The following is a 56,611-nucleotide window of genomic DNA, read 5'->3' on the forward strand; positions in this document are numbered from 1 at the left end:
GATCCACGCCGCGACGGTCGTGGCCGCCGCCGTGGGGACTGCGCCGGCCGCGAGCCGGTCGCGCACGGTACCCAGCAGGCGCTGCGGGAGCTTCTGCGATCCGTCCATCGCGACCTGCACGGTGGTGTGCCCGGTGTTCGGGTTCGCGAACCGCGCGAGGACGTCGTCGCGGTACCCGAGCAGGTCGAGCCCGTCGGGCGCGACGAGCGTCGGCAGCACGTCCTCGTCGACCAGCGACCGTACGGCGTGCGCGAGATCGGGGTCGTCCATCGCCTGCGCGATCGTCGCGTGGCCCCGCAGCGCTCCGAGGTACGCGAGCGTCGAGTGGCTCGCGTTGAGCACCCTGAGCTTGGCGCGCTCGTACGGTGCGACGTCTGCCGTGAGGGTCGCCCCCGCGCGCTCCCAGGCGGGCCGCGGCCCCGCGAACGCGTCCTCGATCACCCACTGCGTGAACGGCTCGCCGACGACCAGGCCGGCGTCCGCCAGACCCAGGAGCGAGCGCGCCTCGGCGCGGTGGGCGTCCGTGGTCGCCGGGACGATCCGGTCGACCATCGTCCCCGGGAACCGGACCGATGACTCGATCCACCCCCGGAGCGGGTCCCCGCCCGGCACCGCGTCGAGCGTCACCCCGACCAGGCCGGCCAGCACGGCGCCGTTCTCCGCGAGGTTGTCGCAGCAGACGACGGTCAGCGGCCCGGAGTCCCGGCGCCGGCGCAGCGCGAGCCCGCGCAGGAGCAGGCCGATCGGCGAGCGCGCGGGCGGGACGTCGGCGGACGCGCCGCGCAGCTCCGCGGCAAGGTTCTCGAGATCGGCCGCCAGGTCCGGGTCCGTGAGATCCGGTCCGCCCCCCGCGCCGCGCCGGTAGCCCTTCTCCGTCACCGTGAGGGTCACCACGTGCGTGGTCGGCGCGGCGATCGTGTCCAGCACGCGCGCGGTGTCGGTCCCGGGGAACGCCACGTCGCGGAGCGATCCCACGAGCCGCAGCGACGTCTCCGCGGTGCCCTTGGTGAGCACGCCGTACAGGCCGTCCTGGGGCGCCAGCTGCTCGACCACGCGGGCGCTGCGCTGCGTCACGCCGAGGATGCCCCAGCCGAGCTCGCCCGCGGCCGCTGCCGCGTCTTCGGTGAACACCGCCTGGTGAGCGCGGTGGAAGGCACCGAGGCCGAGATGGACCACGCCGATGCCCACGGACCCCGGGTCGAGGACCGGCAGGCGGACCGCGGGGGACAGGCGCCGGGGGTCGAGGCTCCGCAGCGTCTCGCGGGAGAGCCGCGGCGAACCGACGTCCGTCATCGCGCGGCCACCGTCGATCCGCTCGCCGCGACACCGGTCGACGCGCGGACCACCAGCTCGACACCGATGCGCACGGTCGGAGCCGCACCGCCCTCGGTGCCCGAGCTCACGCCGTCGGATCCCGATGGGACCGCGTCGCGCAGCCTCCCCGCGGTTGCGGCGCCCACGGCCGCAGCCAGGGCGGACTCTGTCGCCGTCGGCACCGAACCCGCCTCGACGAGCAGGTCGACCGCCGCTCGACCCAGCCGCGCGAGCGGGACGGTGACGGTGGTGAGCGCCGGGGAGACCAGCGTCGCCGCCGGGATGTCGTCGTATCCCACGACCGACACGTCCTCGGGCACGCTCACCCCGCGAGCCCGGAGCCGGCTGAGGATGCCGAGGGCGAGCAGGTCGTTGTGCGCGAGCACCGCGGTGACCCCGCTGGCCGCGACCAGGTCGCCCGCGGCCACCCCGCCGCCGAACACCGGCGGGAAGTGCCCGAGGTCGACCACCTCGACGCTGCGCAGGCCGTGCGACGCGTGCTCGAGGCCGCGGCGCCGCTGCGCGTCCGACCATGACCCGACCGGTCCGCCGGCGAACCCGACGCGCCGGTGACCCAGGGCGTACAGGTGCGTCACCGCCTGGCGGATGCCGTCGGCGTTGTCGATCACCACGGACGGCAGACCGGCGTGCAGGCGGTTGACGAGCAGCAGCGGGACGTCCCGGTCGAGGACGTCGTGGCTGAGCCGATCGAGCTCGGCCTCCGACATCCGCGGCGAGCAGAGGACCACCCCGTCCACCTGTGCGCCGAGGTGCCCGACGAGCTCCGACTCGAGCCGGGGATCCTCCTCGGCATCGGCGACGAGCAGCGCGAAGCCCAGCGCACGGGCGCGGGCCTGGACGCCCTTGGCGACCGCGGCGAAGAACGGGTTCTCCAAGTCGGGCACGACGAGGCACAGGTTGCCGGTGCGGCCCGTGATGAGCTCGCGCGCCGCCCGGTTGGGCCGGTAGCCGAGCTCGCGGGCGACCTGCTGGACGTGCTCACGGCGGGCGGGTGCGACGAGGTCCGGCGCGCTCAGGGCGCGGGACGCCGTGGCCGGCGACACGCCTGCGGCTCGCGCGACATCGCGCAGCGTGACCACCACGTCGCCTCCTTCCCGGCACCCGGCCGATCGATGAATGCGATTTCAGCATCTCTTCCGATCTCCTGGCAAGCCTCGTCCGCGATGCGGGACGCCCCCTTGTGGACCGCGCGTTCACCTGGTTTGCTGCGATGAATGCGTTTGCACCGTGCGTCATCCGACGCGGTGCCAGATCGGCTTCACGTCGGTTCGAGGAGGATTCGATGGCGAGCGAGACCGGGTGGTCGCTGCACCCCGACAGGGCGCTGCCCAGCGATCCGTCCGTGCGTCCGATCGCGCGGGAGATCCTCGCGACGACCGCCGGCCTGCCCATCGTCTCCATGCACGGCCACGTCGACGCGGGCGTGCTGTCGCGCGACGAGCCGTTCACGGACCCGGCGTCGCTGCTGGTCACGCCCGACCACTACCTGGTGCGGATGCTCGTGTCCCAGGGCGTGCCGCACGACGCCCTCGGCGTGGCGCGCGGGGACCGGCCCGGGGTGGTCGCGGATCCTCGGGAGGTCTGGCGCACGTTCGCCACCCACTGGCCGCTGTTCCGCGGGACGCCAACGCGCTACTGGCTCGAGCACGAGCTGGTCGAGGTGTTCGGCGTCGACGAGAGGCCGTCGGCGGAGTCGGCCGACCGGCTCTATGACCTACTGGCCGAGCGGCTCGCGAAGCCGGACTTCCGGCCCCTGGCCCTGTTCGACACCTTCGGCCTGGAGATCCTCGCGACGACCGACGCGGCCACGGCCACCCTGGCCGACCACGCCGATCTTGCGACCCGTGGTTGGGGCGAGCGGATCGTGCCGACGTTCCGACCGGACGCGGTCCTGCACGTCGACAGGCCGGGCTGGCGCGCGGACGTCGCCCTGCTGGAGGAGCGGTCGGGCGTCGCCATCGGCGGGTACCGCGACCTGGTGCGGGCGCTGGAGGAGCGTCGGCGCAGGTTCGTGGCGGCAGGGGCGCGCGCGACGGACCACGGGCACCTCTCGGCCGACACCACGCCCCTGAGCGTCGGCGAGGCGGAGCGGATCGTCGCGGCCGCGCTGCGCGGCGAGGTCAGCGCCGCGGACGCGCAGGCGTTCTCGGGCCACATGCTGTTCGAGATGGCGCGGATGTCCTGCGAGGACGGGCTGGTGATGCAGCTGCACCCGGGCGTCCTGCGGGACCACGACCGGGCGGTCGCAGCGCTGCGCGGACCCGACGTGGGCTACGACCTCCCGGTGCCGACCGAGTACGTGCGCGGCCTGCGCCCGGTGCTCGAGGCGTTCGGCCACCACCCCAACCTCCGGTTGGTTCTGTTCACGGTGGACGAGGACACGTTCAGCCGCGAGCTCGCCCCGATCGCCGGCGTCTATCCCGCGGTCCGGCTGGGCGCGCCCTGGTGGTTCCTCGACACTCCCGACGGCATGCGGCGCTTCCGCGAGGCCGTCACGGACAGCGCCGGCTTCGCCAACACGAGCGGGTTCGTCGACGACACTCGGGCGTTCTGCTCGATCCCCGCGCGGCACGACCTCGCGCGCCGGATCGACGCCGGCTTCCTGGGTCGTCTGGTGGCGGAGCACCGGCTCGAGCTCGACGAGGCGATCGAGACCGCCGTGGATCTTGCGTACCGGATCCCGCGGCAGGCGTATGCTCCCCCTCGCACGGCAAACGCTTTCCCGACGACGGGTGGAGCGGCCCCCGTGCCCAGCGACGAGCACGGTGCGAAGGAGCACGAGTGAGCGAGATCCTGCAGCGCCTGGCGGCGCACAGACTGGTCCCCGTCGTCGTCATCGACGACGCCGCCCACGCCGACGCGCTCGCGCAGGCGCTCGTCGACGGCGGGCTGCCGGTCGCCGAGGTCACCTTCCGCACAGCGGCCGCGGCCGAGGCGATCCGCGCGATCGCCGCGCGCGGCGACGTGCTCGTCGGGGCCGGCACGGTGCTGACGCCGCAGCAGGTCGACGCCGCGGTCGCCGCCGGCGCGTCCTACGTCGTCTCGCCCGGCACCAGCCGTGCGGTGGTCGAGCGCTGCCAGGAGCACGGCATCCTCGCCCTGCCCGGAGCCGTGACCGCCACGGAGGTGCAGGCCGCGCTCGAGCTCGGGCTGACCACCGTGAAGTTCTTCCCGGCCGGCACGTCCGGCGGTGCCAAGGCCGTGGCCGCGCTGGCGGCGCCGTTCGGCGACGTGGGGTTCGTGCCGACCGGTGGCATCGGCCCGGCGAACCTCGCTGAGTACCTGGCGCTGCCGTCGGTGCGGGCCGTCGGGGGGTCGTGGATGGTGCCGCGCGAGCTCATCCGGGCCGGCGACCTCGATGCCGTCCGCGACCTCACGGCCGAGGCCGTCAGCCTCGTCGCGCACCCCTGAGCCCCCTGACACCCGAGGAGCGCCCGCTCATGTCCGACCTGGTCATCCGCCCCGCGGCCGAGACGCGCTACGACGCCGTCTCGCTCGGCGAGGTCATGCTGCGCCTCGACCCCGGCGAGGGGCGCATCCGCACCGCCCGCTCGTTCCGCGTGTGGGAGGGCGGCGGCGAGTACAACGTGGCCCGCGGCCTGCGCCGGGCGTTCGGGCTGCGGACCGCGATCGTCACGGCGCTCGCGGACAACGAGGTCGGCCGGCTGGTCGAGGACTGCATCCTCACCGGCGGCGTCGACACGTCGTTCCTGCGCTGGGTGCCGTACGACGGGGTCGGCCGGGCGGTCCGCAACGGGCTCAACTTCACCGAGCGCGGCTTCGGGGTGCGCGGCGCGGTCGGGGTCAGCGACCGTGGGCACACGGCGGCGGCGCAGCTGGCACCGGGTGACGTCGACTGGGAGCACCTGTTCGGGGAGCTCGGTGTGCGGTGGTTCCACACGGGTGGCATCTTCGCGGCGCTCTCGGACAGCGCGGCCGAGACCGTGATCGAGGCGGTGACGGTCGCCCGCAAGCACGGCACGATCGTCAGCTACGACCTCAACTACCGCCCCAGCCTGTGGAAGGCGGTCGGCGGGCAGGCCCGCGCGCAGGAGGTGAACCGGGCGATCGCGCCGTCGATCGACGTGATGATCGGCAACGAGGAGGACTTCACGGCCTCGCTCGGCTTCGAGGTCGAGGGTGTCGACGAGAACCTGAGCTCGCTGGAGCTCGACTCCTTCGCGGCGATGATCGACCGGGTGGCCGAGGCGTACCCGAACTTCCAGGTGATCGCGACGACGCTGCGCACGGTGCACTCCGCGACGGTCAACGACTGGGGCGCCATCGCGTGGTCCAAGGGCACCGGCCTGGTCAGCGCGACGCACCGCGAGCGGCTCGAGATCCTCGACCGGGTGGGCGGCGGCGACTCGTTCGCCTCCGGCCTGGCCTACGGTCTGCTCGCGGGTGAGGACCTGCAGACGGCCGTCGAGTACGGGGCCGCGCACGGCGCGCTGGCGATGACGACGCCCGGCGACACCACGATGGTCAGCAAGGCCGAGGTGCTCAAGCTCGCCGGCGGCGGGGGAGCCCGCGTCGACCGCTGACCTCGGTCCGGCCGCCGGCCGTGGCCTACTCCGTGAACCGCCACGACCCCACGGGGGCATAGGTGGAGTCGGAGATCGTCTCGCCGGCTCCCGGCTCCATGGGGTAGTGCTTCACGTTGCCCGCCCAAAACCGCAGGATGCGGCCGAGCTCGCCGAGAACGTCGTCGGGCACCGCGCCGGCCGCCAGGTCGACCTCGAGCGTGAACCTCATCGCGCACCTCCTGAGGGGAACCACCGACCGTAACGTCGGCGGCCGCGACCCCGTCAAGGTGCGGGAGGACACCGCGACGTCACAGGGGCGTCCTGAGGTCGGACGGCAGCTCAGGTCACCGCACCCAGCTGCCAGGGCACGAACTCGTCGGACCCGAGGTCGAGCTCCTCGGACACGGTCTGCCGCCCGGACGCGACCGCGATGATCAGCTCGAACAGCTCCTCGCCGACGGAGGTCACGGTCGCGGTGCCGTCGACGATGCGCCCGGCGTTGAGGTCCATGTCCTCGGTCATCCGCAGGTAGGTCGTGGTGTTCGTGGCGACCTTGATGGACGGCGTCGGCTTGCAGCCGAGCACGGACCCACGCCCGGTGGTGAACACGACGACGGTCGCGCCGCCGGCGACGAGGCCGGTGACGGAGACGGGGTCGTAGCCGGGCGTGTCCATGAAGGTGAACCCGCGCGCGGTGACGGGCTCGGCGTACTGGTAGACCTCGACGAGCTCGGCAGTCCCGCCCTTGGCCACGGCGCCGAGCGACTTCTCCAGGATCGTGGTCAGGCCGCCGGCCTTGTTGCCGGGGGAGGGGTTGTTGTCCATGGTCCCGCCGCCGGCCGCGGTGTAGCCCTTCCACCAGTCGAGCCGGTCGAGCAGCTTCTGCCCGACGGACTCCGAGACGGCGCGGCGCAGCAGCAGGTGCTCGGCGCCGAACACCTCGGGCGTCTCGGCGAGCACGGAGGTGCCGCCGCGAGCGACCAGCAGGTCGGAGGCGTGGCCGAGCGCAGGGTTGGCCGTGATGCCGGAGTACCCGTCGGACCCGCCGCAGTTGAGCCCGAGCACCAGCTCGGAGACCGGCGCGGGGGTGCGGCGCAGGGCATCGATGGCCGGGAGCATCTTCTCGATCGCGGCGACGCCGGCGCGCACGGTGGCACGGATGCCGCCCGTCTCCTGGATGACGAGCGTGGTGACCGGCTTGTCGGCGGGCAGCGACAGCCCGTCCAGCAGCGACTGCGCGGGGATCATCTCGCACCCGAGCCCGAGCACCAGCAGGCCGGCGATGTTGGGGTGGTCGGCGTACCCGCGCAGGGTGCGCCGCGTGATCTGCGCGCCCTCGCTCGTCGGCACCAGGCCGCAGCCGGTGTCGTGGGTGAGCGCGACGACGCCGTCGACGTGCGGGTAGGCGTCGAGCACGCGGCCGCGGAACTGGTCGGCGATCAGGCGGGCGGTGGATGCCGAGCAGTTCACCGAGGTGACGATGCCGACGTAGTTGCGGGTGCCCCACCGGCCGTCGCTGCGCGCGTACCCGTCGAAGGTCCGCGGCGGTCCCGAGGGCGTCGGCAGCGTGACGCGCGCGGTGCCGAACTCGTACGCGCGCTCGTCGTCGTCCATGCCGAGGTTGTGGCTGTGCACGTGGTCCCCGACGGCGATGTCCCGGGTGGCGCGCCCGATCGACTGGCCGTACTTGTGCACCGGCGAGCCCGCGGCGACCGCGCGCACGGCGAGCTTGTGGCCCCGCGGAACGCTCTGCGCGACCACGAGGGTGTCCAGCTCGGTGCCGGACTGCAGGTCCCGGGTCGCGACGCCCACGTCGTCGTCCGGGCGCAGCATGAGCACGCAGTCGGCCAGGGCGAGCGTCATCGGCGTCCCTTCCAGGTGGAGATCTCACCCCAGGATATCGCTTTCCCGCCGATGTCACCGGCGTTGCCCATCCCGAACGTGCCGCACGACCGGGGCAAGCGCCTACCCTCCAGACATGGCCGCATCTGTGACCCTCAGCGACGTCGCGCGCGAGGCCGGCGTCTCGCTCGCCACAGCCTCCCGCGCCATCAACGGCAGCGCCAACCGCACCGTGCGTGCGGACCTGCGCGACCGGGTCCTCGCCGCAGCGGTCCGGCTGCGCTACACACCGGACGCCAACGCGCAGGCGATGGCCCGCGGCAGGACGACGTCGCTCGGGCTCGTGGTGCACGACATCGCGGACCCCTACTTCTCCTCGATCGCCGCCGGCGTCGCCCGCGCGGCCGACCGCGCAGGGCTGCAGGTGACCCTCGCGAGCACCCAGCACGACCCCAGCCGGGAGAGCGGCTTGGTCGACCTGCTCAAGCGGCAGCGGGCGCGCGCGATCGTGATCGCCGGCGGGCGCCTGGACGACGACGCGACCAACGACGAGCTGCGCGCGGCGCTCGCGGACTACCGCGCGGTCGGCGGCGCGGTCGCGCTCATCGGCCAACCGATCCTCGACGTCGACTCCGTGGTGATCGACAACGCGCAGGGCGCGGGCGACCTGGCCAAGGCGCTGCACGCCCGCGGCTACCGGCGCTTCGCGGTGCTGGCCGGACCTGAGGGGCACCTGACGGCTCGCGAGCGCAGTGAGTCGTTCCGCGGCGCGCTGGCTGAGCTGGGCGACCCGGTCCCGGAGAGCGCCGTCATCACGAGCGCCTTCACGCACGAGGGCGGCGAGGAAGCGATGCGGACCCTGCTGCGCGCCGACGACCTCCCGGAGCTGGTGTTCGCGGTCAACGACGTCATGGCCCTCGGCGCCCTGGCGGCCGCGCGCGAGGCGGGCGTGCGGGTCCCGCAGGACCTCGCCCTCGCGGGCTTCGACGACATCTCGACGCTCCGCGACGTGGTCCCGGCGCTGACCACTGTCCGCATCCCCCTGGTCGACGTGGGCATCGCCGCCACCGAGCTCGCGCTCGCGGACGGCGCCGACGAGCCCCGCCTCACGCACGTGCCCACCGAGGTGGTCCTGCGCGACTCGACGCCGGGGCGCTGACGTGACCCAGCCGATCGTCGAGATCCACGTCCCCCTGACCCCGGACCCGGACATCGCTCCCGGCGCGTACCCGTTCCCGTGGATCGACGACATCGAGGAGACGCTCGAGCTCGGTGCGGAGGACGGCACGTACGAGGTGTACGACGACGGCGAGGAGCTCGGCGACGAGTACGTCTTCTTCATCACCGGCGACGACGAGGCGGACCTGCTCCTCGTCGCGACGCAGGTCGCCAACCTTGCCGGCGTGCCGGACGGGACCTTCGCGGTCGTGACCGACGAGGACCAGCAGGACCTCGGCACGGGCCGCCGCGTCGAGCTGACGAGCTAGTCCTCCCAGGGCGCCCGCGCGCCGGTCGCCGAGTCCTCGAGGCCGAGCAGGTGCGTGGCCATCCGCAGGCGTGCGCGGTCGGGGTCCCGGGCGGCGATGGCGGCGAGGATCGCCTCGTGCTCGACGAACGCGCGGTCCTCGGCGCCCACGTCGCTCAACCCTCGCCAGAGCCGGGTGCGCGAGGTGCGGCCGGCGAGCCCCTCGACCAGGGCGGCGAGGACGGGGTTGCCGGAGGCGCGCGCGATCTCCTCGTGGAAGGCGAGGTCGGCGTCGACCAGCCGCTCGTGGTCGAGCGGTTGCTGGACCAGGGCCCGGGCGGTCTCGTCGAGCCCGGCGCGCAGGCGGGCGAGCCCGGCGTCGTCGATGTGCAGCGACGCCAGCCCGGCGGCCTCGGTCTCGAGCAGGCGCCGCACCGCATGGAAGGCCGCGGCGTCGTCCTGCAGCTCGGCGACGAACGCGACGGGTGCCAGCAGCAGCGCCGGGTCGAGCGTCGTGACGTAGGTGCCGTCGCCGTGCCGGGAGTCGAGGATGCCGAGGGTGCCGAGCGCGCGGACGCCCTCGCGCAACGAGCCGCGGGACACCCCGAGGGTCGCGGCGAGCTCCTTCTCGGCGGGGAGCCGTTCGCCTGGCTGCAGTCGCCCGTCGAGGATCATCTGCTTGACCCCGTCGACGACGTCGTCGGAACGTGACACGGGTGCGAACCTAGCGGTCCACGGGTCAGAACGTCTCGAACGGGAGCCCGTACACCCGGGTGGCGGTCCCGCCGAGGACCAGCTCGCGGTCGGCCTCCGCCAGCCCGTCGACCGTGGTGCGCAGCCCGTGCCACACGTGCGCGTACGAGTCGCCCTCGAGCAGCGCGTACGGCCAGTCGCTGCCGAGCATCAGCCGGTCGGGCCCGAACACGTCGAGCGCCCGGTCGACGGACGGCTGCAGGTGGTCGGGCCGCCAGCCCGGCCCGGCCCTGGTGGCCAGGCCAGACAGCTTGGCGACGACGTTCGGCATCTGCGCGACCACCCCAAGCATCGCGGACCACTGCGCCCAGGCGTCCCGGTCGCCCGCGCGCTGCGCCGCGATGGGCGGGCAGCCGATGTGGTCGAGGACCACGGTGAGCTTCGGGTGCTTCTCGGCCAGGGTGGCCACGTGGCCGAGGACGGTCGGGGTGTGGGCGCGCAGGTCGAACGTGAGGCGCCGCTCGGTGAGCAGGGTCAGGCCGTCGTCGACCGCGGGCCGCAGCAGCCAGTCGGGGTCGCGCTCGTCGTGCACGCGGTGACCGATGCCGACGACGGGCTCGCGACGCCACGCGTCCAGCTGGTTCGCGGCCTCGTCGGGGGCGTCGAGAGGGACCCAGGCGACCACGCCGGCCACGCGATTCGACGAGAGGGCCTGGAAGAGCATGAGCTCCGAGTCCGCCCGGTTGTCGGCGGCCTGCACGAGCACCACCCACGCGACGCCCTCGTCGGCAAGCTGGTCCTCGATGTCCGGCACGCGGAACGCGCGGTGCAGCGGCGTGTTCTGCGAGGTCATCCAGGGGTAGTGCACGGTGTCGGGATTCCACACCTGGAGGTGGGCATCCACGACGTCGGGCATGGGGCGACGCTAACAGTCGTCGTACCTCTCGACGCCGCCGGAGCCACATCCCTCATCGAACCCTCATCATCCGGTCAAGTCATCGGAGGACTCCGAGCGGAAGGCGCCATCCCGCGCCGGAGGTCACCGCCCGACCGCGTAGCCCTGCATGCCCCGCGGGTTGGCGGCCGCGGCGAGCAGGCCGTCGGACCGGACACCGGCCGCACTGATCCGCCCCAGCTCCCACGGGCCGGTGATCTCGACGGCGTGCCCGCGCGCGACCAGCCCGTCGAGCACCTCGGMGCCGAGGCGTGACTCGGCGACCAGGCCGCGCGGGGTGTGCGTGCGCGGGTAGAACGAGCCGGGCACGTGCGACGAGTGCCACGCGGGCGCGTCGATCGCGGCCTGGAGCCCCGCGCCGCCCAGGAGGTGCCGCAGGAGGAACGGCACGGTCCACTGGTCCTGCTGGTCGCCGCCGGGCGTCCCGAACGCCAACCCGGACCCGTCGTCGTCGAGCAGCATCGACGGGCTCAGGGTCGTGCGCGGCCGCTTGCCGGGCGCCAGGCTGCTGGGCAGCCCGGGCTCGAGCCAGAACATCTGCGCGCGCGTCGGCAGCGCGAACCCGAGGCCGGGCACCACCGGGCTCGACTGCAGCCAGCCGCCGGACGGCGTCGCGGACACGCGGTTGCCCCAGCGATCGACGACGTCGACGTGGCACGTGTCGCCGGGGCTGAGGCCGATCGGGGAGACCGTGGGCTCGCCGACGCCCGGCGCCGTCCCGGTGTGCTCCGTCCACAGGCTCGCGGCCACGCGCGGCACCCGGCCGTCGGGGGAGCCGGGCAGCAGACCCTCGGACGCGGTCGCGGTGACCAGCCGCGCCCGCGCCGCCGCGTACTGCGGCGACAGCAGCGTCTCGAGCGGGACGTCCGGGACGTCGCCGTACCAGGCCTCGCGGTCGGCGAACGCGAGCTTGGCCACCTCGACGACGGTGTGCACGAGCGCCTCGGTGTCGGCGCTCCGCACGATCGCGGCCACGTCGAGCGCCTCGAGCATCGCGAGCTGCTGCAGCAGCACCGGACCCTGGCCCCAGGCTCCAGCCTTGTGGATCGTCCGGCCCGCGAACCGGAGCGACGTCGTCGGCTCCTCCGTCGCCCGCCAGGCGGCCAGGTCGTCGGCACGCAGCAGGCCTGCGTGCTGTCGGCCGGAGGAGTCGTGCACCGGCACCGACGACTGGAACGCGTCGACGGCCTCCGCGACGAACCCCTCGTAGAACGCGCGGCGGGCCGCCTCGATCTGCGCCTCGCGCGTGCCGCCGCCCGATAGCAGGCGCTCGAACGTGTCGGCCAGCGCGGGATTGGTGAACCGGGTGCCCGGGGCGGGGACCTCGCCGTGCGGGAGGTAGACCGCCGCCGACGTGGGCCAGTGCTCGGTGAACATCTCGGCCACGGTGGCGATGGTCCGCGACGCGGCCCGGACCAGCGGGTAGCCGTCCCGCGCGTAGCCGATGGCCGGCGCGAGGACGTCGGCGAGGGGGAGCGTCCCGTACCGCGCGAGGAGGTCGAGCCACGCGCCGAACGCCCCGGGCACGACCGCGGCCAGGTGGCCGGTGCCGGGCACGAGGTCGAGGCCCAGGTACCGGTAGGCGTCGATGGTCGCCAGGGCCGGCGCGGGGCCCTGGCCGCAGACGACGAAGGTGTGCCCGTCGGAGGCGCGGTGCCCGAGGATCGGGGCGTCGCCCCCCGGCCCGTTCAGGTGCGGCTCGACCACGCTGAGGGTGAAGCCGGCGGCCGCCGCCGCGTCGAACGCGTTGCCGCCCGCCTCGAGCGTGCGCATCCCGACCGCCGAGGCCAGCCAGTGCGTCGAGGCGACCATGCCGAACGTGCCGAGGAGCTCGGGGCGGGTGGTGAACATCCGTCGATCCTCCCGCAGCGGTCGGGTGCCTACACCCCGTCGACGAACCCCAGCTGCCGCCAGGCCTCGTAGATACCGACCGCGGCGGCGTTGGACAGGTTCATCGACCGCCGACCGGGCAGCATGGGGATCCGCACGCGGTCGGTGATGCGCGGGTGCGCGAGCACCTCGTCCGGCAGCCCCGTGGGCTCGGGGCCGAACAGGAGGACGTCCTCGTCGGCCCACGCGACGTCGGTGTGCCGCTGCGTCGCCTGCGTGGTAAACGCGTACACGCGTCCGGGCAGCGCGGCCAGCAGGGCGTCCAGGGACGGGTGCACGACCACGTGCGCGAGGTCGTGATAGTCGAGCCCGGCCCGCCGCAGCTTCGCCTCCGACAGGTCGAAGCCGAGCGGCTCGACCAGGTGAAGGGTGGCGCCGGTGCCGGCCGCCAGCCGGATGGCGCTGCCGGTGTTGCCAGGGATGCGGGGCTCGAAGAACGCGACGTGCAGCACGGGCCGATCCTACGGATAGCGTTCTCTCATGCCGTTCTCCGCCGATGCCGCCCGCTACGACTCGATGACCTACCGCCGGACCGGCCGCAGCGGCCTGGACCTGCCGGCTCTCTCGCTCGGCCTCTGGCACAACTTCGGGGACACCACGCCGCTCGACACGCAGCGCGCGGTGCTGCGCCGGGCCTTCGACCTCGGCATCACGCACATCGACCTGGCCAACAACTACGGCCCGCCGTACGGCTCCGCCGAGGAGAACTTCGGCCGGATCCTCGCCTCCGACCTGCGGCCGTACCGAGACGAGCTCGTCATCTCCTCGAAGGCCGGCTACGACATGTGGCCGGGCCCGTACGGCGACGGCGGCTCGCGCAAGTACCTGCTCTCCTCGCTCGACCAGTCGCTCGCCCGCATCGGCGTGGACTACGTCGACATCTTCTACTCGCACCGACCGGACCCGTCCGTGCCGATCGAGGAGACGATGGGCGCGCTGCACACGGCCGTGACCAGCGGCAAGGCGCTGTACGCCGGCATCTCGAACTACTCGCCGGCGCAGACGCGCGTTGCGCAGCAGGTGCTCGCCGACCTGGGCACCCCGCTGCTCATCCACCAGCCCAGCTACTCGATGTTCAACCGGCACGTCGAGAACATCGCCGACGGCCAGAGCGAGAGCCTGCTCGACGTCGTCGGCGAGCTCGGCATCGGCACCATCGTGTTCTCCCCGCTGGCGCAGGGCCTGCTCACCGGCCGCTACCTGTCCGGCGACGTCCCCGCCGACTCCCGCGCGGCCGTGGGCCATTTCCTCAAGCCCGCCGCGATCTCGGAGACGTACCTGTCCCGCGCCCGCGCGCTGAACGAGGTCGCGGCCGGTCGCGGGCAGTCGCTCGCGCAGCTCGCGCTGTCCTGGGTGCTGCGTGACGACCGGATCACGTCGGCGCTGGTCGGCGCGAGCTCGGTCGCGCAGCTCGAGGACAACGTCGCCGCGCTCAAGGCCCCGGCCCTGACCGCGGACGAGATCGCCGCGATCGAGCCCCACGCGATCGACGGCACGGGCCGCTAGCCGTCCCGTCGGGCGGCGACAGCCCGCCCCGACGGCGCGTCGACTACGCGCGTCCCATGCGTGATGCCAGCCAGCGGAGCTGGCGGGCCGTGTGGAACGCCTCGCCGCCCTCGTGGTGGTTGTGGGGGTAGACCGCGATCTCGCGCTCGGCCGCCCAGTGGTTGTGCGCCGCAAAGACGGTGGACGGCGGGCAGATGCTGTCCCGCAGGCCGGTGGCGAACAGGGCCGGGGCGGTCGCGCGGCGGGCGAAGTGCACGCCGTCCATGTACGACAGCGTGCGCAGCACCTGCACCTGGGCATCGCGGTGCACGGCGAGGTAGCGGACGATCTCGCCGTACGGGTCGTCGTCGGTGAGGGCGAGCGCGCGGCGGACGTCGGTGAGGAACGGCGCGCTGACCAGCACCGCGGACAGGTCCGGCACCAACCCCGCCACGGCCAGGGCGATGCCGCCGCCCTGGCTGTTGCCGACGACGGCGACCCGTGAGGGTGCGACCCCCGGCAGCGCGCGCACCGCGTCGACGGCCCGGACGGCGTCGGTGAAGGCGCGTCGGTAGTAGTACGTGCCGGGGTCGAGGATCCCGCGCGTGACGAAGCCGGGGGCGGCCGGTCCGGAGCCGACGGGGTCGGGGGTGTCGCCGCCCGAGCCGTACTGGCTGCCCTGGCCGCGGGTGTCCATGAGCAGGTGCGCGTAGCCGGCGTTCGCCCAGGTCAGCCGCTCCTGGGGGAACCCGCGGCCGCGGCCGTACCCGAGGTACTCGACCACGGCGGGGAGCGGACCGGCGACCCCGGCGGGCCGGGTGTACCAGGCGCGCACGGGCTGCCCGTCGAACCCGGCGAACGTCACGTCCCGGGTCTCGACGAGCGCGAGCCCGGTGGCCACCGGCACCACGTCGACCAGCACGTCGTGCCGCCGTGCGTCGACCAGGGTGGAGGTCCAGAAGGCGTCGAAGTCCGCGGGTTCGGGGACGTCGGGCAGGTAACGCTCGAGCTGGGCGAGCGGCATGTCGAACTGGGCCATCAGACGAGCGGTCCCAGCGACGACGGCGGTGCGGTGCTCTCGCGGATCACCAGCTCGGTCCCCAGCTCGATGCGCGGGTTGGCCGGCACCTCGCCGCGGGCGAGCGCGAGCACCATGCGGGTCGCGGTGGCGGCCATCTCCTGCAGCGGCTGGTGGATGGTGGTGAGCGGCGGGCCGATCCACTCGGTGACGGGCAGGTCGTCGTAGCCCACGATCGAGAGGTCCTGGGGGATCCGCAGGTTCAGCTCGCGGGCCGCGCGCATCACGCCGAGCGCCTGGAAGTCGGAGCCCGCGAAGATCGCGGTCGGGCGGTCGGGCCGGTCGAGCAGGTCCAAGCCGTGGGTGTACCCGCCGCCGACGAAGAAGTCGCCGTACCGGACCATCGACGGGTCGACCGCGATGCCGGCCTGGTCGAGCGCCGTGCGGTAGCCGTCGATGCGCGCGCGGCTGCACAGCACGTCGACCGGGCCGGAGATGACGGCGATCCTCTGGTGCCCGAGCCCGAGCAGGTGCCGGGTCGCGGCCAGGCCGCCGGCCCAGTTGGCGGACCCCACGGTGGGCACGCCCGCGGGTTGCTCGCCCGCGGTGTCGACGACGACGAACGGGATCGAGCGGGTCTGCAGCTGTCGGCGCTGCGCCGGGTCGAGGTCGGAGAGCACGAGGATCACGCCGCGCGGCCGACGGGCCAGCACGTCGTCGAGCCACTCCTGCCGCGGCCGGTGCGCGCCACCCAGCTCGGACAGCACCACGCCCATGCGCTCGGGCCCGGCGACGGACTCGACGCCCTTGATGATCTGCACCGCCCAGCCCGCGTCGAGCTCGTGGAAGACGAGGTCGAGCAGCCCGGGGCCGGTCTGGCTGCGCGCGCGGCGCCGACGGTACTGGTGCCGGTCGATGGCCTCCTCGACACGGGCCCGGGTCACCGCAGCGACGTCGGTCCGGCCGTTGAGCACCTTGGACACGGTCGGGATCGAGACGCCGGCCTCGGCGGCGATGAGGGCGATCGTCGCGGTGGGGACCTCCGGGGTGGCGATGGCCCCCTGCCCGTCCGGGGGCGTGCTGGCGCTGGTGGTGGTCATCGGTGGTCCATCTGCTCGTCGCAACTATCGGGCCGAACGTAGCACCGTCCTCCCGGGCCGCCCACCGTCAAGGGCGGAACTCACCCACCGATCGCCGTCGGCAGGATGAGAAACGTTTGCCAAAGTTCCCGTCCGGATTGCCATGTGCACGGTTCGCGCCTAACGTCCCGTTCGGCAGATATCGACACCGAGGTCGATACTTTCGACTTCTCACAGGGCCGTGAGATGGAGGTGGACAGGTCGGATGACCACACAGTCAGGTTCCGATACCAGGGCAGCACGGGTGGACGACCTCGTCGACCGCATGACGCTGGACGAGAAGCTGTCGCAGCTGGTGGGCCTCTGGGTCGGTGCCGACGCGACGGGTGCCGGCGTGGCCCCGCACCAGTCCGAGATGACCGCCGACGGCCTCGGCTGGGCGGACGTCATCCGCGACGGGCTCGGCCAGCTCACCCGCCCCTACGGCTCCGCGCCGGTGGACCCGGCCGCGGGCGCGCGCAGCCTTGCCGCGTCGCAGGCCGAGATCGTGGCCGCCAACCGGTTCGGCATCCCGGCGGTCGTGCACGAGGAGTGCCTCGCCGGGTTCGCCGCCTGGGGCGCCACGGTGTACCCGGTACCCCTCGCGTGGGGAGCGAGCTTCGACCCCGAGCTCGTCGAGGCGATGGCGGACCGGATCGGCACCTCGATGCGCGCGGCCGGCGTCCACCAGGGGCTGGCTCCGGTGCTCGACGTCACGCGCGACTACCGCTGGGGCCGCACCGAGGAGACCATCGGCGAGGACCCGTACCTCGTCGGTACGGTGGGCACGGCCTACGTCCGGGGCCTCGAGGGTGCCGGCGTCGTCGCGACCCTCAAGCACTTCGCCGGGTACTCCGCCGGGCGCTCCGGCCGCAACCTCGCCCCCGTGTCCATCGGCCGGCGCGAGCTCGCCGACGTGATCCTCCCGCCGTTCGAGATGGCCCTGCGCGAGGGCGGCGCCCGGTCCGTGATGCACGCGTACACCGAGCTCGACGGCGTCCCGTCGGCGGCGGACACCGAGCTCCTGACCACCGTGCTGCGCGACCGGTGGGGCTTCACCGGCACGGTCGTCGCGGACTACTTCGGGATCCGGTTCCTGCAGTCGCTGCACGGCATCGCGGGCAGCGAGCAGGAGGCGGCCGCGCTGGCCCTCGCCGCCGGTGTCGACGTCGAGCTGCCGAGCGTGCACTGCTTCGGCGAGCCGCTGCGGTCCGCGGTCCACGACGGCGCCGTCGACGAGGCCCTCGTCGACCGGGCCGTCCGACGGGTCCTCACGCAGAAGGCCGAGCTCGGGCTCCTCGACGAGGGCTGGACGCCGTGGACCGACGCCGTCCCCCACCCCGCGCTCGACGACGCCGACAGCCAGGACCTGGCCCTCCGCCTGGCGCGGGAGTCGATCGTGCTGCTCGCCGACGAGGGCGGGGTGCTCCCGCTCCGGCCCGGCGCGCGGGTCGCGCTCGTCGGCCCCCTCGCGGACGACCCGATGGCGATGCTCGGCTGCTACTCGTTCCCCGCGCACGTCGGCGTGCACCACCCCGACCACGGGCTCGGCATCGAGATCCCGACGGTCCTCGACGCGCTGCGCGACGCCGTCGGACCCGTGGCCTACGCCCGGGGCTGCGACGTGACCGACCCGAGCCGCGACGGCTTCGACGCGGCCGTGGACACGGCACGCGCCGCGGACGTGGTCGTCGTCGCGGTCGGCGACCGGGCCGGGCTGTTCGGCCGCGGCACCTCCGGCGAGGGCTGCGACGCCACCGACCTGCGGCTGCCCGGGGTACAGGAGGACCTGGTGCGCGCCGTCGAGGCGACCGGGACGCCCGTCGTCCTGCTGCTGCTCACCGGCCGCCCCTACGCGATCGGGCCGCTGGCGCAGGACGCCGCGGCCGTCGTGCAGGCGTTCTTCCCCGGCCAGCTGGGCGGGCGGGCGATCGCCGACGTGCTGACCGGCGCCGTGAACCCGTCGGGCCGGCTGCCGGTGAGCATCCCCGCGGACCCCGGGGGCCAGCCGGGCACCTACCTGTCCGCGCCGCTCGGCAGGCGCACCGACGTCTCGTCGGTCGATCCCACGGCCGTGTTCCCGTTCGGGCACGGGCTGTCGTACACGAGCTTCTCGTGGTCGGCACGCGCCACCGGCGACGACTGGGCCACCGACGGCGACGCGACCGTCGAGGTCCTGGTCACCAACACCGGCGACCGCGCCGGCGCCGACGTCGTGCAGCTGTACCTGCACGACCCGGTCGCCCAGGTGACCAGGCCGGTGGTGCGCCTGGTCGGCTACGCGCGGGTCGACCTCGAACCCGGCGAGTCCGCGCTGGTGTCGTTCGTCGTGCCCGCCGACGTCACCTCGTTCACCGGGCTGTCGGGCGCGCGGGTGGTCGAGCCCGGGGACGTGGAGCTGCGGGTGGCACGGTCGAGCGCCGACGACGGCGAGCGGCTGGCCCTGCGGCTCACCGGCGAGCTCCGCGAGGTCGACCACACCCGCCGGCTGACCACCGCCGCGTCGGTGACGCCGCTGAACGTGGAGGTGAGCACCTCATGACCCTGCAGGAACCGATCGTCGCCCCCGCCGCGGACCCTGTCTCGCCCTTGGCGCCGGCGCTGCCGGCCACGCCGAAGAAGAGGAAGCGGTCGCGCCGGGAGTCGTGGACCACCCACGACGGGCAGGTCATCCACGCCCCGCACCAGACCTGGCGCACGGCGCTGCGCAAGGACTGGCGGCTCTACTCGTTCCTCGTCCTGCCGCTGATCTTCCTGGCCGTCTTCCGGTACTGGCCGATCCTCGGCAACGTCGTCGCGTTCCGCCGGTTCCGGCCGGGCGGCAGCATGTTCGGCGACGAGTGGGTGGGCCTCTACTACGTCAAGATGTTCATCAACGACCAGCAGTTCTGGCACGCGTTCACCAACACGGTGATCATCGGGATCCTCACGCTGCTGATCGTCTTCCCGCTGCCGATCCTGCTCGCCCTGCTGCTCAACGAGGTGCGCTCGCGGCACTTCAAGCGCAGCATCCAGACGATCTCCTACCTGCCGCACTTCATGTCGGTGGTCATCGTCGCGGGCGTGGTGTTCCAGCTCACCGCCGTCAACGGCACGGTGAACCAGATCATCACGGCGCTCGGCGGCCAGGCGATCACGTTCATGCAGGACCCGGGCTGGTTCCGCCCGATCTACCTGTCCTCGGAGGTCTGGCAGACCGTTGGCTGGGGCACGATCCTGTACCTCGCGGCGCTGACGACCATCGACGAGCAGCTGTACGAGGCGGCCCGGATCGACGGCGCCAACCGGTGGAAGCAGACCTGGCACATCACCCTGCCCGGCATCCGCCCGACCATGGTCGTGCTGCTCATCCTCAACATCGGCACGTTCATGGCGGTCGGCTTCGAGAAGATCCTGCTGCTGTCCAACCCGCTGATCTACTCGACCGCCGACGTGATCTCGACGTACCTGTTCCGCGTGGGCATCGTCTCCAACTCCATCAGCTACGCCACCGCGATCGGGCTGTTCGAGGCGATCATCGGCGTCGCGCTGATCCTGTCGGCCAACGCGATCTCCAAGAAGACCGTGGGGGCGAGCCTGTGGTGACCACCGACATCCCCGTGACCAGCAGCACCAGCGGGACGCGGGTGCAGGACACCCGAGGCCAGCGGGCCTTCCGCCTGGTCAACGCCGTGTTCCTCATCGTCGTCGCGGCCCTGGTGCTCTACCCGTTCGTCAACATCGTGGCCCAGGCGTTCAGCTCCGAGGGCTTCATCAACTCGGGGCAGGTCAACCTGATCCCGCGCGGGTTCAACCTCACCACGTTCCAGGTGGTGCTGGGCGACTCGATGTTCTGGCGCAACTACCGCAACACCGTCGAGTACACGGTGGTCGCCACGGCGATCGCGATGGCGCTCACGACGACGTACGCCTACGCGCTGTCCAAGCAGCACCTCAAGGGCCGCAAGTTCTTCATCGGCATCGCCGTGGCCACCATGTTCTTCAACGGCGGCCTGATCCCGAACTACATCCTCATCAGCCACCTCGGGTTCCGGAACACCCTCTGGGCGATCGTGCTCCCGAACGCGATCAGCGTGTTCAACCTGCTGGTCATGAAGTCGTTCTTCGAGAACTTCCCGAGCGAGCTCGAGGAGGCCGCGTCGATCGACGGCATGAGCACCTACGGGGTGTTCTTCAAGGTCGTGCTCCCGCTGAGCAAGGCCGTCGTGGCCACGATGCTGCTCTTCTACGCGGTCTCGTTCTGGAACGGCTGGTTCGGCGCGTTCCTCTACATGGACGACCCGAACCTCTACCCGGTGACGCTCTACCTGCGCAATCTCATGGCCGGCGTCACGTCCGGGACCTCGATCCAGGCCGGGTCGACCACCGACGGGTCCCAGATCGCCGCCAACGTGCAGTCCGTGACGATGCTCCTCACGGTGCTGCCCATCATCTGCCTCTACCCGTTCATCCAGAGGTACTTCGTGTCGGGCGTGATGCTCGGCGCGGTCAAGCAGTAGTCCCCTCCCACCCAGTCAAGGAGAGCCATGAGGTCCACCAGGAAGCGCGTCAGTGCCGCCGCGTCGGTCGCCGTGCTCACGCTCGCACTCACCGCGGCGTGCTCGTCGGACGGCGGCTCGTCGGACGAACCGTCGGCCAGTGCCAGCGAAGGCATCCCGGACGCCCAGCGCGTCGGTGCCATGGACGACTACAAGGTCGGCACGGACTTCGTCGCCAGCGAGCCGGTGACGTTCAGCGTGCTGTACCGCGACCACCCGAACTACCCGCTGAACAAGGACTGGCTGTTCTTCTCGCACGTCGCCGACACGAACAAGGTGAGCTTCGACCTGACCAGCGCGCCGCTGAGCGACTGGGACGCGAAGAAGTCGCTGATCATCAGCTCGGGCGATGCCCCCGAGCTCATCCCGGTCACCTACTCGGGCCAGGAGACGCAGTTCGTCTCGGGCGGCGCGCTGCTGCCCATCAGCGACTACGTGCAGTACATGCCGAACTTCCAGAAGAAGGTCAAGGACTGGGACCTCCAGCCGTACATCGACAACCTCAAGCAGGCCGACGGCAAGTACTACATGCTCCCGGGCCTCTACCAGTCGCCTCAGCCGCAGTACTCGATCGCGATCCGCCAGGACGTGTGGGAGAAGTCGGGCCTCAAGGAGGACCCGGCCACCTGGGACGACTTCAAGGACGACCTCGAGAAGCTGAAGGCGGCCAACCCGGGCGTCTGGCCGATGTCGGACCGCTGGTCGACGACGAACAACAGCCCACTCGGCGCCACGCTGAACATCGCCGCGCCCAACTTCGGCACGATCGCCGGCTGGGGCTTCGGCAACGGCCTGTCGTTCGACCAGGACTCGAAGAAGTTCGCGTACGCGGCGACGACCGACGGCTACAAGGACCTGGTCGCCTACTTCGCGTCGCTGGTGAAGGACGGTCTGCTCGACCCCGAGTCGCTCACGCAGGACGACGACACGGCGAAGCAGAAGTTCGGCAGCGGCCAGTCGCTGGCGATCTCCGGCAACACCCAGGAGGTCACCGCGTACAAGAAGACGTTCGCCGACGCCGGCAACGCTGACGCGAAGGTCCACCTGATCCGGGTGCCCGAGGGCCCCGCCGGTGACAACGTCGCCTCGGGCAGCCGGGCCGCGTCGGGGTTCATGATCTCGTCGAAGGCCGCCGAGCAGCCCCACTTCCTGGCGCTCCTGCAGTTCGCCGACTGGCTCTACTACTCCGACGCGGGCCTGGAGTTCGGAAAGCTCGGTGTCGAGGGCACCACCTACACCAAGGACGGCGACACCCTGGCCCTCGCGCCGGACGTCGACTGGAACGGCGTGAACCCGGCCGGCACCAAGAAGCTCAACGCCGACTTCGGGTTCAGCAACGGCGTCTGGGCTCTGGCCAACGGCTCCACCGACGCGCTCATCTCGTCGCTGAACACGGACGAGACGAACGCGTTCGTCGACTCCATGTCCAGCAAGGAGGAGCTGCCGTTGACGCCGAGCGCCCCGCTCGACGAGATGCAGCAGGAGCAGGTCACGCTCTGGCAGGCCGCGCTGAACGACTCGGTCACGCAGAACACGGCCGCGTTCATCCTGGGCAAGCGCCCGATGTCCGAGTGGGACGCCTGGCAGACCGAGCTCAAGGGGCTCAACGTCGACCAGTACGTCGACACGTACAACCAGGCGCTCGCCGCCAAGGGCTGAGTACCCGATCGCCGGCCGGCCCCGCACCCCGCGGGGCCGGCCGCTCTTCTTCGGAGATCCATGAACCAGATCCACTACGGCGGCGACTACAACCCCGAGCAGTGGCCGCGTGAGGTGTGGGCCGATGACCACGCCGCCTTCGACCTCGCCGGCATCACGACCGTGACGCTCGGCGTCTTCGCTTGGGCGCACCTGCAGCCCGCCGAGGACCGCTACGACTTCTCGACCCTGGACGCCATGGTCGACCTCGCGACCAAGCAGGGCCGGAGCATCGTGCTCGCGACGCCCAGCGGCGCGATGCCCCCTTGGCTCGCGCGCGCCCACCCCGACGCCTGTCGCGTCGACTTCGAGGGCCGCCGGCACGTCTACGGCGGGCGGCACAACCACTGCCCGTCGTCGCCGGCGTTCCGCCGACTCTCGGTCGAGCTGGCCGGCCGGCTCGCGCAGCGTTACGGCGACAACCCGTCGATCGTCGCCTGGCACGTGGGCAACGAGTACGGCGGCGCCTGCTACTGCTCGCTGTGCGCGGTGGCGTTCCGGGTGTGGCTGCGCGAGCGGTACGCGACGCTGGAGCGGCTCAACGACGCCTGGAACACCACGTTCTGGTCGCACACGTTCACCGACTGGGACGAGGTCGAGCCGCCGACGGCCCTGTCCGAGCACTGGCGCGGACCGAACCACACCGCGTTCCAGGGCATCACGCTGGACTACCGCCGGTTCATGTCCGACGCGCTGCTCGGCGGCTTCCTCGCCGAGAAGGCGGCCATCCGCGCGCACGTGCCGCAGACCCCGGTGACGACGAACCTCATGGGCCTGTACCAGCCTGTCGACTACCACCGCTGGGCCGAGCACCTGGACCTGGCGACGTGGGACAACTACCCGCCGGAGGACGCCTCGCCGGTGCGGACCGCGGCGCGGATGGCGCTGGCGCACGGCGCGATGCGTGGTCTTCGCGGGGGAGCGCCCTTCTGGGTCATGGAGCAGACACCCTCGACGACGGCGAGCCGCGACGTCAACGCCGTGAAACGCCCGGGCGTCCTGGGCCTGTGGACCTGGCAGTCCGTGGCGCACGGCGCCGACGCGACCCTGTTCTTCCAGCTGCGGCAGTCCCGCGGCGCCTGCGAGAAGTACCACGGCGCAGTGCTCGACCACGCGGGCCGCACCGACACCCGCGTCTTCCGGGAGGTCGCCGCGCTGGGTGCCCAGCTCGCGGAGCTCGGCGACGCGACGCTCGGCGCCCGCACGCCGGCGCGCGTGGCGCTGCTGCTCGACTGGGACTCGTGGTGGGCCGTCGAGATGTCGGACGGCCCGAACCGGAACGTGCGGTACCTCGACGTGCTGACCAGCTACCACCGGGCGCTGTGGGGGCTCAACGCGATGGTCGACGTCGTCCCGGTCACGGCGGACCTCGCGGGGTACGACGTCGTCGTCGCGCCCCTGCTCCACATGGTCAAGGGCGACCTCGCGTCGCGGCTGGAGGCCGTCGTCGAGCGCGGCGGCTCGCTGCTCACCACGTTCCTGTCGGGCCGGGTTGACGAGGACGACAACGCGTTCCTCGCCGACGCCCCCGGCCCGTTGCGGGACCTGCTCGGCCTGCGGGTCGAGGAGACGGACGCCCAGCAGCCCTCCGTGGTCAACCCCGTCACGCTCGAGGGCGCGGCGTACGAGGCCCGGCACGTGTTCGAGGTCGTGATCCCCGACGGCGACACGGACGTGGTCGGGACGTACGGCGCCGACTTCTACGCCGGCACCCCGGCGGTCACGCGCGCGACCCACGGCGACGGCGTGGCCTGGTACGTCGCGACGGCGCTCGACGACCGGGGCGTGGCTGCCGTCGTGCGGCGCGTCCTGGACCGCCACGGGCTCGTCGGGCCGTTCGCCGACGTCGACGGCGTCGAGGTGGTCGACCGCGTCGCCCCCGACGGTGCTCGGCACACCTTCGTCCTGCACCACGGCCCGTCGCCGGTGACCGTGACGTCCGAGGTCGCCGGCACGGACCTGCTCACCGGCCGCCGCGTCGAGATCGGCGACCCCCTGACCCTCTCCCCGACCGAGGTGCTCGTCCTCTCATGAACCGCGTCCTCATCGGCACCGACCCCGTCGGCCCCCTCCTCGACGCCTGGCGGCACTGCGTCGGCACCGGCCGGCTCAACCTCGCCCTGCGCGCCGACTACCAGGAGTCCGCCGCGCTGGTGCAGCGGGAGATCGGGTTCCGGTACATCCGCGGGCACGGCCTGCTCTCTGACGACATGGGCGTGCTGCGCGAGTCCCAGGGCGTCACGCGGTACACGTTCACGTACGTGGACCAGGTGGTCGACTCCTACCTGCGGATCGGTCTCAAGCCGTTCCTCGAGCTCGGGTTCATGCCGTCGGCCCTGGCCTCGGGCGACCAGACCGTCTTCTGGTGGAAGGGCAACGTCACGCCGCCGCGCTCGCACGACGAGTGGGCCGCGCTGGTCCGCGCCGTGCTGCGGCACCTGATCGACCGGTACGGGCTCGACGAGGTCCGCACCTGGCCGATCGAGGTGTGGAACGAGCCCAACCTCACCGCCTTCTGGCAGGCCGCCGACCAGGCCGCGTACTTCCGGCTCTACGAGGCGACGGCCCGCGCGGTCAAGGACGTCGACGCGTCGCTTCAGGTGGGCGGCCCGGTGCTCTCGCCGGGGGCCGACGAGTGGTGGGCGCCGTTCGCCGACTTCGTCGCCACCCGCGACGTCCCTGTCGACTTCGTGAGCCGCCACGCGTACTCGTCGGGACCCGCGCAGCACGTGCCGTTCGGGGTCTACCAGGCCTTCGAGCCCCCGCAGGCGCTGCTCGACCAGTTCGACGCCCCGCGCCGGCACCTGGCGGGCACCGCGCTCGCGGGCCTGCCCGTGCACATCAGCGAGTTCAACACCTCCTACCGGCCCGACAACCCGATCCACGACACCGCCTGGAACGCCGCCTACCTGGCCCCCGTGCTGGCGGGCGGCGGGGACCTGGTCGACTCGTTCTCGTACTGGACCTTCTGCGACGTGTTCGAGGAGGAGAACATCCCGACCTCGCTGTTCCACGGCGGGTTCGGGCTGCTCACCCACCGCCAGGTGCGCAAGCCGACGTTCCACCTGTACTCGTTCATGGCTCGCCTGGGCTCCACCGTGCTTGGCCGCGGCGAGGACCACCTGGTGTGCCGCGACGACGACGGCCGCGTGACCGTCCTGGCCTGGCAGCCGCTGGGGGGTTCCGACGACGGTCCCTACGGCTCCGCGCCGGCCTCGCACACCGTGCGCCTGCGCGTCCCGGTCCCGTCCGACGTCGCCGTCGTCCGTCGGTCCGTCAACGAGACCGAGGGCAACGCGTGGACCGCCTGGCGCGAGCTCGGCCGCCCGCGGAACCCGTCGGACCGCGTGCTCGACCTCTTGCACGACGCCTCGGCGCCGGCGGTCCGGCACTTCTCGCTGGACGCCGTCGACGGCCACGTGGACCTCGACCTGGTGCTCGGCCGGCACGAGGTGACCGTGGTCGAGCTGCTGCCCGTGATTCCCGACGACCACCCGGGACTGGACGACGGCCGGCTCCTCGGTGTGGTCGGATGACGGCCATGGCGGGCAAGAGCGACGACGAGATCGGCACCGGGCTGCTCCCGCGCTCGTCGGCCGCCGTGTACTGGTTCCTCGTGATCGAGGCCCTGCTGCTGCTCACCAGCGCGCCGGGCCTCGTGCTCGTGCAGGTGCTGGACCGCGACGCGAGCAACATCCCCCTGTTCGCGCTGGCGTGCCTGCCGTTCGGGCCGTCGGTCGCGGCGGCCCTGTTCGCGTGGCGGGTGTTCGCGCGCGACCGCGACCTCTCGCCCGCCCGGCACTTCTGGCGCGGCTACCGGCTCGACGCGCTCGACGTGCTGCGCTGGTGGGTGCCGACGCTCGTCGTCCTGGCGATCGTCGCCGTCAACCTCACGCACCTGTCCGACGCGGGCTTCCCGCCGGCGCTCGGCGTCGTGCTCGGGGCGATCGCCGTGATGCTCGTCCTCTGGGCCGGTCACGCACTCGTGCTCAGCGCGCTCTTCTCCTTCCGGACGCGCGACGTCGCGCGGCTCGGCGCGTACTTCGTCGCGGCGAAGCCCCTGGTCACGCTGGGGTTCGCGTCGGTGCTCGTGCTCGCCGTGGCCGTGGCGTACCTGTCCGACTGGCTCCTCGTCCTGCTGGCCGCCCCGCTGACTTACCTCTACGCGCGGACGGCCGCGCCCGTGGTCGCCGTCGCCGAGGCGCGGTTCACCAGCTGACGGCAGAGGTCGGGCCCCGCAGCACGAGGCTGCGGGGCCCGACCATGTCCTACGTCAGCGCCGGGAGAAGCGCCGCAGGCCGACGCCGGCCGCGACGATCAACGCGCCGAGCAGGGCCAGCAGGCCGGCTTGCGAGCCGGTCGCCGCCAGGGTTCCGTCGGTCGCCGCGGGAACCGCGGCGCTCGTCGGGACGACGGGCGCGGCAGCCACGGGCGCCGCCGGGTCGACCGGTGCCGCGGGTGCGACGGGGGCCGGGGTCGCCGGCACGGGAGGYGTCACGACGRCCRCGGGYKCCAGCCCGAAGGTGTAGGTCGCTCCGCCGACGACGATSYTCTTGATGACGGCGTCGCCGATCACGCCSGAGCCCAGCGAGTACCCGACGCCGATGACGCGGGCGTTCGGGTTGGCTGCGACGTACGCSTCGATGGTGCCGAACGACTCGTAGCCCATGCCCGACGGAACGCCGAATCCGGCCTTCGAGGTCCACCAGTTGCCCTCGCCGTAGGCCCACGGCTCGTAGACGAGGTACCCGTCCCACGTGCCGTTGCCGTCCCGGTCGACCGCGAGCTGCACGCTCGGGCGCACACCGGAGTACGAGGTGAAGTCGATGGTCGTGGTTGCCGCGTCCGCGAGCGGGAAGCTCGCGGCGACGTAGCCCGCCGACTTGGACTTCGAGAGGTCGGCGTTGTCGGTGCCCTTCTCGGTCCACACGTGCAGGCCGTTSTCGACGTACTCGTGGTGGCCGAAGGCGCGCGACTCCCCGAAGCCCCACCCTGCGCCGTTCTTGTCGGTCGAGTGGACGGTGGTCACGGCGAGCGGCGCGGCGATCGCGGCCGGCTCGGTGGGCGCGGTGACCTCGGTCGGCGCCTCCTCGGCGACCTCCGCGGGCGCCTCCGACACCAGTTCGTCGGTCGGCTCATCCGCGGCGTCGTCGGTCGACTCGTCGCCGACGGGCACCTCATCGATCGGCGCCTCCTCGGCGGGCGCCTCCTCGGTCGGCTGCTCGTCGACGACGGCGTCGGGCTCGACGGGCTCGACCTCGTCAGGCGCCTCGACGTCGTCGATCAGGACGACGTCCTGCGCGGAGCCGGTGGACGTCTCGCCAGAGTCGTCGTTGGCCATCGCCGGGACGGCGATCGCACTGAGCAGCGTCGCGCTCGTGGCGATCGCGCCGATGCGGTACCTGGTGCGGTTCACGGTCGTTCCTCCCTGGGCGGGCATGTCGACCCGCATGTCGCGATGCCATTGCATCGAATGTCTCCATACTTGTATGCGGGTATACCGGCATGCTGGGACATTGGTCCTGACTTTGGTCCTCCGGCGCGCGACCGGGCCGGGCTACTGTCGGAAGCCCTCTCGTGATCCGTAGGAGCAGTCCGTGCCACTGAGTCCGCCGAAGGAACCCCTCCGGCTCACGTCGTTGACCGATCAGCTCGTCGCTGCCGTCCGCTCGGCGATCCTCAGCGGAGACCTGGTCCCGGGGGAGATCCTTCGTGAGGCGGAGCTCGCCGAGACGCTGGGCGTCTCACGCACGCCGGTACGGCAGGTGCTCCAGAGGCTCGCCGAGATCGACCTGGTGCGCATCGACGTCGGTCGCCGCTACACCGTCGCTCCCCTCGAGCCCGAGCGGCTCCTGCAGATCGTCGTCGTGCTCGCGGAGCTGTTCGGCCTGGCGACCCGGCTGGCGGCCGAGAACCTGAGCGAAGAGGATCGGGGCTGGATCGCGCAGGCGGGACGCGATGCCCTCGCGGACGAGCCTCGAGCGGCGGGCATCGTCGCGCCCGGGTTCTTCGACCTCGTCCTCGCGCGGTGCGGCAACCCCGTCCTGGTCGAGAGCGTGGATCGCTACCGGGTGCACGTCACGCGGATGCGGACGATCGTCGGCGGGGTGCCGGAGATCGAGTCACGACGCATGGCGGCGATCCTGGCCGAGGTGCCGCGCCGCGATGCCGATGCCCTGGCCGCGCTGGCGCGCGACGCCTTCCTCGAGCACGGCACCGAGCTTGTCACCGCCGTGGCGGCACGGACGGCCGCTCCGTAGGTCCCCGGACCGTCACCTACAGCCTGACCACGGTCTTTCCGGTCGTCTCGCCGCGCATCATCGCCAGGAACGCGTCGACCGCGTGGTCGAGGCCGTCGATCACGGTCTCGTCGTAGACGATCTGGCCGGTGGTGAACCACTCGCGCATGTCCGCCAGGAACGCCGGGTAGTGCTGCGTGTGGAACCCGACCGTGAAGCCCTTGAGGGTCAGCCCCTGCTGGGTGACCCGCGCCAAGTTGCGAGGCCCGGGCTGCGCCTGCTCGTCGTTGTACCCGGAGATCGCGCCGCACATGGCCACGCGCCCGTCGCGCCTCAGGGTGCCGAGCGCCGCCTCGAGGTGGACGCCGCCGACGTTGTCGAAGTACACGTCGATCCCGTCCGGCGCCGCGGCCCGCAGCTGCTGGTAGACGTGCCCGTCCTTGTAGTCGAACGCGGCGTCGAAACCGTACTTCTCCTGCACCAGGGCGACCTTTGCGGCCGACCCCGCCGACCCGATGACCCGCGACGCGCCCTTGAGCCGCGCGATCTGTCCGGCCATCGACCCGACCGCGCCGGCCGCGCCGGACACGAAGACCACCTCGCCCGGCTTCATCTGCGCGATCTCCAGCAGCCCGAGGTGCGCGGTGAACGCGGTCATCCCGAGCACCCCGAGGTACGCCGAGAGCGGGACGCCGTCCTGCACCACGCGGAACCGGCTCGCGTCGCCCTGCGCGACGTCGCGCCAGCCGAGGTCGTGCGTGACCGCAGCGCCGACGGGCACCGCGTCCGACGTCGACTCCACGACCCGACCCACGGCGCCGCCGGTCATCGTCGCGCCCAGCGCGAACGGCGGCGTGTACGACTCGGCGTCGTTCATGCGGCCGCGCATGTAGGGGTCGACCGAGAGGAACTCGTTGGCCACGCGCACCTGGTCCGGCCCGAGGTCGGGCAGCTCGACGACGACCGTGCGGAAGTCCTCCGGGACGGGCCACCCCTGCGGGCGGCGGACGAGCTGGACCTGGGTGCTGGGCGTCATGCCTCGAGTCTGAGCCAGGTCAGTAGATCGTGCGCCCCGTCGCGTCCGGGATCCCCGAGCGGCGGAAGAACGCGCTGCGCAGCTGGTCGCGCCACTCGCCGGCGCTCCGCTGCTGCTCAACCAGCCGCTCGGCCACCCGGTCGAAGAGCGCATCCGGTACCCGCCCCCGCACCGCCGCCCACGCCTCCGCCATGCGCACGACCTCGTCGTACCCGTCAGCGTGCGTGTCGTAGAGGTGCTGGATCACGGACTTCCCGCTGCGCAGCACGTGGGTGTACGGCACGTGGTGGAAGAACAGCAGCAGCTCGTCGGGGCAGGTCTCGAGCGACTCGTAGACGTCCCGCCAGGGCGCCGGGTACTGGCCCGTGAAGCCGGTGCCGGTCGCGCGTGTGCGGTCGACGCCGATGCCGTCGCGGTCGGCGAAGTGGTACGTGCCCCACGGGGTGTACTCGTAGCCGTCGACGTCGGGCCCGTAGTGGTGCCCCGGCCGGACCATGAACCCGACGCCGAGCGGCGCCGTGTACCTCTCGTAGGTGCGCCACGAGTCGTCGAGCACTGCGTGAATCGCCGCACGGACGTCGGGGCCGTCGCTGAAGGTCAGGCCGATCCACTCGTCGAGGATCGCGACCGGGTCCTCCTCGCCCCAGGCCAGCCGCGCGAACGCGTAGAGGTTCGCCTGCGCCAGCGGGTGCCCGGTCCAGAACTCGTCGTCACCGACGTTGGAGACCGCGACGAGCCCGGCACCCCGCCCGTCCGGCAGCCCCGCGGCCACGTACCCGACAGAGCGTCCGTCCCCGGCCAGCGGGAACTGCAGGATCTCGGCCCACTGCGGCCCGAGGTAGCACGCGTGCTTCTGCTGCCCGGTGTACTCCTGCGTCACCTGCAGCTCGACGGCCAGCCGGGTCCGCGGCATCGCGGCGATCACGGGGGAGACCGGCTCGCGCGCCTGGAAGTCCATCGGCCCGTACTTGACCTGCAGGACGACGTTGTCGTCGAACCGGCCGTCCAGCGGCGCGAAGTGGTCGTAAGCGGCCCGGGCGCGGTCGGTGGACCGGTCGCGCCAGTCCTGGTGGTGGTCGTAGACGAACGCGCGCCAGAAGACCGTGCCGCCGAACGGTGCCAGGGCCCTCGCCAGCAGGTTCGCGCCGTCGGCGTGGTCGCGGCCGTACGCGAAAGGGCCGGGCTGGCCCTCGGAGTCGGCCTTGACGACGAACCCGCCGAAGTCGGGGATCCCCGCGTAGACCCGTCGGGCCGCGGATTCCCACCACTCCTGCACCGCCGGGTCGAGCGGGTCCGCCGACGACAGCCCGCCCACCGTGATCGGCGCCGCGAAGCTCACCGACAGGTACACGCGGATGCCGTGCGGCCGGAACGTGTCGGCCAGCCGGGCGACGTCGTCGACGTGGTCCGTGAGCAGGCGGCCCTCGGCGGCGTGCACGTTGACGTTGTTCAGCCCGACGGCATTGATGCCGACCGACCCGAGCAGCCGCGCGTACCGCGCCACCCGGGACAGGTCCTCGCGGACGCGCCCGTCGGCGTAGAAGAGGGAGCCGCCGGCGTACCCGCGCTCGACCTGCCCCATGACCGGGTGGATCACCGCGTTGTCCCAGTGGTCGAGCATGCGGATGCCGTTGATCGGGAGGTCCCACAGGAGATCGTCGGGACCGCCGAACGCCGCCTCTCCCCGCCGGACCATCGCGTGCAGACCGTAGAGGAGGCCGGCCGCGTCGCCGGCGAGGACGACCGCGATCCCGCCGTGCCGCCCGATGCCGAACATTCCCGGGTTCATCGGCGCCCCACGACCGAGCAGGAGCGCGCCGTCCACGACCGCCTGCACGGAGTGCAGGGAGGAGTCGGCCCCAGGCGGGTACCCGGGCATCTCTGTGGCGGCGGTGCCGGCCGTCGCGGCGCTGCCCACGATCGCTAGGACGACGTCCTGCGCGAGCGCCTCGTCGGGGGTGACCGCGTGGTCGAGCGTCGTCGTCAGCCTCCCACCGAACCGGGCCGTCGCGGCGGCGACCTCGGCGACCACCGTCTCCGCGACCGGCCCGTCGTCCGGCCCGACGGCGACGAGCACCCGTCGCGACCCGAGGGGCCGGAAGGCCTCGTCGGGAAGCCACATCGGGTGGACGGTCACCAGTCGTGCACCGTGCCGTCCTTGAGCCGGTTGAACGGCAGGTACGCGAGCTGGTACGGGTAGCGCGCCGCGGCCTCGTCGTCGTAGGTGACCCCGAGGCCCGCCTGAGAACCCGGGTGCAGGTAGCCGTCCGTGAACGTGAACGACTGCCGGAACACCTCGTTGGTGCGCGACCCGTGCTGCATGTACTCCTGGATGCCGAAGTTGTGGATCGCGAGGTCGAGGTGGAGCGCGGCGGCCATGCCGACGGGGGAGATGTCGGTGGGCCCGTGGATGCCGGACTTGATCTGGTACTGCGCCGCGAAGTCGAGGATCTTGCGCAGCGCGGAGATGCCGCCGGTGTGCGTGACCGCCGACCGCACGTAGTCGATGAGCTGCTCGCGGACCAGCGTCTGGTAGTCCCACACGGTGTTGAAGACCTCGCCGATGGCCAGCGGCGTCGTGGTGTGCTGCCGGACCAGCCGCAGCGCCTCCTGGTTCTCGGCCGGCGTGCAGTCCTCCAGCCAGAACAGGTCGAACGGCTCGAGGTCCTTGCCCAGCCGCGCCGCCTGGATCGGCGTCATGCGGTGGTGCCCGTCGTGCAGCAGCGGCACCTCGGGCCCGAACTCGTTGCGGACCGCCTCGAACACGCCCGGGATGTGCCGCAGATAGGCCCGGGTGTCCCAGTCCTCCTCGACGGGCAGCGGGACGCGCTGCGCCGGCTCGTAGTCGTAGCGTCCCGACGACGAGGGCTGCGCCGCGACGCCGTACACGGCGTCGATGCCCGGCACGGCGGTCTGCACGCGGATGGACCGGAAGCCCAGCTCCTGGTGGTGGCGGATCGAGTCGAAGAGCTCGGGCAGGTCCCGGCCGCTGGCGTGCCCGTACGCCATGATCCCGTTCCGGCTCGCGCCGCCGAGCAGCTGGTACAGGGGGAGCCCCGCCACCTTGGCCTTGATGTCCCAGAGCGCGACGTCGACCGCGGCGATCGCCGCCATGGTCACCGGTCCGCGCCGCCAGTAGGCGGACCGGTAGAGGAACTGCCACGTGTCCTCGACGCGGTGCGCGTCGCGTCCGATGAGCAGCGGCACCACGTGGTCGGCGAGGTACGAGACCACCGAGAGCTCGCGGCCGTTCAGCGTCGCGTCGCCGAGCCCGACCACGCCGTCCTCGGTGGTGATCCGCAGCGTGACGAAATTCCGGTCCGGGCTGCTGACCAGCACCTCGGCGCTGCGGATCGTGCTGCCGGGCGCTGTCGAGTCCTCGTGGTCCGTGGGCATGCCTGCTCCGTCCGGCCGACGACACCGTCGGCGATGGTTCCCGTCGCCGGCCACCTCGCCGGCGCGTGCTGTGCGGTCCCACCGTAGGCGCGACCGGCGCGCGAGACAAACGTTTGCCCACAGTTGCCAACGGTGGTGTTCCCGGCCACGATGGAGACGCGCCGGGCCGGTCGGCCCGCCGATGCCCATCGCGCGACGAGGACCGATGACCAGGCCACCCACCCTCCGCGACGTCGCGGCCGCCAGCGGCGTGGCCATCTCCACGGCGTCCCGCGCGCTCACCAAGCCGGGCCGGGTCAACGAGCGCACCGCGTCCCGCGTCCGCGAGGCGGCCCGCGAGCTCGGGTACGCGCCGAGCCTGTCCGGCCGCGCCCTGAGCTCCGGCCGCACCGGCATGGTCGCGCTCGTCGTCCCCGACGTCACCAACCCGTACTTCTTCGGCATCGTTCGTGGCACCGCCGCGCGCCTGCGCGCCGACGGCTACATCCACGTGCTTGTCGACGCCGAGGAGTCGGTCGAAGCCGAGGAGCGTGCGCTGCGAGCGCTGCGCCCGACGGTCGACGGCGCCGTCCTGGCGGCCTCCCGCCTCGACGACGACCGCCTGGCTGCGTGGGCGGCGGACTTCCCGATGGTCACGGTCAACCGCCCGGTCGCCGACCAGTCGGGCGTCCTCGTCGACACCGCCGGCGGCTCGGGGCAGGCGCTCGCCCACCTGGCGTCCCTCGGCCACCGCCGGGTCGTCTACGCCGGTGGCCCCCGCGCGTCCTGGTCCGACCGTCGCCGCCGCGCCGTCCTGCGCACCGCCGCCAAGCGCCTCGGCGTCGAGGTGATCGGCCTCGGCCCGTTCGTCCCCCGCCGCGAGGACGGAGCCGCGGCGGCCGACGCCGTCCTGCACTCCGGCGCCACCGCGGTCCTCGCCTTCGACGACCTGCTCGCCTTCGGCATCCTCGACCGCCTGGCCGAGCGTGGCGTCGATGTCCCCGGCGACCTGAGCGTGGTCGGCTGCGACGACGTCTTCGGCGCCGACCTGGTCCGCCCTGGCCTGACGACGATCGCCGCCCCGCTGGAGCGGGCCGGCCACGCGGCGGCCGACCTGCTCCTCGCCCGCCTGGCCCCCTCCCACCCGGGCGGCACGGTCACGGTCGAGCTCCCGACCCACCTGGTCATCCGCGGCTCGACCGGTCARGCGCCGCTGCGCGTCGTCCCCTGAGGGTCTGGCAGGGTGGGCGGGTGGCGATCACCGAGACCGACCTGATCCACCTGACCCGCGCGGTCGAGCTCGCGCGCGAGGCCCTCGACGACGGCGACGAGCCGTACGGCTCCGTCCTGGTCGACGCCGCCGGCCGGGTCCGCTTCGAGGACCGCAACCGCGTCAAGGACGGCGACCAGACGCGCCACCCCGAGTTCGAGATCGCCCGCTGGTCGGCGAACCACCTGACGCCCGAGGAGCGCGCGGCTGCGACCGTCTACACGTCGGGCGAGCACTGCCCCATGTGCGCCGCGGCCCACGCCTGGGTCGGCCTGGGCCGGATCGTGTACGTCACGTCCTCGGAGCAGACCGGCGAATGGTTGGCGGGGTGGGGCGTCCCCGCCGCGCCGGTCGCCGCCCTCCCGATCAACGCCGTCGCGCCGGGCATCCTCGTCGAGGGTCCCGTGCCCGGCCTCGAGGACGAGGTGCGTGAGCTCCAGCGCCGACGGTTCGGGGCCTGATCAGGGCACGTTGATCTCGTCGTCGAACCACCCCAGCGAGTCGGTCTCGGCCACCTCGACGACCTCCAGGTCGGGCGCCACGAGCAGGTCGTCGACGAGGTACCGGCTCCCGCCGACGACGGTCGAGTCGAGGTCGACCTCGGTCGCCAGGCACCAGTCGTGGTCGTCGGGCCAGAGCAGGTTCGGCGTGCGCCACCCGGGACGGAACGGGTCGACATCGGCCGTGGCTCGCCCGTCGGCCAGAGCCTCGAGATCGACCGTCGCCCCACGGAACAGCACATAGGCCCGGTGGGGGAGCTCGAGCTTCGGGCCGCGCAGCACCTCGGGCGCGAGGTCGTCGGGCGCGCGACGAGGCGGGGGCGGCGTCGCGTCGGGGTCGTCGGACAACCACGCGACCAGCTGCATCCCGCCCTCCCAGCCCGAGCCCTCCCAGAAGGCCGCGACGAGGGCGCCGGCGGTGTGCCGTCCCAGCACCCCCGACAGCGCGCGGAGCTCGGATGCCGGCAGCGAGCCCTCGGCGGGATCGTCACCCGGCCACTCGCCGGCCGCGGGCTCCTCCGAGGTCCGACCGGCGTGCACGTCCGAGCGGCCCGCCAGCCGCCAGGCCTGGGCCGTGGGGTGCAGGACGCGCCCGGTCGTCGCGGCGACCTCCGCCCAGGAGACGGGTGCGAAGTCTGCGTCGTACATCGGGTGCAGGATGCGCGCGTAGGACTCGAATCCGCGCGGCACCAGCGAGCCGACGGACGCGCCGAACGGGCCGAGCCGCGGGCTCAGCCAGTCACCGACACGCGGGTCGGGCTCGTACCGGAACATGGGGTCCAGTGCACCAKAGCGGGTCCAGCGCTTTGCCGGGTCAGACCGGCTCGCCCACGCCGGCCAGTGCTGCCAGGAGGCCGGGCCCGTGCCGCTCGAGCTTGGCGGCGCCGATCCCGCTGATCCCTCCCAGCTGCTCCAGCGACGTCGGCCGCTGCGTGACCACCTCGCGCAGCGTCGCGTCGTGGAACACCACGTACGCGGGCACGCCCTGCTCCTTGGCGACCCCCGCGCGCCAGGCGCGCAGCACCTCGAACAGCTCGAGCGCGTCGTCGGACAGGTCCGCCGCGGCCGTCGGCCGCCCGGAACGCGACCCGCGAGAGCGCACGACCTTCTCCGTCTCGCGCCGCAGCCGCACCTCCCGGGCCCCACGCAGCACCTCGGCGCTGTCCGGCGCCAGCCGCAGGGTCCCGTAGCCGTCGCTGTCGACCCCGAGCAGCTCCATCGCCAGCAGCTGCCGGACGACACCGCGCCACTCGCCGTCGGACAGGTCCTTGCCCACGCCGAACGTGGAGAGCGACTGGTGCCCCAGCTGCGTCACCCGGGGCGTCTCCTTGCCCAGCAGGATGTCGACCAGGTGCCCCGCGCCGTACCGCTGCCCGCGCTGCTCCAGCCGCACGACGGTCGACAGCAGCTTCTGCGCTGCGACCGTCCCGTCCCACGACTCGGGCGGCGTGAGGCAGGTGTCGCAGTTGCCGCACGGCTGCGAGGGCTGCCCGAAGTAGTTGAGCAGCTGCACCCGGCGGCACGACACCGTCTCGCACAGCGCGAGCATGGCGTCGAGGTGCGCGGTCAGGCGGCGCTTGTGGGCGGCGTCGCCCTCGGAGGTGTCGATCATGCGGCGCTGCTGCACGACGTCGGCCAGGCCGTACGCGAGCCAGGCGGTCGACGGCAGCCCGTCGCGGCCCGCGCGGCCGGTCTCCTGGTAGTAGCCCTCGACGGACTTCGGCAGGTCGAGGTGCGCGACGAACCGCACGTCGGGCTTGTCGATCCCCATGCCGAACGCGATGGTCGCGACCATCACGATCCCGTCGTCACGCAGGAACGTGCTCTGGTTGCGCGCGCGCACCTGCCGGTCGAGGCCCGCGTGGTACGGCAGCGCCGGCACGCCGTGGTCGACCAGGAACTGCGCGGTCTGCTCGACCGAGTTCCGCGACAGGCAGTAGACGATGCCGGCGTCGCCCTCGTGCTCGGTGCGCAGGAGGTTGAGCAGCTGGTCCCGCGGCTTGTCCTTGGGCGCGATCCGGTACTGGATGTTGGGCCGGTCGAAGCTGGCCACGAAGTGCTTGGCGTCCCCGAGCTGCAGGCGCTGCGCGATCTCCGCGTGCGTCTGCTCGGTGGCCGTGGCGGTCAGCGCGATCCGGGGGACCTCGGGCCAGCGCTCGTGCAGCATCGACAGCTGCAGGTAGTCGGGCCGGAAGTCGTGCCCCCACTGGGACACGCAGTGCGCCTCGTCGATGGCGAACAGCGCGATGGTGCCGCGGTCCAGCAGCTCGATGGTCTCCCGCACGCGCAGCCGCTCGGGCGCCAGGTAGAGCAGGTCGAGCTCGCCGGCGAGGTAGGCGTCCTCGACCTTGCGCCGCTCGAACGACTGCTGCGTCGAGTTGAGGAACCCGGCGCGCACGCCCAGCGCGGACAGCGCGTCGACCTGGTCCTGCATGAGGGCGATGAGGGGCGAGACGACGACGCCGGTGCCCTGCCGGACCAGCGCGGGGACCTGGTAGCAGAGGGACTTGCCGCCGCCGGTGGGCATGAGCACCAGCGCGTCGCCGCCGCGGACGACGGTGTCGATGATCTCGGCCTGCTCGCCGCGGAAGGCGTCGTACCCCCACACGGTGTGCAGCACCTCGGCCGCAGCGGCCAGGGCGGCCTCGGGCTCGAGCACCTGGGCTACCTCACGAGGGATGTCCGGCCGAGAGGGGACGGCCTCGTGCTCGGGCGGCGCGGCGTCGTAGAACGGGTCGAACGGCGGCTCCTCGTCAAGAGGCCAGTCCGGCACGTCGCCACCCCACCCGTCAGTCACGCGCACACCCTACGTGCCGCCACCGACGCCCGGATCGCGCCCTCCACAGTGGCGCGCGACCCCCGGGACCGATCCGTAGGGTGTTCCCCATGGCAACCGCACTCATCACCGGCGCCTCCGCCGGCCTCGGTCTGGAGTTCGCCTGGCAGCTGGCCACGGCCAAGCACGACGTGGTCCTCGTGGCGCGCAACGAGGAGCGCCTGACGCGACTCGCCCGGCAGCTCGAGGCCGCCGCCGGCATCCGCGCCGAGGTGCTCGTCGCCGACCTCTCCGTCCGCGCCGACGTCGAGCGCGTGGCCGACCGGCTGCGCGCCACCGAACGGCCCGTCGGCCTGCTGGTCAACAACGCGGGGTTCGGCCTGAACCAGCGGTTCGTCACCGGCGACCTCGAGGCCGAGGAGTCCGCGCTCGCGGTCATGGTCACCGCGGTGCTGGTCCTGTCCCACGCGGCCGCCGGCGCGATGGTCGAGCGCGGACGCGGCGCGATCCTCAACGTCGCATCGGTCGCCGCCCTGCTCGCGTCGGGCACGTACTCCGCGCACAAGGCCTGGGTCCGCGTGTTCACCGAGGGCCTCGCCGTCGAGCTGCGCGGCACCGGAGTCACCGCGACCGCCCTGTGCCCGGGCTTCGTGCACACCGAGTTCCACGAGCGCGGCGAGATCGACAGGTCGGCGTTCCCCGAGATCGCGTGGCTGAACGCCGAGGACGTCGTGGCCACGGCGCTTGCCGATGTGCGCCGCGGGGCGGTGATCTCGACGCCGAGCCTCCGCTACCGCACGATGTCGGCGCTCGCGCGCCTGGCCCCGCGCAGCGCCGTCCGCGCGTTCGAGCGCTACCGGCGCGCGTACCAGGGGAGCGACGTCGAGGCGACCGTCGCCGAGTAGCCTGACCGCCGTGAGCACCGACCTCTCCCCGACGCCCCGCGAGCAGCTGCTCGAGCTCATCAAGACCCTCGCGGTCGTGCACGGGAAGGTCACGCTGTCGTCCGGCCGTGAGGCCGACTACTACGTCGACCTGCGCCGCGTCACGCTGCACCACCGCGCAGCCCCGCTGATCGGCCACCTGCTGCTCGACCGGCTGGAGGAGGTCGGGCTGGGCACGGCGGAGATCGACGCGGTCGGCGGCCTGACCCTCGGGGCGGACCCCGTCGCGACGGCGCTCCTGCACGCCGCCGCCTCCCGTGGGCAGGACCTCGACGCGTTCGTCGTCCGCAAGGAGGCCAAGGCGCACGGCATGCAGCGCCGCATCGAGGGCCCGGACATCGTCGGTCGCAAGGTCGTCATCCTCGAGGACACCTCGACCACGGGCGGCTCGCCCATCGCCGCCGTCGAGGCCGCGCGCGAGGTGGGCGCCGAGGTGCTCGGCGTCGCCGTGATCGTCGACCGGGCCACGGGCGCGCAGGCCAAGATCGAGGCGCTCGGCGTGCCGTACCACTACCTGTTCAGCCTGTCAGACCTCGGCCTCGCCTGACCGTGAACGGCGTCCTGCTCGCCACCGTCGCGCTCGGCGTCGTCATCCTCGCCGTGCTCGCCTGGATGATGCAGAAGAAGCGTCAGGAGGCGTTCCAGCAGTGGGCGCTGCGCAACCGCTGGACGTACGAGGGCTCCGACCCGTCGCTGGTCCACCTCTCGGACGCCCAGCCGTTCGGTCAGGGCCGCGACAAGCGGGCGACCGAGGTGCTGCGCGGCGCCTTCGACGGTCACCAGGCCGTCTCCTTCACGTACTCGTGGACCACGGGCGACGAGAAGGACACGACGAACCACACCGCGCACGTGGTCGCGCTGGCTCTGCCCGCGTACCTGCCGACCGTCGAGGTGACCCGCGACGGCTTCGGCGCCAAGCTGGACAAGCTGTTCGGCGGCCAGGACATCCAGTTCGAGTCCGAGGCGTTCAACATGGAGTTCCGCGTCACGGCGTCCGACGCGCAGGTCGGGCACGCGATCGTGCACCCCCGCCTCATGGAGCGGCTGCTGCGCGACGGCGCTGTCACGCCGTGGCGCATCGGGGGCACGTCGATCATCTCGTGGGAGCCCGGGTCGTCGGCGCTGGAGACGTTGGCGACCCGGCTCGGCCTGCTCTCCGCGATCGTCCGCTCGATCCCGCGGCACGTCTGGCTCGACCACGGACACGACCCCCTCGACGCTACGATCGGCTGACCTGACCTACCGCTGAGAGGCCTCTMCTGTGAGCACCGGTGTCATCGTCCTGATCGTCCTCGCCGTGATCGTCGTCATCGCAGTGATCTGGGCGGTCACCACCTACAACGGCTTCGTGCGCCTGCGGAACCTGGTCCAGGAGGCCTGGCGGCAGATCGACGTCGAGCTGCACCGCCGGCACGACCTGATCCCCAACCTCGTCGAGTCGGTCAAGGGCTACGCCGCCCACGAGAAGGGCGTGTTCGAGGAGGTCGCGCGCGCTCGTGCGGCCGCCATCGGCGGCGGGTCCGGACCGGCCGAGCAGGCCGCCCAGGAGAACCAGCTGACCCAGGCGCTCGGGCGGCTCTTCGCGGTGGCCGAGGCATACCCGGTGCTGCGCGCCAGCGAGAACTTCCAGCAGCTGCAGGCCGAGCTCACCAACACCGAGGACCGCATCGCCGCGGGCCGCCGGTTCTACAACGCGAACGTCCGCGAGCTGAACACCAAGGTCGAGTCGTTCCCGTCCAACGTCATCGCCGGCGCGTTCCACGTCGAGCGCGCCGAGTACTTCGAGGCCGACGAGCCCAGCGTGCGCGCGGCGCCCGAGGTCAGCTTCTGACCTCGAGAAGGGCCTAGACCCGCTCGATCAGGTCCTGGACCGAGTCGAGGATCTCGGTCGGCCGGAACGGGAAGCTCTCGACGTCGGCCAGCCGGGTCGAGCCGGACAGCACGAGGAACGTCCGCAGCCCGGCCTCGATCCCGGAGACCACGTCGGTGTCCATCCGGTCGCCCACCATCACGGTGGTCTCCGAGTGCGCGTCGATGCGGTTGAGTGCGGACCGGATCATCATCGGGTTGGGCTTGCCGACGAAGTACGGCTGCCGCCCGGTCGCCGCGCTGATCATGGCGGCGACGGCGCCGGTGGCCGGCAGGTCGCCGTCGGCGGACGGGCCGGTCACGTCGGGGTTGGTCGCGATGAACCGTGCGCCGCCCTGGATCAGCCGGATGGCCTGCGTGATCGCCTCGAACGAGTAGGTGCGCGTCTCGCCGAGCACCACGAAGTCGGGCTGCGCGGCGGTCAGGGTGTACCCGGCCTCGTAGAGCGCGGTGGTCAGGCCGGCCTCGCCGATGACGTACGCGGAGCCGTTGGGCATCTGGTCGATCAGGAACTGCGCGGTGGCCAGCGCGGAGGTCCAGATGGCGTCCTCGGGGACGTCGATGCCGGAGGCCGACAACCGGGCGCGCAGGTCGCGCGTGGTGAAGATCGAGTTGTTGGTGAGGATGAGGAACGGCCGGTCGTTGTCGCGCAGCGCCCGGATGAACTCGGCCGCTCCGGGCAGTGCCGTGCCCTCGTGCACCAGGACGCCGTCCATGTCGGACAGCCAGGAGCGGATCTCCCGGGGGCCGTGGTGCGTCACGCGCCGAACGCCTTGCGCTCGACCTCGTCACGCTCGGACTGCTCGTCGTAGCGCTCGTCACGGCCGTCGTCGGCAGGGAGCCCGGCCTTCTCGCGGCGGCGCTTGCGCCACACCTCGATGAGCACGGGGACGACCGAGATGAAGACGACGAGGACCAGCAGCACCTCGATGTTCTTGCTGATGAACTCGATGTTCCCGAGCAGGTAGCCGAGCATCGTCACGCCGCCCGCCCACAGGACGACGCCGATGGCGTTGAACAGCGCGAAGTGCCGGTACGGCATCTTGCCGACGCCGGCCGCGACGGACGCGTACGTCCGCACGAACGGGATGAACTGCGCCACGATCAGCGTCCGGCCGCCGTACTTGTCGAAGTACGCGTAGGTCTCGTCGATGTACTTCTGCTTGAAGAACCGCGAGTCCGGCTTGCTGAACACCTTCGGGCCGAGCTTGCGCCCGATGAGGTAGCCGGTCTGGGTGCCGGCGTAGGCGGTGAGGATCAGGATCACCACCAGCTGCCAGATCGTGATGTCGATCTGGAGGTTGTCCTGCGCCACCAGCGCTCCTGCCGTGAACAGCAGCGAGTCGCCGGGCAGGATCGGGAACAGCAGGCCGACCTCGATGAAGACGATCGCCATGATGCCGAGAAGCACCCAGGTGCCGAACGAGTCGATCAGGTGCTGCGGGTCGAGGAAGTCGGGGCCCAGGGCCACGACCGGTCCGGCGGCCGAGAGTGCGGTCGTCATCATGGCGCTCAGCCTACGGGGCCGTCCGTGGGCGGCCCGAGGTCGAGATGTGGGGACCCTGTGAGCCGCCTGATCGGCAGATGCTGAACAATGGCGCCCGTGCGCGCCACCGTGAAGGACGTCGCCGCCCGGGCGGGCGTGTCGCCCAAGACCGTCTCCAACGTGATCAACGGGGTCGTGTTCGTGCGCCCGGAGACGCGTGAGCGGGTGGAGCGCGCGCTCGCGGAGCTCGACTACGTGCCGAACCTCGGCGCCCGCGGCCTGCGCAACGGACGCTACGGTCTGATCGCGCTCGCCCTGCCGGACCTGTCGACGGCCTACTCGGCCGAGCTCGCGCACCACTTCGTCGAGGAGGGCCACGCGCGGGGCTGGTCGGTCCAGATCGAGGAGACCGCAGCCGAGCCCGAGCGCGAGCGCGAGCTGCTGTCCCGGGCGCGGTCGCACCTGGTCGAGGGCCTCGTGCTCAACCCCGTGTCGCTCGAGGTCTCGGCAGTCTCCGTGCTCGCGGGTCCGCTGCCGCCGACCGTGCTGATCGGGGAGGTCGTGCAGGACCGGGCCGACCACGTGGGTGTGGACAGCGTGCGCGCGGCGCAGGACATGACGGAGCACCTGCTGGCGTCGGGTCGGCGCCGCATCGCGGTGGTCGGGTCGCCGGGACCGATCGAGACCGCGGCGGCGCGGCAGCGCACCGAGGGATACCGGCTCGCGCTCGCGGCGGCCGAGGTCGCCGCCGACCCTTCGCTCGAGATCTCCACGGCCACCTGGACCACCGACGAGGCCGTGGTCGCTACGCGCGCTTTCCTCGCGGAGCACGACATTCCTGACGCATTCTTCGCTTTCACGGACTCCATGGCCTTCGGGGTGCTGAGCGTCCTGTGGGAGCGGGGGCTGCAGGTGCCGCGGGACGTCGCCGTGGCGGGGTTCGACGACATCGTGGGGTCCCGGTACGCGGTCCCGCCGCTGACCACGGTGGCCTTCGACCTGCGCGCCTACGCCACGACCGCGCTCGACCTGCTGGGCGACCGCATCGACGACCCGGGCCGCGCCGCCCGGCAGCTCGTGATCCCGCACCGCCTGGTGGTTCGCGCCAGCACCGGCTGACGTCACGACACGCCTGACTCGCGTCGGCGTATCTGTTGCCAAACCAATTTCAACGATGTAATGCTACGAATCGGGCACGGTAATGACGCCGGACCTGCTCAGGAAGTTGTGTCTCACGAAGGAGTGAGGTCATGGCACTGCACCATCGGCCGCGCACGCTCGCGGTACCACCCACGCCCGGACAGGGCCTCACCCGCCGCCAGATGCTGGTCGGCTCGCTCGCCGCGGTCGGCGGCGTCGCCGCGGTCGGCTCGCTGGCCGGGTGCGCCCCGAACGCCTCGGCGGCGGAAGGTGTCCGCAACCTCGCCTTCTGGCACCTGCTCAGCGGCGGCGACGGAATCAACATGGCGGGGCTCGTCGACGACGTCAACGCCCTGAACCACGGTTACGAGGCCACGCAGACCGTGCTGGCCTGGGGGGCGCCGTACTACACCAAGCTGGCCATGGCGAGCGTCGGCGGCCGCTCCCCCGACACCGCGATCATGCACGCGTCACGCGTCGCCGGGTACGCACCGGGCGGGCTGCTCGACCCCTGGGACCTCGACCTGCTGGCCGAGAACGGCGTGGAGGAGTCCGACTTCCTCAAGCGCGTGTGGGCCAAGGGCGGGCTGAACGGGAAGCAGTACTCCATCGCCCTCGACTCGCACCCGTTCATCATGATGTACAACCTCGACGTGGCCGAGAAGGCCGGCGTGCTGGGCTCCGACGGCCAGCTGGCCAAGATCGACAGTCCCGACCAGTTCCTCGAGGTCGCCCGGGCCATGCAGGCCGTGACCGGCAAGCACGGGCTGTCCTACGGCTACCTCGGCGACGGTGCCCAGATGTGGCGGCTGTTCTACACGCTGTACAAGCAGCACGACGCCGACTTCGACCTGTCCGGCCCGCGGGCCGAGGTCGACCAGGACGCCGCGGTCGCGTCGCTCGAGTTCATCCAGCAGCTGCTGGACGGCACGATCTGCACCCCGAGCGGCGACTACGGCACCGCGGTCTCCGAGTTCATGTCGGGGGAGAGCGGCCTGTTCTTCACCGGTGTGTGGGAGCTGCCGACGGCTAAGAACTCCGGCATCAACTTCGACGCCCAGCCGATCCCGACCCTGTTCGGCACGCCGGCGGCCTATGCCGACTCGCACGCGTTCACGCTCCCGCACCAGTCGAGCCCGAACGAGGACCAGCGGCGCGCGACGTACCGGTTCGTCTCCGACATCCTCTCCAACTCGCTGGCATGGGCCGAGGCCGGCCACATCCCGGCGTTCCAGCCGGTCGTGAAGAGCTCCGACTACCAGGCGCTGGTGCCGCAGGCGCACTACGCACCGGCCGCCGAGATCCTCAACTACGACCCGGAGGCGTGGTTCACGGGGTCGGGCAGCGACTTCCAGAACAAGTTMGCCGAGACCGTCCAGAACGTCTACCTCGAGGGCGCGGACCCGGCGGAGGGCTTCAACGCCTTCGTCGATCGCGTCAACGTCCAGCTCTCCAAGCCGAACCCCGTCTGAGCGGAAGGAGTCGAACATGTCCACCGCAGCACTCAGCGCGGCCGCCCGCACGCGCGCAGATGCGGACCAGGTCCGGGCCGGCGAGCGTTCGGCGCGTAACCGGAGCAACCGCATCGGCTGGGCGTTCGTGGCGCCCTTCGTCATCGTCTTCGCGATGTTCCTCATCTGGCCGCTGATCCACGGCTTCTACCTCAGCTTCACCGGCGAGAGCATCACGGGCGCCAACGGCGAGATCATCGGCTTCGCCAACTACGCCGAGGCACTGCAAGACCCGATCATGTGGCGCTCGCTGCTCAACACGCTGTGGTTCACGGTGCTGTCGACGATCCCGCTCGTCCTCGTCGCGCTCGTCCTCGCCCTGCTCGTGCACCAGGGGCTGCCTGGCCAGTGGCTGTGGCGGCTCTCGTTCTTCATGCCGTTCCTGCTCGCGTCGACCGTCGCCGCGCAGATCTGGATCTGGATGTACAACCCGCAACTAGGGCTCGTGAACTACATGCTGGGCGCCTTCGGGGTCGATCCCGTGGCGTGGCTCCAGGATCCGACGTGGGCGATGTTCGCCGTCGTCGTCATGACCACGTGGTGGACCGTCGGGTTCAACTTCCTGCTCTACCTGACCGCGCTGCAGAACATCCCGGAGCAGCAGTACGAGGCGTCCGCGCTCGACGGGGCCGGGCGATGGCGCCAGCTGCGGTCGATCACCGTCCCGCAGCTGGGCCAGGTCACCGTGCTCATCGCGATGCTGCAGATCCTGGCCTCGCTCAAGGTCTTCGACCAGATCTACGTCATGACCCAAGGCGGTCCCGCCGGCGTCACCCGGCCGGTCGTCATGTACATCTTCGAGACCGGGTTCACCGGCTACCGGTTCGGGTACGCGTCGGCCATCGCGTACATCTTCTTCGCCCTCATCGTCATCATCTCGGTCGGCCAGGTCCGACTGACGTCCCGCAGGAGCGCCTGATGACCGCCATCGCCACCGAGCCCACCACCCAGCCCCCCGTCCACCACCCGCGCGGCCGGTTCGCCGAGCGCGCCGGCCTGAGGATCGGGGAGCGGTTCGCCAGCCCGGGCCGCATCGGGGCCCTCATCGCGCTCGTCGTGCTCGCCGTGCTCTGGCTCCTGCCGTTCCTGTGGGCTGTCGTCACCTCGTTCAAGTCCGAGACGGATGCGTCCTCGACGCCCGTGTCGTTCTTCCCGAAGAGCGGCTTCACCACAGACGCCTACTCGAGCGTGCTGAGCCAGGGGAACATCCCGCTCTGGACCTGGAACAGCCTGGTGACCGCCACGGCCATCACGGTCATCACGCTCGTGGTGTCGGCGCTCGCCGCCTACGGCTTCTCGCGGCTCGACTTCGCCGGCCGGCGCTGGCTGTTCTGGGGGATGATCGCGTCGATCATCATCCCGCCGCAGGTGCTCATCGTCCCGCTGTTCTACGAGATGCTCACGCTCAACCTCGTCGACACGTACTGGGCCATCATCCTGCCTCAGGTCGTCCACCCGGCCATGGTGTTCATCCTCAAGAAGTTCTTCGACCAGGTGCCGATCGAGCTCGAGGACGCAGCCCGGATCGACGGTGCCGGGCGCCTGCGGGTGTTCTGGTCGATCGTGCTGCCCCTGTCGCGACCGATCCTCGCGGCCGTCTCGATCTTCGTGTTCATCGGGGCGTGGAACAACTTCCTGTGGCCGTTCATCGCGACCAGCGACTCATCGCTCATGACGATGCCCGTCGGGCTGCAGACCGTGAAGAGCGCCTACGGCCTGCAGTACGCGCAGGTCATGGCCTCGGCCGTGCTGGCGGCGATCCCGCTGGTGGTCGTCTTCCTCTTCTTCCAGCGCCAGATCATCAAGGGTTTCGCCACGACCGGCTTCGGCGGTCAGTGATGTCGAGGGCACGTGTCACGCTCGACCGCGACTTCGTCGTCGGGGAGGTGCCCCGACGGATCTTCGGGTCGTTCGTCGAGCACATGGGTCGGTGTGTCTACACCGGCATCTACGAGCCCGGCCACGCGACCGCCGACGAGCAGGGCTTCCGCCGCGACGTCCTGGACCTGGTCAAGGAGCTGGGCGCCACCGTCATCCGTTACCCCGGCGGCAACTTCGTCTCCGGGTACGCGTGGGAGGACGGCGTCGGCCCCGACAGGCCGCGTCGTCTGGACGGCGCCTGGCACACGGTCGAGAGCAACGCGTTCGGCCTGCACGAGTTCATCGACTGGTCCCGCGTGGCCGGGGTCGAGGTCATGGAGGCCGTGAACCTGGGCACCCGGGGCGTCGAGGAGGCGCGCGCGCTCGTCGAGTACGCCAACCACCCCGGCGGCACCGAGCTGTCGGACCGTCGGCGCAAGAACGGGCACGACGACCCGTTCAACATCACGCTGTGGTGCCTGGGCAACGAGATGGACGGCCCGTGGCAGATGGGCGCCAAGACGGCCGACGAGTACGGCCGGCTGGCGGTCGAGGCGGCCAAGGCCATGCGGCTGGTGGACCCGAGCATCGAGCTGGTCGCCTGCGGCTCGTCGAGCTCGGCCATGCCGACGTTCGGCGCGTGGGAGCAGACGGTGCTCGGGCACACCTACGACCAGGTCGACTACGTCTCGCTGCACGCCTACTACCAGGAGCTCGACGGGGACCACGCGAGCTTCCTGGCCAGCGCGGTCGACATGGACTACTTCATCGAGTCGGTGGTCTCCACCGCCGATGCGGTGCGGGCGAAGGGGAAGCACAAGAAGCACATCAACCTCTCGTTCGACGAGTGGAACGTCTGGTACCAGTCCGGCAGGGACACCGAGGACCAGCCGCACGTCATCGAGAAGGCCGGCGTGTGGAAGGAGCACCCGCGGATCATCGAGGACGAGTACTCGGTGACCGACGCGGTGGTCGTCGGCACCCTGCTCAACTCGCTGCTGCGGCACGGCGACCGCGTGCGGATCGCCAACCAGGCCCAGCTGGTCAACGTCATCGCGCCCATCCGCTCCGAGGAGGGCGGACCCGCGTGGCGGCAGTCGATCTTCTGGCCGTTCGCCCGCACGGCGGCCTTGGCTCGCGGGGTCGTCCTGCGGACCGCCGTCACCTCCGACCGGTACGAGACGGCGAAGTTCGACGACGTGGACCTGGTCGACGTCTCGGCCACGTGGGACGAGGAGAACGGGCGGGTCGCGCTCTTCCTGGCCCACCGGGGGCTCGACGAGGACGCCGAGGTCGCGGTCGACCTGCGCGGCTGGGCGGCCGGACGGGTCACGCGCGCCGAGGTGCTGACCACGCCCGAGGGGGGTGACCGGCACACCACGAACGCGCAGGACGCGCAGGACCGCGTGGGTCTGGTCCGGCTCGACGGCGTGCACGCCGACGACGGCACCGTGAGCCTGCGGCTGCCTCCCCTGAGCTGGGCGGTCGTGGAGCTGGAGGTCACGCTGGCCTGAGCCGTTACCGTGGCGCCCGTGGACGAGGAGCGCGCGGAGGTCGGGGTCGGGCCGTGGGACGGTCCGTGGCCTGCCGACGAACGCTACGACCCCCACCTGCTGGCGCACGGCGACCGGCGCAACGTCGTCGACGGCTACCGGTACTGGACGCTCGAGGCGATCGTCGCCGACCTGGACACCCGTCGGCACCCGTTCCACGTCGCCATCGAGAACTGGGCGCACGACATGAACATCGGCTCGGTGGTCCGCACGGCCAACGCCTTCCTGGCGGCCGAGGTGCACATCGTCGGCAACCGTCGCTGGAACCGCCGCGGCGCGATGGTCACCGACCGGTACCAGCACGTCCGCCACCACCCGTCCGTCGACGACCTGCTGGCCTGGGCCGCCGACGAGGGGCTGCCAGTGCTGGGCGTCGACAACCTGCCCGGCTCCGTCGCGCTCGAGGGGTACACGCTCCCGCGCGCGTGCGTGCTGCTGTTCGGTCAGGAGTCGGTCGGGCTGTCCGACGCGGCACGCGCGGCCGCCGTGGACGTCCTGCACATCGCGCAGTTCGGCTCGACCCGCTCGATCAACGCCGGTGCGGCGGCCGCGATCGCGATGCACGCGTGGATCTCGCGGCACGCAGCACCGGCCGTCCAGGGGTAGAACGTCCCGGACGGCGCGCGCCGCCGACGTGCCAGAATCGAGGTGATACCCCTCCCACGACACGCAGGAGATGCTGCAGATGGCCATCGCCACCCCCGAGGTGTACGCCGAGATGATCGACCGCGCGAAGGCGGGCAAGTTCGCCTACCCGGCCGTGAACGTCACCTCGTCCCAGAGCGTCACCGCCGCGCTGCAGGGCTTCGCCGAGGCGGAGTCCGACGGGATCATTCAGGTCTCCGTCGGCGGCGCCGAGTACGCGGCCGGCTCGACCGTCAAGGACCGCATCGCCGGCTCGCTCGCCCTCGCGGCGTACGCGGCAGAGGTGGCCAAGGGCTACCCGATCACCGTCGCGCTGCACACGGACCACTGCGCCAAGCAGAACCTCGACTCCTGGGTGCGCCCGCTGCTGGCGCTCGAGATCGAGCAGGTCAAGGCGGGCAAGCTCCCGACGTTCCAGTCGCACATGTGGGACGGCTCGTCGGTCCCGCTGGACGAGAACCTGGTCATCGCCGAGGAACTCCTCGAGCTCTCCGTCGCGGCCCGCACCATCCTCGAGATCGAGGTCGGCGTGGTCGGTGGCGAGGAGGACGGCCACACGGCCGAGATCAACGACAAGCTGTACACGACCGTCGAGGACGGCCTGGCCACGGTCAAGGCGCTCGGCGCGGGCGAGCGGGGCCGCTACCTGACGGCCCTCACGTTCGGCAACGTGCACGGCGTCTACAAGCCCGGCGCGGTCAAGCTGCGCCCGTCGATCCTCGCGGACATCCAGAAGGCCGTCGGCGACGCGATCGGCGTCGAGAACCCGTTCGACCTGGTGTTCCACGGCGGCTCGGGCTCGACCGAGGCCGAGATCTCCGAGGCCGTGGACAACGGCGTCATCAAGATGAACATCGACACGGACACGCAGTACGCGTTCAGCCGTCCGGTGGCGGACCACTTCTTCCGCAACTACGACGGCGTGCTCAAGGTGGACGGCGAGGTGGGCAACAAGAAGGCCTACGACCCGCGCGCCTGGGGCAAGCTCGCCGAGGCCGGCATGGCACAGCGCCTGGTCGAGGCCGCCCAGCAGCTCCGCTCGGCCGGGCACACGCTCGGCGCCTGACCTCTGCTGACGAGAAGGGCCCCGGACGATGTCCGGGGCCCTTCCTCAGCTCTGGCCGTCGCTCACCGGTTGGAACTCCGACTCGTCGCCCTCGACGACGTCGAGCAGCTCACCGATGCGGGTCACCTCGAGCAGGAACCGCACGGTCGGCGGCACCCGCAGCAGGCGGACCCGGTGCTGGGACCGGATGGACAGGCGCGCGAGGAAGGCGACGCCGGACGAATCCATGAACGTGACGTGGTGGGCGTCGACCTCGATGGGGAGGCCTACCTGCTCGGCCTCCGCGGTCGCTTCCTGAAGCTCGGCGCCGAGATCGGCGTCGACCTCGCCCGAGAGCACGATGCGCGTGGCGTCCGTGCCCACGATGACGTGGACGGCTCCTGGCTCGCCGACGATCCCCGCGCCCTGGTCGGCCTGCGAGACGTCCGCAGGCCCGTCAGGGATCGTGCTGTTACCGTCGCGCACGGCACTCCCTTTCGCTGACACTCGCACAATGTGAGTGGCCGGTTTCTCGACGACTCCCTGTCCGGAACGCTAGACGATCGGAGGTGGTAGCGGTCAACTCCCACGCTGCGCCTTTCCCCGATCGCGACCTCGCCGACGTGCGGGACCGCGCCCTGCGGGCCACGTCGGTGCCGATCGCCCTGCTGGATGCGTCCGAACCCGACATGCCCGTCGTGTGGGTGAACGACGCCTTCGAGAGAGTCACAGGGTACGGCCTGGAGGAAGCGCGGCGGCGTCACCCAGGCGCCGTCGGCGAGAACGCCCCCCAGCAGCCCGAGCTCGACCGGATGCTGGAGGCGATCCGGACGCAGCAGCCGGTCGCCCAGGTGGTCACCCTGCGACGGGCCGACGGGTCGACGTTCACCTGCCGGGCGACGCTCGCGCCCGTGCCTGCCGGCCCGGACGGTGTGGTCACGCACTGGGTCGCGGCGCTGCAGGACCTCACGGAGCAGATCTCCCACGACGCCGAGCAGGCTGCGCTGGTCGAGGCGGAGCGGCGCGAGCGGCGCAGCCTCGGGCTCATCGCCCAGGTGTCCGACCTGCTGATGGACGTGGACGACCCGCACGCCCTGCGCGAGATCGCGACGATGCTGCGGCGGTCCGTGGTCGGGTGGGCGGCCTTCTACCTCAACGACGGTGGCCTGCGGGCGGCCGACGGGATCGACGCCGCTCACCCGGCGACCGGCAAGGGTGCCCGGCACGGCGAGGGGCCGGTGGTGCAGGACCTGCGTCCCGACGCCGTGCAACAGCTGCTCGACGCCGAGGTCGACCGGCCCGTCGAGCTCGAGCTCAGCGGCCCCTACGGCCTCGGCAGCGCGTCGGCGTGGCTCACCCAGGAGGCCGACCGGGCGCTCGGCGGCTCGGAGACCGACGAGGACCGCCGCGTGCTCGTCTTCCCCCTGCCCGGCCGCCGTCGGGTGCTGGGCGTGCTGGCGGTGCACGCCCACGACGGCGTCGGCCTGCGAGACCTCGAGCCGTCGGCGCGGACCGTCCTCGAGCTCACCGCCCGCCGCGTCGGCCTCGTCATCGACAACGCGCGGCTCTACGACCGCGAGCACAGGCTGGCCGAGACGCTGCAGCGCGCGATGCTGCCCGAGCAGGCCGAGGTCGACGGCCTCGACGTGTGGACGTACTACGCGCCCAACTCGGAGAACGCGCAGGTGGGCGGCGACTGGTACGACGTGCTGCAGGTGAGCACGGACGTGGTCGGCGTCGTCATCGGAGACGTGGTCGGGCACGACGTCGAGGCCGCCGCGTCCATGGGCCAGCTGCGCTCGGTGGTCCGCTCGTACATGTTCGACATCACCACGCCCGGGCCGGTGCTCGAGCGGGTCGACCAGCTGGTCGCGGGCATGCGGGTGCCGCGCCCGGCGGGGCTGGTCCTGTCCACCCTGACGCGCAGCGCCGAGGCCTGGCAGCTGCAGTACTCGCGCGCGGGCCACCTGCCGGCGCTGCACGTGCGCGGCGGCAAGGTCACCCAGCTGGCCGCGGCCGGCGGCCCCCTCATCGGGTTCGGGGGCGGGGGCCGGGCCACCGCCACGGTCGACCTCGAGCCCGGCGACGTCGTCCTGTACTACACCGACGGGCTCATCGAGCGGCGAGACCGTGGGCTGCGCGAAGGGCTGGCGGCTCTGTCGAGCGTCGCCGCGGCCGTCACGGCGCGGGACGCCGCAGGGGTCGGCGAGGAGCTGCTCTCCCGGCTCGCGGACCACCCCGAGGACGACGTCGCGGTGGTCGTCGTGCGCGTGCCCTCACCGTCGGACGCCTCCGAGCGCACACGCAGCCCGCGCCGGCGGCGGTGGTCGCTGCCCAGCGAGGCGGCGTCCATCGGCCGCGCGCGGCACGCCGTGGTGCGCACCTGCCAGGCGTGGGGCCTCGAGGACTCCGCGAGCGCCGAGCTCGTCGTGTCCGAGCTGGTGGCCAACGCGGTGCTGCACGGCTTCGGGCACGTGTCGCTGCAGCTCTACGACACGGGCGACGGCCTGCGCATCGAGGTCGAGGACGGCAACCCCGCGCCGCCCGTCACCACCGACGGCCACCCCGGGCGCGTGGGCGGGTTCGGGATGCAGATCGTCGAGCGGCTCGCCGACTGGGGCTGGCGGCAGTCGCGCGGCGGCAAGCTCGTGTGGGCGAAGGTGCGCCCGGGGCCGCTGCCCTAGTCCCGCTCAGGCGGGAGCCGGGGCCTCGGGGCGGCGGAATCCGGACTGGCTGACGCCGGACTCGCAGTGGTGCTCCGCGTCGATGCGGAACAGCTCGAGCGCACCGCAGATCTCGATGACGAACAGGTCGCGCGGGTCCGCGCCACGCAGCACGGTCGCGCCGCCGCGCTTGCGGCCCGCGTCGGCCAGCGAGATGAGGAACGCCGCCCCCGTGGAGTCCATGAACGTCACCCCGCACATGTCGATGACCAGGAGCTGGCGGCGCAGGCCGACGACGCGGGCGGCGATCTCCGGGAACTGGTCGCGCTCGGCAAGGTCGAGGTCGCCCGCGACGGTGAGCGTGGTCGTCGTCGGGGACGTCGAGATCTCGATCATGGCCCGCCCTGTCTGGTGAGGGGGTGTGCTTGCCGAACAGTGGTCCAGGTCGGCGCATCGACTGTAGCCGCGCCGGTGACGGCGTGCACACTGGGCGCATGAGCCACGAGAACCTCCTGGACGGACCCGCGCCGACGCTCCTGCCCGTCGACGGCCCCGACGCCGACGCCCGAGCCGCGCTGACCAGCGGCTCGTCGCCGCGTGACGCGGTGCCGGCCGCCCCCGCCTCGTCGCTGCTGTGGGCCCTCCTCGCCGAGGGTGCGCTCTCCGACGAGGGCGACCCGGTCGCCGCCTACGCCTACGCGCGCACCGGGTACCACCGAGGGCTCGACGCACTGCGGCGCGCCGGCTGGCACGGCCGCGGACCCATCCCGGTCTCGCACGGCCCGAACCAGGGGTTCCTGCGGGCGCTGCTGGCGCTCGCGGAGGCCGCCGAGGCCATCGGCGAGTCCGAGGAGGCCGAGCGCTGCGAGAAGTTCCTGGTGGACAGCGGCACGTCCGGCGAGGAAGTGGCCGAGCTGCGCTGAGACATGACCATCTCTTGACGGTCCGATACCCTCTGTGAGTACTGGGTCACTGCCGCCCGGTGCAGGGAGCCCGCGCAGTCCCGGCACACACGTGCGCACCGTAGGCAGGGTGAAAGTGGTGATCTAGATGCCGGCCGTCGTGGTGCTCGGTGCCCAGTGGGGCGACGAGGGCAAGGGCAAGGCGACCGACCAGCTCGGCTCGCGGACCGACTACGTCGTGAAGTTCAACGGCGGGAACAACGCGGGCCACACCGTCGTCATCGGCGGGGAGAAGTACGCCCTGCACCTGCTGCCGTCGGGCATCCTCTCGCCGGGGGTCGTGCCGGTCATCGGCAACGGCGTGGTCGTCGACATCGACGTGCTGTTCGAGGAGATCGACGCGCTCGAGGTGCGTGGCGTCGACACCTCCGCCCTGCGGGTCTCGTCGGCCGCGCACGTCATCGCCCCGTACAACCGCACGCTCGACAAGGTCACCGAGCGGTTCCTGGGCAAGCGCCGGATCGGCACCACCGGGCGCGGCATCGGCCCCGCGTACTCCGACAAGATCAACCGCGTCGGCATCCGCATCCAGGACCTCTTCGACGAGAAGATCCTGCGCGAGAAGGTCGAGGGCGCGCTCGACCAGAAGAACCACCTGCTGGTGAAGGTCTACAACCGCCGGGCGATCACCGTCGAGGAGACGGTCGAGGACCTGCTGCGCCACGCCGACCGCCTGCAGCCGCTGGTCGCGGACACCCCGCTGCTGCTCAACACGGCGCTGGACGAGGGCAAGACGCTCGTCTTCGAGGCCGGCCAGGCCACGATGCTCGACGTCGACCACGGCACGTACCCGTTCGTCACGTCGTCGTCTGCCACGGCGGGCGGCGCGTGCACCGGCTCGGGCGTGGGGCCGACGAGGATCGACCGCGTGGTCGCCGTTGCCAAGGCGTACACGACCCGAGTGGGTGAGGGCCCGTTCCCCACCGAGCTGCTGGACGACGACGGCGAGTGGCTGCGCCAGACCGGCGGCGAGTTTGGCACGACCACCGGGCGGCCGCGGCGCACCGGCTGGTACGACGCCGTCGTGGTCCGCTACGCCGCCCGCGTCAACGGGCTCACGGACCTCGTCGTCACCAAGCTCGACGTGCTCACGGGCCGCGACACCATCCCCGTGGCCGTGGCGTACGACGTGAACGGTCGCCGGTTCGACGAGATGCCGTACGACCAGTCGGACTTCCACCACGCGACGCCGATCTACGAGTACCTGCCCGGCTGGTCCGAGGACATCTCGGGCGCGCGGGAGTTCGACGACCTGCCGGTCAACGCGCAGCGCTACCTGCAGCGGCTCGAGGAGATCTCCGGCGTCCGCATCTCATCCATCGGCGTGGGTCCCGGCCGCGAGGCCACGATCGTCCGGCACGAGCTGCTCAGCTGACGTCGGGGTCGCCCTGGACGCGGGCGTGCAGGTGCATGTCGTGCCAGCCGTCCGCGTGCAGGGCCGTCCCCCGCTTGGTGCCCTCGAGCCGGAAGCCGGCGCGGGTGGCCACCGCGCACGACGACGGGTTCCCGGTCGAGTGGTCGACCTCGATCCGGTGCACCGCGGCGACGTCGAACGCCCAGGCGGCGACGGTGCGCAGCGCAGTCGTCGCGACCCCGCGGCCTCGGGCGACCGGCAGCACCCAGTACGAGACCTCCGAGACGCCGTCGCCGTGCTCGAACTTCCGCAGGCTGATCTGGCCCACGGGGGCGTCGTCGAGCGTGACGGCCCATCCCGCGCCCGTCTCGGTCTGCCAGCGGTCCGTCCACTGGGCAACCCACGCGTCGGCTTCCTCGGGGCTCATCGACCGGTCGTGCCAGCGCCGGATGCCGGGGTCCGCGTAGGCGGTCACCACCGCGCCGGCGTCGTCGGCGCGCCAGGGCCGCAGGACCAGCCCGTCGACCGACAGGACGGGTTGGGGGTGCCGGCTGATGCTGCCGGGCGTGATCGCGGGCGGGGTCAGCCGGGGCACGTGCCCAGTATGTCGGGGTCAGACCGTGGCGGTGAGGGGAGGCAGCGCTTCTTCCTGGACCGGCTCGTCGACGACCTCGGGCAGCTCGAACTCGGCGAGCATGCGCTGGCGCACGACGGCGATCGGGTAGGCGACCGCCGCGACGCAGACCACGGTCGCCCCGAGGAAGACCGCGGGCAGCCCCCACTGCTCCGCGACGAACCCGCCGAGCAGCGCGCCGAGCGGCATGAGCCCGTAGCCGAGGGTCCGGCTGGCTCCCCCGACGCGGCCGAGCATCCCGGGGGCGACCATGCGCTGGCGCATCGACTGCGAGATGACGTTGCCGTTGGTGTTGAGGAACCCCAGGAAGAACAGGGAGGCCGCGATGGCGGGCACCGTCGGGACCAGGACGGGGACCAGCATGAGCAGCGCGTCGAGGGTCCAGCAGCCCAGCAGCAGCCGGACCTCCGGGATCCGGCGGCCCAGCGGCTCGGCGGCGATCGAGCCCAGCACGGCGCCGACCGCGAGGACGGCGATGACCAGCGGGTAGTGCGCGGGCTCGAGGCCGACTCGCGAGCCGGGCCCGACCATCCAGAGCACGAAGACCGCGAAGTAGCCGGTGCTGGCCATGTTCATCACGCTGCCGGCCACCAGCAGCGGGCGCAGGACGGGGTGCCGGACCAGGAAGCCGACGCCCTCGCGGACCTCGGTGGTCGCGCGGCGCTTCTCCACCGCGGCGTGCTTGTACGACCCCGGGATGCGGGTGGCGATGAGCAGCAGCGCGAGGACGCCCAGCCCGGCCGGGACACCGAACACCCAGCCGGCGCCCAGCGCGAGCATCCCGCCGGCGATCGGACCGCCGACGAACGTGGCCATGACCTGCTGCGCGGCGAGGGTGCGACCGTTGGCAGCCTCCAGGCGGGAGCGGGGAACGATGTCCGGCACGAGGGCGGAGCCGGCGAGGTCGACGAACACGTCGGTGACCCCGTACGCCAGCACGATCACGGCGAGCGCGGCGATCGTCATGTGCCCGGTCGCGACGAGCCAGACCGCCACCCCGAGCAGGAGCGCGCGGGCGCCGAGCCCGACCACCTGCGTGTACTTGCGGTCCCGACGGTCGACGACCACCCCTGCGGCCAGCCCGAACACCAGCCACGGCAGCCAGGCGGCGGCCGTGAGCAGCGCGATCTGGCTGGGGGAGCGCGTGAGCGTCAGGGCGTACAGCGGGACGCCGGTCTGCACGATG

Annotated in this window: 52 protein-coding genes (2 of these 52 running past the window's edge); 30 read left to right on the forward strand and 22 right to left on the reverse strand. The window is 72.1% G+C overall.

Annotated features, from left to right (window positions below):
* Together ACXJKA_RS01920 and ACXJKA_RS01925 are read right to left on the reverse strand one after the other, a co-directional pair.
* Positions 1–1,293: the 5' portion of a mannitol dehydrogenase family protein gene (locus ACXJKA_RS01920; protein WP_456823475.1), read on the reverse strand. The gene continues 231 nt to the left of window position 1, outside the view; only the first 1,293 of its 1,524 coding nucleotides appear in the window; its start codon is at positions 1,291–1,293; the stop codon falls past the left edge of the window.
* Positions 1,290–2,417, reverse strand: a complete 1,128-nt coding sequence (locus ACXJKA_RS01925; protein WP_456823476.1) for a LacI family DNA-binding transcriptional regulator — start codon at positions 2,415–2,417, stop codon at positions 1,290–1,292. Before ACXJKA_RS01925 ends, ACXJKA_RS01920 begins: the two co-directional genes overlap by 4 nt.
* A gap of 200 nt (positions 2,418–2,617) precedes the next feature.
* On the opposite strand from ACXJKA_RS01925, the gene uxaC reads away from it, so the two are divergent.
* The 3 genes from uxaC to ACXJKA_RS01940 are packed head-to-tail and all read left to right on the forward strand — an operon-like array spanning position 2,618 to position 5,879.
* Positions 2,618–4,120 (forward strand): glucuronate isomerase, encoded by a 1,503-nt coding sequence (gene uxaC / locus ACXJKA_RS01930; protein ID WP_456823477.1) that lies wholly within the window; start codon positions 2,618–2,620, stop codon positions 4,118–4,120.
* Positions 4,117–4,746: a bifunctional 4-hydroxy-2-oxoglutarate aldolase/2-dehydro-3-deoxy-phosphogluconate aldolase gene (eda, locus tag ACXJKA_RS01935; RefSeq protein ID WP_456823478.1), complete on the forward strand. Its 630-nt coding sequence runs from the start codon at positions 4,117–4,119 to the stop codon at positions 4,744–4,746. Before uxaC ends, eda begins: the two co-directional genes overlap by 4 nt.
* A 29-nt stretch (positions 4,747–4,775) precedes the next feature.
* Complete coding sequence (locus tag ACXJKA_RS01940) at positions 4,776–5,879, forward strand: PfkB family carbohydrate kinase (RefSeq protein ID WP_456823479.1); 1,104 nt, start codon at positions 4,776–4,778, stop codon at positions 5,877–5,879.
* Positions 5,880–5,904: 25 nt separating this feature from the next.
* Here the strand turns inward: ACXJKA_RS01940 and ACXJKA_RS01945 are convergent, their stop codons facing one another.
* On the reverse strand, positions 5,905–6,090 hold the full coding sequence (locus ACXJKA_RS01945) for a hypothetical protein (protein WP_456823480.1): 186 nt from the start codon (positions 6,088–6,090) through the stop codon (positions 5,905–5,907).
* Positions 6,091–6,200: 110 nt separating this feature from the next.
* Positions 6,201–7,724: a UxaA family hydrolase gene (locus tag ACXJKA_RS01950; protein WP_456823481.1), complete on the reverse strand. Its 1,524-nt coding sequence runs from the start codon at positions 7,722–7,724 to the stop codon at positions 6,201–6,203.
* Between the two features lie 115 nt (positions 7,725–7,839).
* Here ACXJKA_RS01950 and ACXJKA_RS01955 point away from each other — a divergent pair, with 115 nt between their 5' ends.
* A complete protein-coding gene (locus tag ACXJKA_RS01955) occupies positions 7,840–8,862 on the forward strand; it encodes a LacI family DNA-binding transcriptional regulator (protein WP_456823482.1) in 1,023 nt (340 codons plus the stop codon).
* A gap of 1 nt (position 8,863) precedes the next feature.
* The gene (locus ACXJKA_RS01960; protein WP_456823483.1) at positions 8,864–9,190 is read left to right on the forward strand and encodes a hypothetical protein; all 327 of its coding nucleotides are present in this window, start codon (positions 8,864–8,866) and stop codon (positions 9,188–9,190) included.
* Here the strand turns inward: ACXJKA_RS01960 and ACXJKA_RS01965 are convergent.
* The 4 genes from ACXJKA_RS01965 to ACXJKA_RS01980 all read right to left on the reverse strand — a co-directional run bounded on the left by ACXJKA_RS01965 (position 9,187) and on the right by ACXJKA_RS01980 (position 13,158).
* Positions 9,187–9,882, reverse strand: a complete 696-nt coding sequence (locus ACXJKA_RS01965) for a FadR/GntR family transcriptional regulator (RefSeq protein ID WP_456823484.1) — start codon at positions 9,880–9,882, stop codon at positions 9,187–9,189. The two genes, ACXJKA_RS01960 and ACXJKA_RS01965, sit on opposite strands and share 4 nt — an antisense overlap.
* Positions 9,883–9,907: 25 nt before the next feature.
* On the reverse strand, positions 9,908–10,777 hold the full coding sequence (locus ACXJKA_RS01970; protein ID WP_456823485.1) for an amidohydrolase family protein: 870 nt from the start codon (positions 10,775–10,777) through the stop codon (positions 9,908–9,910).
* A 123-nt stretch (positions 10,778–10,900) separates the two neighbouring features.
* A complete protein-coding gene (locus ACXJKA_RS01975) occupies positions 10,901–12,667 on the reverse strand; it encodes a gamma-glutamyltransferase family protein (protein ID WP_456823486.1) in 1,767 nt (588 codons plus the stop codon).
* 29 nt (positions 12,668–12,696) lie between these two features.
* The gene (locus tag ACXJKA_RS01980) at positions 12,697–13,158 is read right to left on the reverse strand and encodes a tRNA (cytidine(34)-2'-O)-methyltransferase (protein WP_456823487.1); all 462 of its coding nucleotides are present in this window, start codon (positions 13,156–13,158) and stop codon (positions 12,697–12,699) included.
* Positions 13,159–13,186: 28 nt separating this feature from the next.
* Here ACXJKA_RS01980 and mgrA point away from each other — a divergent pair, with 28 nt between their 5' ends.
* Positions 13,187–14,212 (forward strand): L-glyceraldehyde 3-phosphate reductase, encoded by a 1,026-nt coding sequence (gene mgrA / locus ACXJKA_RS01985; RefSeq protein WP_456823488.1) that lies wholly within the window; start codon positions 13,187–13,189, stop codon positions 14,210–14,212.
* Positions 14,213–14,255: 43 nt separating this feature from the next.
* Here the strand turns inward: mgrA and ACXJKA_RS01990 are convergent, their stop codons facing one another.
* Entirely contained in the window at positions 14,256–15,230 is a 975-nt protein-coding gene (locus ACXJKA_RS01990; RefSeq protein WP_456823489.1) for an acetylxylan esterase, read from the reverse strand.
* Complete coding sequence (locus ACXJKA_RS01995) at positions 15,230–16,309, reverse strand: LacI family DNA-binding transcriptional regulator (protein ID WP_456823490.1); 1,080 nt, start codon at positions 16,307–16,309, stop codon at positions 15,230–15,232. The genes ACXJKA_RS01990 and ACXJKA_RS01995 overlap by 1 nt, the downstream gene beginning before the upstream one ends.
* A gap of 244 nt (positions 16,310–16,553) precedes the next feature.
* On the opposite strand from ACXJKA_RS01995, the gene ACXJKA_RS02000 reads away from it, so the two are divergent.
* Genes ACXJKA_RS02000 through ACXJKA_RS02030 form a run of 7 tightly spaced genes read left to right on the forward strand, consistent with a single transcriptional unit; the run spans position 16,554 to position 26,782 of the window.
* Positions 16,554–18,869 (forward strand): beta-xylosidase/alpha-l-arabinosidase, encoded by a 2,316-nt coding sequence (locus ACXJKA_RS02000; protein ID WP_456823491.1) that lies wholly within the window; start codon positions 16,554–16,556, stop codon positions 18,867–18,869.
* On the forward strand, positions 18,866–19,912 hold the full coding sequence (locus tag ACXJKA_RS02005; RefSeq protein WP_456823492.1) for an ABC transporter permease: 1,047 nt from the start codon (positions 18,866–18,868) through the stop codon (positions 19,910–19,912). The genes ACXJKA_RS02000 and ACXJKA_RS02005 overlap by 4 nt, the downstream gene beginning before the upstream one ends.
* On the forward strand, positions 19,906–20,826 hold the full coding sequence (locus ACXJKA_RS02010) for a carbohydrate ABC transporter permease (protein ID WP_456823493.1): 921 nt from the start codon (positions 19,906–19,908) through the stop codon (positions 20,824–20,826). Before ACXJKA_RS02005 ends, ACXJKA_RS02010 begins: the two co-directional genes overlap by 7 nt.
* A 27-nt stretch (positions 20,827–20,853) precedes the next feature.
* On the forward strand, positions 20,854–22,524 hold the full coding sequence (locus tag ACXJKA_RS02015) for an ABC transporter substrate-binding protein (protein WP_456823494.1): 1,671 nt from the start codon (positions 20,854–20,856) through the stop codon (positions 22,522–22,524).
* Between the two features lie 60 nt (positions 22,525–22,584).
* Entirely contained in the window at positions 22,585–24,597 is a 2,013-nt protein-coding gene (locus ACXJKA_RS02020) for a beta-galactosidase (protein ID WP_456823495.1), read from the forward strand.
* Positions 24,594–26,099: a GH39 family glycosyl hydrolase gene (locus ACXJKA_RS02025; RefSeq protein WP_456823496.1), complete on the forward strand. Its 1,506-nt coding sequence runs from the start codon at positions 24,594–24,596 to the stop codon at positions 26,097–26,099. Before ACXJKA_RS02020 ends, ACXJKA_RS02025 begins: the two co-directional genes overlap by 4 nt.
* Positions 26,096–26,782, forward strand: coding sequence for a glycosyl transferase (locus ACXJKA_RS02030; RefSeq protein ID WP_456823497.1), 687 nt, complete (start codon positions 26,096–26,098; stop codon positions 26,780–26,782). The genes ACXJKA_RS02025 and ACXJKA_RS02030 overlap by 4 nt, the downstream gene beginning before the upstream one ends.
* A gap of 54 nt (positions 26,783–26,836) precedes the next feature.
* Here the strand turns inward: ACXJKA_RS02030 and ACXJKA_RS02035 are convergent, their stop codons facing one another.
* Positions 26,837–27,979: a hypothetical protein gene (locus ACXJKA_RS02035; protein ID WP_456823498.1), complete on the reverse strand. Its 1,143-nt coding sequence runs from the start codon at positions 27,977–27,979 to the stop codon at positions 26,837–26,839.
* Positions 27,980–28,160: 181 nt separating this feature from the next.
* Here ACXJKA_RS02035 and ACXJKA_RS02040 point away from each other — a divergent pair, with 181 nt between their 5' ends.
* Entirely contained in the window at positions 28,161–28,823 is a 663-nt protein-coding gene (locus ACXJKA_RS02040) for a GntR family transcriptional regulator (protein WP_456823499.1), read from the forward strand.
* A 16-nt stretch (positions 28,824–28,839) separates the two neighbouring features.
* On the opposite strand, the gene ACXJKA_RS02045 is transcribed toward ACXJKA_RS02040, so the two are convergent.
* From ACXJKA_RS02045 to manD, 3 genes are read right to left on the reverse strand one after another with little or no spacing between them, the layout of a single operon-like run.
* The gene (locus ACXJKA_RS02045; protein WP_456823500.1) at positions 28,840–29,838 is read right to left on the reverse strand and encodes an NADP-dependent oxidoreductase; all 999 of its coding nucleotides are present in this window, start codon (positions 29,836–29,838) and stop codon (positions 28,840–28,842) included.
* 19 nt (positions 29,839–29,857) lie between these two features.
* Positions 29,858–31,960, reverse strand: a complete 2,103-nt coding sequence (locus tag ACXJKA_RS02050; RefSeq protein ID WP_456823501.1) for an alpha-glucuronidase — start codon at positions 31,958–31,960, stop codon at positions 29,858–29,860.
* A gap of 11 nt (positions 31,961–31,971) precedes the next feature.
* Positions 31,972–33,234, reverse strand: coding sequence for a D-mannonate dehydratase ManD (manD, locus tag ACXJKA_RS02055; protein ID WP_456823502.1), 1,263 nt, complete (start codon positions 33,232–33,234; stop codon positions 31,972–31,974).
* Between the two features lie 205 nt (positions 33,235–33,439).
* Between manD and ACXJKA_RS02060 the strand changes: the two genes are divergently transcribed.
* Both ACXJKA_RS02060 and ACXJKA_RS02065 read left to right on the forward strand, forming a co-directional pair.
* A complete protein-coding gene (locus tag ACXJKA_RS02060; RefSeq protein ID WP_456823503.1) occupies positions 33,440–34,444 on the forward strand; it encodes a LacI family DNA-binding transcriptional regulator in 1,005 nt (334 codons plus the stop codon).
* Between the two features lie 20 nt (positions 34,445–34,464).
* Entirely contained in the window at positions 34,465–34,944 is a 480-nt protein-coding gene (locus ACXJKA_RS02065; protein ID WP_456823504.1) for a nucleoside deaminase, read from the forward strand.
* On the opposite strand, the gene ACXJKA_RS02070 is transcribed toward ACXJKA_RS02065, so the two are convergent.
* On the reverse strand, positions 34,945–35,757 hold the full coding sequence (locus ACXJKA_RS02070; RefSeq protein WP_456823505.1) for a hypothetical protein: 813 nt from the start codon (positions 35,755–35,757) through the stop codon (positions 34,945–34,947).
* Between the two features lie 40 nt (positions 35,758–35,797).
* Positions 35,798–37,780 (reverse strand): DNA helicase RecQ, encoded by a 1,983-nt coding sequence (gene recQ / locus ACXJKA_RS02075; RefSeq protein ID WP_456823506.1) that lies wholly within the window; start codon positions 37,778–37,780, stop codon positions 35,798–35,800.
* Between the two features lie 89 nt (positions 37,781–37,869).
* On the opposite strand from recQ, the gene ACXJKA_RS02080 reads away from it, so the two are divergent.
* The 4 genes from ACXJKA_RS02080 to ACXJKA_RS02095 are packed head-to-tail and all read left to right on the forward strand — an operon-like array spanning position 37,870 to position 40,534.
* Positions 37,870–38,664: an SDR family NAD(P)-dependent oxidoreductase gene (locus ACXJKA_RS02080; protein WP_456823507.1), complete on the forward strand. Its 795-nt coding sequence runs from the start codon at positions 37,870–37,872 to the stop codon at positions 38,662–38,664.
* 10 nt (positions 38,665–38,674) lie between these two features.
* A complete protein-coding gene (gene pyrE, locus ACXJKA_RS02085; RefSeq protein ID WP_456823508.1) occupies positions 38,675–39,250 on the forward strand; it encodes an orotate phosphoribosyltransferase in 576 nt (191 codons plus the stop codon).
* Positions 39,251–39,252: 2 nt separating this feature from the next.
* Positions 39,253–39,936 carry a DUF3137 domain-containing protein gene (locus ACXJKA_RS02090; RefSeq protein WP_456823509.1) on the forward strand — a complete coding sequence of 228 codons (684 nt, stop codon included), beginning with the start codon at positions 39,253–39,255 and terminating at the stop codon, positions 39,934–39,936.
* A gap of 28 nt (positions 39,937–39,964) precedes the next feature.
* Positions 39,965–40,534 carry a LemA family protein gene (locus ACXJKA_RS02095; RefSeq protein WP_456823510.1) on the forward strand — a complete coding sequence of 190 codons (570 nt, stop codon included), beginning with the start codon at positions 39,965–39,967 and terminating at the stop codon, positions 40,532–40,534.
* A 13-nt stretch (positions 40,535–40,547) separates the two neighbouring features.
* Here the strand turns inward: ACXJKA_RS02095 and ACXJKA_RS02100 are convergent, their stop codons facing one another.
* Together ACXJKA_RS02100 and ACXJKA_RS02105 are read right to left on the reverse strand one after the other, a co-directional pair.
* Positions 40,548–41,288: an HAD-IIA family hydrolase gene (locus tag ACXJKA_RS02100; protein WP_456823665.1), complete on the reverse strand. Its 741-nt coding sequence runs from the start codon at positions 41,286–41,288 to the stop codon at positions 40,548–40,550.
* Between the two features lie 41 nt (positions 41,289–41,329).
* Positions 41,330–42,079 carry a VTT domain-containing protein gene (locus ACXJKA_RS02105; protein WP_456823511.1) on the reverse strand — a complete coding sequence of 250 codons (750 nt, stop codon included), beginning with the start codon at positions 42,077–42,079 and terminating at the stop codon, positions 41,330–41,332.
* Positions 42,080–42,175: 96 nt separating this feature from the next.
* On the opposite strand from ACXJKA_RS02105, the gene ACXJKA_RS02110 reads away from it, so the two are divergent.
* The 7 genes from ACXJKA_RS02110 to fbaA all read left to right on the forward strand — a co-directional run bounded on the left by ACXJKA_RS02110 (position 42,176) and on the right by fbaA (position 49,833).
* Positions 42,176–43,177, forward strand: coding sequence for a LacI family DNA-binding transcriptional regulator (locus tag ACXJKA_RS02110; RefSeq protein WP_456823512.1), 1,002 nt, complete (start codon positions 42,176–42,178; stop codon positions 43,175–43,177).
* Between the two features lie 131 nt (positions 43,178–43,308).
* Positions 43,309–44,670 (forward strand): extracellular solute-binding protein, encoded by a 1,362-nt coding sequence (locus ACXJKA_RS02115; protein ID WP_456823513.1) that lies wholly within the window; start codon positions 43,309–43,311, stop codon positions 44,668–44,670.
* Between the two features lie 16 nt (positions 44,671–44,686).
* On the forward strand, positions 44,687–45,628 hold the full coding sequence (locus ACXJKA_RS02120) for a carbohydrate ABC transporter permease (RefSeq protein ID WP_456823514.1): 942 nt from the start codon (positions 44,687–44,689) through the stop codon (positions 45,626–45,628).
* The gene (locus ACXJKA_RS02125; protein ID WP_456823515.1) at positions 45,628–46,548 is read left to right on the forward strand and encodes a carbohydrate ABC transporter permease; all 921 of its coding nucleotides are present in this window, start codon (positions 45,628–45,630) and stop codon (positions 46,546–46,548) included. The genes ACXJKA_RS02120 and ACXJKA_RS02125 overlap by 1 nt, the downstream gene beginning before the upstream one ends.
* Complete coding sequence (gene arfA / locus ACXJKA_RS02130) at positions 46,548–48,083, forward strand: arabinosylfuranosidase ArfA (RefSeq protein ID WP_456823516.1); 1,536 nt, start codon at positions 46,548–46,550, stop codon at positions 48,081–48,083. The genes ACXJKA_RS02125 and arfA overlap by 1 nt, the downstream gene beginning before the upstream one ends.
* Before the next feature lie 9 nt (positions 48,084–48,092).
* Positions 48,093–48,728, forward strand: coding sequence for a TrmH family RNA methyltransferase (locus tag ACXJKA_RS02135; protein ID WP_456823517.1), 636 nt, complete (start codon positions 48,093–48,095; stop codon positions 48,726–48,728).
* A gap of 70 nt (positions 48,729–48,798) precedes the next feature.
* Positions 48,799–49,833: a class II fructose-bisphosphate aldolase gene (fbaA, locus tag ACXJKA_RS02140; RefSeq protein ID WP_456823518.1), complete on the forward strand. Its 1,035-nt coding sequence runs from the start codon at positions 48,799–48,801 to the stop codon at positions 49,831–49,833.
* Between the two features lie 45 nt (positions 49,834–49,878).
* Here the strand turns inward: fbaA and ACXJKA_RS02145 are convergent, their stop codons facing one another.
* Complete coding sequence (locus ACXJKA_RS02145) at positions 49,879–50,298, reverse strand: STAS domain-containing protein (protein WP_456823519.1); 420 nt, start codon at positions 50,296–50,298, stop codon at positions 49,879–49,881.
* Positions 50,299–50,435: 137 nt separating this feature from the next.
* Between ACXJKA_RS02145 and ACXJKA_RS02150 the strand changes: the two genes are divergently transcribed.
* Positions 50,436–52,496 carry a SpoIIE family protein phosphatase gene (locus tag ACXJKA_RS02150; RefSeq protein ID WP_456823520.1) on the forward strand — a complete coding sequence of 687 codons (2,061 nt, stop codon included), beginning with the start codon at positions 50,436–50,438 and terminating at the stop codon, positions 52,494–52,496.
* Positions 52,497–52,502: 6 nt separating this feature from the next.
* Here ACXJKA_RS02150 and ACXJKA_RS02155 read toward each other — a convergent pair whose 3' ends face one another.
* Positions 52,503–52,871 (reverse strand): STAS domain-containing protein, encoded by a 369-nt coding sequence (locus ACXJKA_RS02155; RefSeq protein WP_456823521.1) that lies wholly within the window; start codon positions 52,869–52,871, stop codon positions 52,503–52,505.
* A gap of 98 nt (positions 52,872–52,969) precedes the next feature.
* Between ACXJKA_RS02155 and ACXJKA_RS02160 the strand changes: the two genes are divergently transcribed.
* Together ACXJKA_RS02160 and ACXJKA_RS02165 are read left to right on the forward strand one after the other, a co-directional pair.
* Complete coding sequence (locus ACXJKA_RS02160) at positions 52,970–53,398, forward strand: DUF3151 domain-containing protein (protein WP_456823522.1); 429 nt, start codon at positions 52,970–52,972, stop codon at positions 53,396–53,398.
* 127 nt (positions 53,399–53,525) lie between these two features.
* The gene (locus ACXJKA_RS02165) at positions 53,526–54,812 is read left to right on the forward strand and encodes an adenylosuccinate synthase (protein WP_456823523.1); all 1,287 of its coding nucleotides are present in this window, start codon (positions 53,526–53,528) and stop codon (positions 54,810–54,812) included.
* Here ACXJKA_RS02165 and ACXJKA_RS02170 read toward each other — a convergent pair.
* Together ACXJKA_RS02170 and ACXJKA_RS02175 are read right to left on the reverse strand one after the other, a co-directional pair.
* Complete coding sequence (locus ACXJKA_RS02170; RefSeq protein ID WP_456823524.1) at positions 54,805–55,386, reverse strand: GNAT family N-acetyltransferase; 582 nt, start codon at positions 55,384–55,386, stop codon at positions 54,805–54,807. The genes ACXJKA_RS02165 and ACXJKA_RS02170 overlap by 8 nt on opposite strands.
* Before the next feature lie 18 nt (positions 55,387–55,404).
* On the reverse strand, positions 55,405–56,611 hold the 3' portion of the coding sequence (locus ACXJKA_RS02175) for an MFS transporter (RefSeq protein WP_456823525.1). The gene runs 89 nt beyond the window's last position; the window shows 1,207 of its 1,296 coding nt (coding positions 90–1,296); the start codon falls outside the window, past its right edge; the stop codon is at positions 55,405–55,407.

It is taken from the genome of Cellulomonas sp. P5_E12 (assembly GCF_054049315.1).

Excerpts from the sequence above, each read along its gene's own strand:
- uxaC (WP_456823477.1), top strand. The coding sequence starts at position 2,618 with ATGGCGAGCGAGACCGGGTGGTCGCTGCACCCCGACAGGGCGCTGCCC.
- ACXJKA_RS01940 (WP_456823479.1), top strand. The coding sequence starts at position 4,776 with ATGTCCGACCTGGTCATCCGCCCCGCGGCCGAGACGCGCTACGACGCC.
- ACXJKA_RS01945 (WP_456823480.1), bottom strand. The coding sequence starts at position 6,090 with ATGAGGTTCACGCTCGAGGTCGACCTGGCGGCCGGCGCGGTGCCCGAC.
- ACXJKA_RS01950 (WP_456823481.1), bottom strand. The coding sequence starts at position 7,724 with ATGACGCTCGCCCTGGCCGACTGCGTGCTCATGCTGCGCCCGGACGAC.
- ACXJKA_RS01955 (WP_456823482.1), top strand. The coding sequence starts at position 7,840 with ATGGCCGCATCTGTGACCCTCAGCGACGTCGCGCGCGAGGCCGGCGTC.
- ACXJKA_RS01970 (WP_456823485.1), bottom strand. The coding sequence starts at position 10,777 with ATGCCCGACGTCGTGGATGCCCACCTCCAGGTGTGGAATCCCGACACC.
- mgrA (WP_456823488.1), top strand. The coding sequence starts at position 13,187 with ATGCCGTTCTCCGCCGATGCCGCCCGCTACGACTCGATGACCTACCGC.
- ACXJKA_RS01990 (WP_456823489.1), bottom strand. The coding sequence starts at position 15,230 with ATGGCCCAGTTCGACATGCCGCTCGCCCAGCTCGAGCGTTACCTGCCC.
- ACXJKA_RS01995 (WP_456823490.1), bottom strand. The coding sequence starts at position 16,309 with ATGACCACCACCAGCGCCAGCACGCCCCCGGACGGGCAGGGGGCCATC.
- ACXJKA_RS02000 (WP_456823491.1), top strand. The coding sequence starts at position 16,554 with ATGACCACACAGTCAGGTTCCGATACCAGGGCAGCACGGGTGGACGAC.
- ACXJKA_RS02005 (WP_456823492.1), top strand. The coding sequence starts at position 18,866 with ATGACCCTGCAGGAACCGATCGTCGCCCCCGCCGCGGACCCTGTCTCG.
- ACXJKA_RS02015 (WP_456823494.1), top strand. The coding sequence starts at position 20,854 with ATGAGGTCCACCAGGAAGCGCGTCAGTGCCGCCGCGTCGGTCGCCGTG.
- ACXJKA_RS02020 (WP_456823495.1), top strand. The coding sequence starts at position 22,585 with ATGAACCAGATCCACTACGGCGGCGACTACAACCCCGAGCAGTGGCCG.
- ACXJKA_RS02025 (WP_456823496.1), top strand. The coding sequence starts at position 24,594 with ATGAACCGCGTCCTCATCGGCACCGACCCCGTCGGCCCCCTCCTCGAC.
- ACXJKA_RS02030 (WP_456823497.1), top strand. The coding sequence starts at position 26,096 with ATGACGGCCATGGCGGGCAAGAGCGACGACGAGATCGGCACCGGGCTG.
- ACXJKA_RS02045 (WP_456823500.1), bottom strand. The coding sequence starts at position 29,838 with ATGACGCCCAGCACCCAGGTCCAGCTCGTCCGCCGCCCGCAGGGGTGG.
- ACXJKA_RS02050 (WP_456823501.1), bottom strand. The coding sequence starts at position 31,960 with ATGTGGCTTCCCGACGAGGCCTTCCGGCCCCTCGGGTCGCGACGGGTG.
- manD (WP_456823502.1), bottom strand. The coding sequence starts at position 33,234 with ATGCCCACGGACCACGAGGACTCGACAGCGCCCGGCAGCACGATCCGC.
- ACXJKA_RS02070 (WP_456823505.1), bottom strand. The coding sequence starts at position 35,757 with ATGTTCCGGTACGAGCCCGACCCGCGTGTCGGTGACTGGCTGAGCCCG.
- ACXJKA_RS02080 (WP_456823507.1), top strand. The coding sequence starts at position 37,870 with ATGGCAACCGCACTCATCACCGGCGCCTCCGCCGGCCTCGGTCTGGAG.
- ACXJKA_RS02100 (WP_456823665.1), bottom strand. The coding sequence starts at position 41,288 with ATGGACGGCGTCCTGGTGCACGAGGGCACGGCACTGCCCGGAGCGGCC.
- ACXJKA_RS02105 (WP_456823511.1), bottom strand. The coding sequence starts at position 42,079 with ATGATGACGACCGCACTCTCGGCCGCCGGACCGGTCGTGGCCCTGGGC.
- ACXJKA_RS02120 (WP_456823514.1), top strand. The coding sequence starts at position 44,687 with ATGTCCACCGCAGCACTCAGCGCGGCCGCCCGCACGCGCGCAGATGCG.
- ACXJKA_RS02125 (WP_456823515.1), top strand. The coding sequence starts at position 45,628 with ATGACCGCCATCGCCACCGAGCCCACCACCCAGCCCCCCGTCCACCAC.
- arfA (WP_456823516.1), top strand. The coding sequence starts at position 46,548 with ATGTCGAGGGCACGTGTCACGCTCGACCGCGACTTCGTCGTCGGGGAG.
- fbaA (WP_456823518.1), top strand. The coding sequence starts at position 48,799 with ATGCTGCAGATGGCCATCGCCACCCCCGAGGTGTACGCCGAGATGATC.
- ACXJKA_RS02155 (WP_456823521.1), bottom strand. The coding sequence starts at position 52,871 with ATGATCGAGATCTCGACGTCCCCGACGACGACCACGCTCACCGTCGCG.
- ACXJKA_RS02160 (WP_456823522.1), top strand. The coding sequence starts at position 52,970 with ATGAGCCACGAGAACCTCCTGGACGGACCCGCGCCGACGCTCCTGCCC.
- ACXJKA_RS02165 (WP_456823523.1), top strand. The coding sequence starts at position 53,526 with ATGCCGGCCGTCGTGGTGCTCGGTGCCCAGTGGGGCGACGAGGGCAAG.